A 57,273-nucleotide genomic window follows, 5' to 3' on the forward strand; every position below is an offset into this window, starting at 1 on the left:
GTTGTTCGCTGCGAACAGCGAAATGGCCAGTTCCCACACTTGCAGCGGCTGATACTGCGGCTGCTTCAGCAGTTCCGTCACGCGGCGACCGCGCTCCAGCTGCTTACGTGTCGCTTCGTCGAGATCCGATGCGAACTGCGCGAACGCCGCGAGTTCACGGTACTGCGCGAGGTCGGTACGGATACCGCCCGAAAGCTTCTTCACGACCTTCGTCTGAGCCGCACCACCCACGCGCGACACCGACACGCCGGCGTTAATTGCCGGGCGGATACCTGCGTTGAAGAGGTCGGTTTCCAGGAAGATCTGGCCGTCGGTAATCGAGATCACGTTCGTCGGAACGAATGCGGTCACGTCGCCGGCTTGCGTTTCAATGACCGGCAGTGCCGTCAGCGAACCGCTCTTGCCCTTGACTTCGCCGTTCGTGAACTTCTCGACATACTCTTCCGAGACGCGAGCCGCACGTTCCAGCAGACGCGAGTGCAGGTAGAACACGTCGCCCGGGTAGGCTTCGCGGCCCGGCGGGCGGCGCAGCAGCAGCGAGATCTGACGGTATGCCCAAGCTTGCTTGGTCAAGTCGTCGTACACGATCAGCGCGTCTTGACCGCGGTCGCGGAAGTATTCGCCCATCGTACAGCCCGCGTACGGTGCGAGGTACTGCATCGCAGCCGATTCCGAAGCCGAAGCGGACACGACGATCGTGTATTCCAGCGCGCCGGTTTCTTCCAGCTTGCGCACCACGTTCATGATCGACGAAGCCTTCTGGCCGATCGCGACGTAGATACAGAAGAGGTTCTTTCCCTTCTGGTTGATGATCGCGTCGACTGCGACTGCGGTCTTGCCGCACTGGCGGTCGCCGATGATCAGCTCACGCTGGCCGCGGCCGATCGGCACCATTGCGTCGATCGACTTCAGACCGGTCTGGACGGGTTCCGAAACCGACTTACGCCAGATCACGCCCGGAGCAATCTTTTCGATTGCATCGGTCTTCTTCGCGTTGATCGGGCCCTTGCCGTCGATCGGGTTGCCGAGTGTGTCGACCACGCGGCCAAGCAGTTCCGGACCCACCGGCACTTCCAGAATGCGGCCCGTCGTCTTGACGATGTCGCCTTCCGAAATGTGCTCGTACTCACCCAGAATCACGGCGCCGACCGAGTCGCGCTCGAGGTTCAGTGCGAGACCGAAGGTGTTGCCGGGGAATTCGAGCATTTCGCCCTGCATCACTTCCGACAGGCCGTGAATACGCACGATACCGTCGGTCACGGAGATCACGGTGCCTTGGTTGCGAACGTCTGCGCTCGCTTCAAGGCCCTGGATCCGGCTCTTGATCAGCTCGCTGATCTCAGAGGGATTGAGTTGCATTATTCGCTCCTGATAGTCAATTCTGTTGCGTGCCAGCCGCTTCAGCGCGAGGCGCTTCAGGCCGTCAGAGCCGTTTGCATGCTGGCAAGCCGCGCGCGGACCGAGGTATCGAGCACTTCGTCGCCGACTGTCACGCGCACGCCGCCGATCAACGACGAGTCGATCTCGACCGTCGGCTTCAGCTTGCGTTTGAACTTGCGTTCGAGACTTGCGACGAGGTCGTTCAACTGCGCGCCCTCGAGCGGGAATGCGCTGACGATCTGCACATCGGCCGCCCCTTCGCGGGCGTTCTTCAACTCTTCGAACTGCACGGCGATTTCCGGCATCAATTGCAGGCGATGGTTGTCCACCAGCATTTGCACCAGATTCTTCGCTTGCGCGTTGTCCTTGAGCGGCGACTTGACCGCAGCCAGCAGCAGTTCGCTGACCTGGGCGCGGCTTACTTTCGGGCTCGAGGCGATCGACAGCACTTCGGGCAGACGCGCAACCTGTGCCAGCTCCTGCACGAGCGTGGACCAGGCGGCGATGTCACCAGCTTCGGCCACGCCAAACAGCGCTTCTGCGTACGGACGGGCGATGGTTGCAAGTTCGGCCATGATCAGAGCTCGGCTTTCAGTTGATTCAGCAGGTCAGCGTGCGCTGCCTGGTCGACTTCGCGCTTCAGGATCTGTTCAGCGCCCTTCACAGCGAGCGCGGCGACTTCACCGCGCAGCGTTTCGCGCGCCTTCACGACTTGCTGTTCCGCGTCGGCCTTCGCTTGCGCGATGATGCGAGCGGCTTCAGCTTGTGCTTGAGCCTTGATTTCGTCAGCGACTGCCACGGCGCGCTTTTCCGCGTCAGCGATACGCTGCTGACCGTCGTTGCGTGCCTGAGCAAGTTCCTGGTCGACGCGCTTGTGAGCGGCTTCCAGTTCTGCCTTGCCCTTTTCTGCAGCCGACAAACCGTCAGCGATCTTCTTCGAGCGCTCGTCGAGGGCGTTGATCAGCGGCGGCCACACGAACTTCATCGTGAACCACGCGAGGATCAGGAACACGACCATTTGCGCAAACAGGGTTGCGTTGAGATTCACGGTGTTTCCTTAAACGTTGCTAGTTCGGAAAGTGAAACGGCAAGGCGCTCATCGATTCTGTGTTCGATCAGCGCCCGAGTGCCCGTTCCGCCCTGCGCCTTTACCAGTTATAGCTCAGGCGCAAACTTCCGAGGAACCTCAGCCTGCCAGCTTCGCCAGCAGCGGGTTCGCGAACGCAAACAGCATTGCCACACCAACGCCAATCAGGAACGCCGCATCGATCAGACCAGCCAGCAGGAACATCTTGGTTTGCAGCGGGTTCATCAGTTCCGGCTGACGAGCACATGCTTCGATGTACTTGCCACCCATCAGGCCGATACCGATACAGGCGCCGATTGCACCCAGGCCGATGATGATGCCGATACCGATGGCGGTCAGACCCTGGATGTTGGCGATGAAAGCTTGCATGATCACTCCTTTGTGAAAAGTCTTTTAGAACTGGTTGGAACTGGGATTTGAAAAACTACGATTCTTTAACGACAGCGCCGTTTAGTGCGTGTCGTGTGCCTGGCCGATGTACACCAGCGTCAGCATCATGAAAATGAACGCCTGCAGCAGAACGATCAGGATGTGGAAGATTGCCCACACGCTGCCGGCGATCACGTGGCCGATGAAGCCAAGCACCGTCGTGTCCGCGCCGAAGCTCCAGATGCTGCCGAGCAGGGCAATCAGCAGGAACAACAGTTCGCCCGCGTACATGTTGCCGAACAGCCGCATGCCGAGCGAGACCGTCTTCGCGACGAACTCGATGATGTTCAGTGCAAGGTTCGGGATCCACAGCAGCGGATGCGCGCCGAACGGAGCGGACAGCAGTTCGTGCACGAAGCCGCCGGCGCCCTTGATCTTGAAGTTGTAGTAAATCATCAGCACGAACACACCGAGTGCGATGCCGATGGTGCCGTTCAGGTCGGCAGTCGGAACGATGCGGTGGTGCGGGATGACTTCTGACAGACCAAGCCAGCCGATCACGTGGCTCGGCAAGTCGACAGGAATAAAGTCGAGCGCGTTCATCAGCGCGACCCAGACGAATACCGTCAGTGCCAGCGGCGCGATAAAAGTGCGCGTGCCGTGGATCATCGACTTCGATTGATCCTCGACCATTTCGACCAGCATTTCGATCGCGCATTGGAAACGGCCCGGCACACCGGACGTTGCCTTACGTGCAGCGAAGTGCAGGATGAGGATGGTGGCCAGACCGCAAACGATCGACCAGAAAAGGGTGTCCAGATTCCACACGTGGATGTCGAAAATCGACGTCTGGTGCCCGGTGGAAAAGTTCTGCAAGTGGTGCGCGATGTACTCGGACGGATCCATTGCGCGCGTGCCTTCGCTAGCTGCCATATCGTTAAAGCCACCCAAATTGTCGAAAATCGTCTTAGGCCGCCTCGCCGCAATACGCTATTGCGGGAACGCGCCGGGTGCGGATCCTGTCCTATCCGCACGCTTTCGCCGGCGCCGGGCGCCAGCGTTGAATCCTGGTGTTACCTGTTGCCTCTTCAGCGCCACGCCAAAGCGATCCAATACGTCTTGAGCGCGATGAGATAAGTCACGAGCAGCGGAACCCAGCGTACGTCGTGATACCAGAAGGCGATGGCTACAAACATCGCGATCGTTGTCCCCATCTTGAGCGCTTCGCCGATCATCCAGCTCATTGCTGTTTCGGCGCCGCTCAGCGTTCTCAGCCGCGCCGCGAACAATGCGGCCGGCACCCAGCATATCGCCCCTCCCAGGAACGCGGACAGCGCAGCAGCGCCCGGCGGCTTATAGAACAGCCACCATACCAGCGTCGCACCTAGGGACAAGACCATTTGCGCTGCCACGACCCTTAATGGGGTAACGCGCGATGGTCGGTTCACACTGGGACCAAACAGCTTTTCAGCCTCGGCCCGCGTGAGCGGAACGATAGTGTCTTGCTCGGCGTCCCACGGTTCTTCATGCGTGACTTGCTGAGCGGTGGACGCCTCCGAAACGGTGCGTTTGTCGCGGTGTTCGTCGCGCCCATTTTTAGGCGCTTGATTCGACGTTTTGACCGCCATCGCAGTGTTCCGAAAGTCTCGTTCCGGTCAGCGAGCTTTCGCTGCGCTTACGGGGTTGCCGTGCAATTAAATCCGGGCGATTGTAAGCGATAGTTGCAGGCAATTCAAGACTTTAGGCCGTTCAATAAACAGTGCGAAACGACTCCCCGCGATGCGGAAAGGCTTCCGAAGAATGGTCAGCCTGTCAACTGTAAGGCGGTCGTGCAAAGGTAAATTATGCGCGTCCGTTGAACCGTTTCACTGGCAGCAAGCGGTCCATGCAACCGCTCAAGCGGCCGTGTCGGAAATGCAACAGACGATCATGAAGCGGCCAACCCCGCGTGACGCGCCGCTTCTTTTGCAGACTGTTCGCGACAGGCACGCTACCGTTTTCCCGAGTCGAACGCGCGCTAAGCCCTAGGCCACTCAAGCGCCCACCGACCCGAAATTAGTTAGGATCCCCAGATATTTCGTGCCTGCTGTGATTCCTCAAATACCGGTGCTCAGCCAAGCCAGATCAGCTGGGCCCGGCAGTGTACATGAGCGGCGCTCAAGCACCTTTCGCGCGCCGCTCACCCCACGGACCTCCGGTCGTCAGAAGCTCAGGCCGTGGCGTTTCCGCGCAACCGCACAAGGATACCCTCGAGCGCATCCAGATCGCCGAAGTCGACCAGCACCTGACCGCGACCGCGTCGGCCGAGCTTGATTTTGACGGTTGCTGCCAGCAGATCGGACAGTTCTTCTTCCAGCCGCCTCGTATCGCGGCCGCCGTCCGGGTTGGCGCGCGCTTTGACCGCTGGAGCCGCCTTCGTGGTCGCCGTCACCAGCTTCTCGGTTTCTCGCACGGACATCCGCTTGTTGACCACCTGATTGGCCAGCGTGATCTGCGTCGCTGCGTCGACCGCCAGCAGCGCGCGCGCATGTCCCATGTCGAGGTCGCCAGCGAGTAACATGGTTTGAACCGGTGTCGCGAGATTAAGCAGGCGCAGCAAATTCGACACGGCGCTACGCGACCGGCCGACCGACTCGGCGGCCTGCTCGTGCGTGAAGTTGAATTCGTCGAGCAAACGCTGAATGCCTTGCGCCTCTTCCAGCGGATTCAGGTCCTCGCGCTGGATGTTCTCGATCAGCGCCATGGCGGCGGCAGCCTGGTCGGGCACGTCCTTAACGAGTACCGGGACTTCTTCCAGACCAGCAAGTCGAGCCGCGCGGAAACGCCGCTCGCCCGCGATGATCTCGTATTTATCCGCAGACACCGGCCGCACGAGGATCGGTTGCATCAAGCCTTGAGCGCGTATGCTGGCCGCCAACTCCTGCAATGCGCCTTCATCCATGCGCGTGCGCGGCTGATATTTGCCCGCCTGCATTTTGCTGAGCGGCAGCACGTTCGGCGCGCCTTCAATCACCACCGCCTCGGTGATGTCGGCGCTGCCGCCGAGCAACGCTTCCAGGCCGCGGCCCAATCCCTTCTTTCTTGCTACTGCGTTCATCGTGCTTCCTCGATCCGCTTAGGATGCTTGGGGCGCGTCATTCAGTGCGCGCACCCGTTCAATCATTTCGGCGCCAAACTGCACGTACGCTTGTGCGCCGCGCGACGCCCTGTCGAATACCACGCCCGGCAGACCATAACTGGGCGCCTCGGCGAGGCGCACGTTGCGCGGAATCACCGCGTCGAACACCTTGTCGCCAAAGTGCTCCTTCAATTGATCGGAGACCTGCTGCTGCAGCGTGATCCGCGGGTCGAACATGACGCGCAACAATCCGATCACCTTCAGGTCGCGATTCAGGTTTGCATGCACCTGCTTGATCGTGTTGACCAGATCGGACAGCCCTTCGAGCGCGAAGTACTCGCACTGCATCGGGATCACTACGCCATGCGCGGCACAGAGGCCATTGAGCGTCAGCAGGGACAAAGCCGGCGGACAGTCGATCAACACGAAATCGTATTCGCCTTCCACTGTCGCGAGCGCGACCTTCAACTGTCGCTCGCGGTTCTGCACGCTGACCAACTCGACTTCCGCTCCCGCAAGTTCGCGGTTCGCAGGCAGCACGTCATAGCCGACGGCTTCGGGCCGCATGCGGGCATCAGCCACCGAGACTCCGTCGACCAACACCTCGTAGACGGTGTTGGCGCACGCTGCCTTATCGATGCCGCTGCCCATTGTGGCGTTGCCCTGCGGGTCCAGATCGATAAGAAGGACTCGCTGTCCCTGCGCTGCCAGGCTGGCCGCCAGATTGACTGTCGTCGTCGTCTTACCGACTCCGCCTTTCTGGTTCGCAACGCAGAAAATTTTTGCCATCGTTGGAGTGTCCCTTTGCTGCTTGAAGAAGTGATTACGTCGTCTATTTCGGAATGGCGTCGTACGCGAGCGGCGACGCCTAGCCGCCTTCATCCACAAGAACCGTGACGAGGTGGCGCTCGGCGTCGAGGAACGGCACGTCGAGGCGGACGATCTGCTTCACGTGGGCGCCTGCAGGCAAACGCTCGATTTCGCCATCGGGACGCACGCCCTTCATTGCGAGAATGGCGCCCCGCTCCGCCACCAGATGACGGGCCAGTGTAACGAAATCGGCGAGCTCTGCGAATGCTCGCGAGACGATTACGTCGAACTTTGCCGACACTTCGGCGCCTGGCCGCAGCGTTTCCACGCGTCCGGTCACGACCGATAGGTTTGTCAGGGCAAGCTCTGCCTTGGCCTGCGCCTGAAAGGCCGTTTTCTTGTGAACAATATCGTTCACTGTCACGCTCCAGTCAGGCCGAACGATCCCCAATACGATGCCAGGCAAACCGCCGCCGGAGCCAACGTCCAGCACCGTGCTCGGATTGCACTGGCTCAGGTGCGGCACGATCGAAAGCGAGTCGAGTATGTGCTGAATCAACATCTGCCGAGGATCGCGAATAGCCGTCAAGTTGTAGACGGCGTTCCACTTGGCCAGCAGCGCCACGTAGTCAAGCAGCTTGCCCAGTTGCGCATCGCTTAGCTCGAGCCCGAGTTCGAGCACGCCATCCGCGAGATGTTGTGACAACGCTTCTCGATCGCTTCCCTGCTGCCTGGACGTCATTGCGCCACCGGCTTGCTGTCCGCGCCCGGTACGGCAGTCTTAGCAGGACGGCGCCCCAAGCCACGCTTAAGGTGCACCATCAGCAGAGAAATAGCCGCAGGGGTGATCCCCGAAATGCGCGACGCCTGGCCGATGGTTTCGGGACGGAATTGCGTCAGCTTCTGCCGGGCCTCGAACGACAGGCCTCTCACTTCGGCATAGTCCAGACCTTCCGGTAGACGCGTACCTTCTTGCGCCTCATTGCGCTCTATTTCGTCCGCCTGCCGGTCGATGTAGCCTTGATACTTGATGCCAATCTCGATCTGTTCTTTGATCTGAGCCAGTAACACGTCGTCGTCAGCCAACGCGTCGGGCGCGGCGCAGGCGCCTTCCCGCAACGCACAGACACTGTCATAGCTCACGCCGGGCCTACGCAGCAGGTCCGCAAGACTGTATTCGTGGTCGATCGGCTTGCCAAGCAAGGCTGTCGCTTCGTCCGCCGACAATGTTTTGGGATTCACCCAAGTCCTGCGTAGCCGCTCTGTTTCACGTGAAACAGCATCGCGCTTGCGGCTGAATGCGGCCCAGCGGATGTCGTCAACGACGCCCAGCTCGCGGCCAACCTCCGTCAGCCGCATATCGGCGTTGTCTTCCCGTAGACTCAGCCGGTACTCCGCCCGGCTCGTGAACATGCGGTACGGCTCCGATACGCCTCGGGTCACGAGATCGTCAACCAGCACACCCAAGTAGGCTTGGTCCCGCCGCGGGCACCACGCTTCCCTGCCCTGAACGAACAGGCCAGCGTTGATACCAGCCAACAGGCCTTGCGCCGCCGCCTCTTCATAGCCGGTGGTGCCATTGATCTGACCCGCGAAGAACAAGCCGTTGATCACTTTGGTTTCGAGCGACACCTTGAGCCCACGCGGATCAAAGTAATCGTATTCAATCGCATAGCCGGGACGCAGGATATGCGCGTGCTCCAAGCCGCGCATGGAGCGCACGAGTTCGAGCTGCACATCGAACGGCAGGCTTGTTGAGATCCCGTTCGGGTAGAACTCGTTCGTGGTCAGCCCTTCCGGCTCCAGAAAGATCTGGTGCGATTCCTTTGACGCAAAGCGGTGGATCTTGTCCTCAATGGACGGGCAATACCGTGGCCCCACTCCTTCGATCACGCCTGTGTACATGGGCGAACGATCCAGCCCGCCGCGGATGATGTCGTGCGTGCGCTCGTTGGTATGCGTGACCCAGCACGGCATCTGCCGCGGATGCTGCTCAGCGCGGCCGAGAAACGAAAAGACCGGCACCGGGTCGAGATCGCCCGGCTGCTCTTCAAGCTGCGAAAAGTCGATGGTCCGACCATCAATTCGCGGCGGCGTGCCGGTCTTCAAGCGCCCCTGCGGGAGTTTCAGTTCCTTCAGGCGCGCTGACAACGACACAGCCGCCGGATCGCCAGCGCGACCGCCAGTGTAATTGTTCAGTCCCACGTGGATCTTTCCGTCGAGGAAAGTCCCCGCCGTCAATACGACGGCCCGCGAGCGGAAGCGGATCCCCACCTGCGTAACTGCGCCGACCACGCGATCGCCCTCAACCATCAGGTCGTCCACGGCTTGCTGAAAGAGCCACAGATTCGGCTGATTCTCGAGCCGATGTCGGATCGCTTGCTTGTAGAGGAGTCGGTCTGCTTGGGCACGCGTCGCGCGGACAGCCGGGCCCTTGGAGGAATTAAGGATGCGGAACTGGATACCGCCCTCGTCCGTCGCGGCTGCCATGGCACCGCCCAGCGCATCGACTTCCTTGACCAGGTGACCCTTGCCAATGCCGCCAATCGACGGATTGCAGCTCATCTGACCGAGCGTTTCGATGTTGTGAGTCAGCAGGAGCGTCTTGTTGCCCATGCGCGCCGAGGCCAAGGCGGCCTCCGTGCCGGCGTGGCCGCCGCCGACGACGATTACGTCAAATTCTGTGGGAAAAAGCATCGCGGATCTCACGCCAGAGCGTCGCGTGAGCCTTCATAGGAAAAAGTATGGGCGAATTATAACGGGTTCGGTTTCGGCCCGAATTCGGCCGAATGTCCAAGCAACAAAAAAAGCGGCGTGTTTCACGTGAAACACGCCGCTTAAAAGTCGAAAGATAGACTGCCTACGCTGCCTTTTTAGCCAGCCCCAGATAGGTTTCAATAACTCGAGGATTCTGCGCAAGCTCCGACGCCGCGCCCTCCAGCGCCAGCTCTCCGGTCTCGAGCACATAACCGTAGTCCGAAATTTGCAGTGCCGCGCGAGCGTTTTGCTCGATCAAAAGCGTCGCCACTCCCGTCTGACGCAAAGCGCTGATGATGTGAAAAATCTCTTTCACGATAAGCGGCGCGAGGCCCAAGCTGGGCTCGTCAAGCATTAGCAGATCCGGCTTGCCCATCAAAGCGCGCCCGACCGCGAGCATCTGTCGCTCGCCACCGGACAATGTTCCGGCTGCCTGCTTGCGGCGTTCCTTCAGACGCGGGAACAGCTGAAACACCGGCTCCATCTGGTCCAGAAAGTTGCGCTCACCTGCACGCTTGCGCCGATAGGCGCCGAGGACCAGGTTGTCCTCGACGCTCATCGACGCGAAAAGCTCGCGCTTCTCAGGCACCAGACACATGCCGCGAGCTACGCGCTTCTCCACCGGTACCGCACTCACATCCTCGCCCTGATACACGACCGCGCCCTTCGCATGACCGGTGGTCGGCAAGGCGCCCATGATGGCGTTGAGCAGCGTGGACTTGCCCGCACCGTTTGGACCGATCACCGACACAATTTGCCCGGCTCGCACCTTGATGGCAGCGCCGTGCAGCGCCTCGACCTTGCCGTATCGGACGGACAAGCCGTTCACGTCGAGAATGGGTGCAGCTGCGTTCATGAGGTTCTCCATTACTCCACTCCGCCGAGGTACGCTTCGAGCACTGCCGGATCCTGCTGCACTTCCTGCGGCAAGCCTTCGGCGATACGCGTGCCGAACTCCATCACGACCAGTCGATCAGTCAGATTCATTACAAAATCCATGTCGTGCTCGACCAGCAACACGCTCATGCCTTCAGCCTTCAACCGGCGCAGTAGATCGGCCAATTGCAGTTTTTCCTGATACCGCAGCCCGGCCGCGGGCTCGTCCAGCAGCAGCAAAGTCGGATCGCAGCACAACGCACGAGCGATTTCGAGAATCCGCTGCTGACCCAACGCGAGGCTTCCGGCTTCGTCGTACATGTGTTGTTCAAGGCCGACGCGGCGAATCTGGCGGGCGGCCTCGGCCATCAAGCGCGCTTCTTCCACGCTGTTCAAGCGCACGATGCTTCGCCAGACGCCCGCATGCCCGCGCAAGTGCGCGCCGATCGCGACGTTCTCCAACACCGTCATGCCGGGCAGCAGCTTGACGTGTTGGAACGTGCGGCCAATTCCTCGCTTCACGATTTCACGTGAACTGAGCGCGTCGATGCGCTCGCCGCGGAAGGTAATCTCGCCGCTTGTCGCCTGTAGCACACCGGTCACCAGATTGAACGTCGTGGATTTTCCGGCGCCGTTCGGTCCGATCAGGCCAATGATCTGCCCTGCTTTGACTTCGAAGCTAACGTCGTTCACCGCGACCAGCCCGCCAAACTGCTTGCGCGCCTTGTTCACCGTCAGCAGGTCCTCACCGCCCGCCGGCTTGCTGCGTTGCGGCAAAGCTTCCGCCTGAACGGGCAAATGCGCGCGCGGGCCGCGCGGGAAAAAGCGCGCGACGAACGGCCACACGCCTTGCCGCGCATATTGCAGCAGCAGCACCATCAAGATGCCGAACACGATCACTTCGAAGTTGCCGTTCTCGCCCAACAGTTTGGGCAGCAGCGTTTGCAGATAGTCCTGTAATACGGTGAGGATTGCCGCCCCGAGCACCGCGCCCCAAACGTGTGACACACCGCCCACCACGGCCATGAACAGGAATTCGATGCCGTGATTCAGACCGAAAGGCGTCGGGTTCACCGCGCGCTGCAAGTGCGCATACAGAAAGCCGGAAACCGACGCCAGCACCGCGGCGTAGACGAAGATGACCACGCGCATCCACGCCGTATTCACACCCATCGCTTCAGCCATCATGCCGCCGCCGCGTAAAGCGCGAATGGCCCGCCCCGGCCGGCTATTCAACAGATTCTGAACCGACACGACTGCGCCAAGCACGACCAGCCAGATCAGGTAATAGATGTGACGGCCGGACTCGAGATCGATACCGAAAACATTCAGCACTGGAATTCCGTTGATGCCGTCGTACTTGCCCAGCATCTCCAGGTTACCGAACAGATAGAACAGCGACAGCCCCCAAGCGATCGTGCCAAGCGGCAAAAAGTGACCGGAGAGGCGCATGGTCACGAGACCGAGAATCAGGGCGATCAGCGCCGTCACCAGCACCCCGGCGATCAGCGCAAGCCAGGGCGAAACGCCGAAACGCGTCGTCAGGTAGGCAGTTGCATACGCGCCAATGCCAACAAACGCGGCCTGCCCGAAACTCGTCATCCCGCCGATGCCGGTGAGCAGCACCAGCCCGATTGCCACGATCGAATAGAGGCCGATGTAGTTCAGGAGCGTCACCCAGTACTCGGGCACGTGAATCGGCTGCGGCAACACTGGCAACGCGAACAGGACGACGAGGAACAGCCAGAAGAACTTGTTTTTCATGATCCGTTTCATCGCCTCACTCCTCGTCCTCTTCAGCGTGCGGGCTGGCAAGACTGCGCCAGAGCAACACCGGGATAATCAGCGTGAACACGATCACTTCCTTATAGGCGCTAGCCCAGAACGACGAATACGACTCCAGCAGGCCGACGAGAATCGAGCCCGCCGCCGCCAGCGGATAGCTGACGAGCCCACCGATAATCGCCCCCACGAAGCCCTTCAGACCGATCAGGAAGCCCGAGTCGTAGTAGATGGTGGTCAACGGTGCCACGAGGATGCCGCACAGCGCGCCGAGCCCCGCTGCGAGCGTAAACGCGAGGCGCCCTGCTTGCGTCGTGCCGATGCCCACAAGGCGCGCACCGAGCCGGTTCACCGAGGTCGCACGCAACGCCTTGCCTGAAATCGAGCGGTCGAAGTACAGATACAGCGCGCCGATCAGCACAACGGCTGTCCCGACGACCCACAGGCTTTGGCCCGAAATCGACAGACTGCCCACGTTGAACGTCGCGTCCGAAAACGCCGTCGTGCGCGAGCCTTCCGCGCCGAACATCACGAGGCCGAGGCCGACCATCGCAAAGTGCACCGCCACCGCGACGATCAGAAGCAACAACGTGGTCGCCTCGGCGATCGGCTCATACGCGAGCCGGTAAACGAACGGGCCCATGGGAATCACGATCAGCAGCGTCAACGCGATTTGCGCGATCATCGGCAACGGGTGCAGGAAAACCCCTTGAGTGATCGCGTAAACCGCAACCGGGAACAGCAGATATTTACCGACCAGCAGAGCCAGCGTGCGAGCCGCATGCCGACGTCGCTCGGCGTGCCGCACGAGTCCCGCCACTTCGACCACGAAGCAGGCCACGCCCATTGCCATCAGCAGCCAGCAGGTGGCCGGAAACTTCTGTGTTTGCAACGCGGCGAGCGTGAGCGCGCCATACGAAACAAACTCGCCCTGCGGGATGAAGATCACCCGCGTCACGGAGAACACCAGCACCAGCGCGAGCGCAAGCAACGCGTAGATGGCGCCCGTGGTGATGCCGTCCTGCGCGAGGATCGCCGCAATTGATAGATCCATACTTCCTCGTCCTGAAGCGTCTAAATCGAAACTGGAAACAGTCGTGGCGGCGCAACCCGCAGCCGTCCATCGAACTGCAATGCCTGAAAGACGACCGCCGCGCTGGAGCACGGCGCGGCGGTCGGTGCCATTGTCGTCGAACAGAATGGCAATGCGGCGTCATATGCCGCACTTCGCGAGAGGCGCGTACCGCTTTTGTATTAGTCGTTCTGCAGCTTCCACTTGCCGTCGACGATCTGCACGATCACGCGTGCGCGCTTGTCGAGGCCGTTGTGGTCGGTCGTCGTCGTGTTCATGATGCCGTGCGAGACCGGCAGTTCCTTGATGCTTTCGAGCGCGCTGCGCAGTGCCACGCGAAATGCCTCGGTGCCCGGCTGTGCGGTCTTCAGAGCTTCAGGAATTGCACGTTGCAACATCTGGCCTGCGTCCCATGCGTGACCGCCGAAGGTCGCGACCGAACCCGCGCCATACGCTTTCTCGTACGCAGCCTTATAAGCCAGCGAGGACTTCTTCACCGGATTCGACTCCGGCAACTGGTCGGCGACAAGGATGGGACCAGCGGGCAGAATCTCGCCTTCGCAGTCCTTGCCGCATACGCGCAGGAAGTCGTTGTTGGCGACGCCGTGCGTCTGATACACCTTGCCCTTGTAGCCGCGCTCCTTGAGCGTCTTCGCCGGCAGCGCCGACGGTGTACCTGAGCCCGCGATCAACACTGCGTCGGGATTCGCGCCCATTGTCTTCAGCACCTGGCCGGTCACCGAAGCGTCCGTGCGATTGAATCTCTCGTTGGAAACGATCTTCAGATTGTGTGCATTGGCCGCGGCGGTAAATGCGTTGTTCCAGCTGTCGCCGTACGCATCCGCGAAGCCGATGAAGCCCACCGTCTTCACGCCGTGATGTTCCATGTAGTCCGCAATCGCGTCGGCCATCAGACTATCGTTCTGCGGCGGTTTGAAGGCCCACGCACGCTTTGCGTCCATTGGCGAAATGATCGCGGCAGAAGCGGCGAGCGAGATCACCGGCGTCTTGCCCTCGGAAGCAGGATCGAGCATGGCGAGGGAATTCGGCGTGACTGTCGAGCCGATAATCGCGTCGACGTGGTCTTCGTCGATCAGCTTGCGCGTGTTCTGCACGGCCTTGCCGGTGTCCGATGCATCGTCGAGGATGATGTACTGCACAGTCTTGCCGCCGATCTCCTTGGGCAGCAACGCAATCGTGTTCTTTTCAGGAATCCCGAGCGATGCAGCCGGCCCCGTGGTGGATAGCGTTACACCGATCTTCACCTGGGCGATGGCGGCGCCCGCGCCGCACATCAACGCCATCGCGATGCCAGTGCGTACCCATTGTTTTGTCTTTGTCATTGCAAGTCTCCAAACGCTGCGAAGCGCGTATCTGTTCTCCGACTCGTGGGCCGGGTGTCTGAATCTAGTTAACGGCTCCGGGCGTGCCAAGCATGGTTTTCCCTGCTCAACACGCATGCCTTCGCCGTTTTTATGTCACTCCCTGCTGCCTGTCGTCACTGCCTGCTGCTTCGATTCCTGAGTGCCTCGCCGAACCGGCGTGCACAAAACACTAACATGTTAGTAGTATTGCGTTGCGCGTCATTGACGGTCAATAGACTGCGACCCAAATGCGGGTTTGTCCTGAAGCCGCACAACCACACTTCTCGTGCGACGTGGGCAATAAAAAAGACGCGTCGAACTGCACGCGTCTTTTGTTATGGGGTCCCCTATCGCTTCGCCTTCGCTCAGTCGCCGGACAACTTCCACTTGCCGCCGACAATCTCCACCATTACGCGCGCCCGCTGATCAAGACCGGCATGGTCGTTCGCGCTCATGTTGAAGATACCGTGCGACGCCGGCAGCTCTTTTGTTCCTTCGAGCGCTGCGCGCAGCGCCTCGCGGAACGCCGGCATACCGGGCTGGCCTTTCTTCAGTGCGAGCGGAATAGCACGTTGCAGCAGCAGGCCAGCGTCCCATGCGTGACCGCCGAAGGTGGACACGGAGCCGGCGCCATAGGCGGCTTCATACGCCCGCTTATAGGCGAGCGCGCTCTTCTTCACCGGATTCGAATCAGGCAGTTGCTCAGCGACGAGCAACGGGCCGGCGGGCAGATACGTGCCCTCGCAGTCCTTGCCGCACACGCGCAGGAAATCGTTATTCGCGACGCCGTGCGTCTGATAGTACTTGCCCTTGTAGCCGCGCTCGCGGAGCGTTTTCTGCGGCAACGCGGCCGGCGTGCCGGCGCCCGCAATCAACACCGCGTCCGGGTTCTGCGACACGATCTTCAATACCTGACCGGTGACGGAAGCGTCATTACGCGCAAAGCGCTCGTTCGCGACAACCTTGATCTTTGCCAGATCTGCGGCCTTGCCGAATTCCTTGAACCAGCTTTCGCCATAACCGTCTGAGAAGCCGATGAACGCCACCGTCTTCACGCCATGGTTGGACATGTGCTGTGCGATGGCAGTAGCCATGAGAATGTCGTTTTGCGGCGTCTTGAAGATCCACGCACGCTTCGCATCCATCGGCTCGACGATGCTGGCCGCAGCGGCGAGTGAAATCACCGGCGTGGTGTTCTCAGCGGCGACGTCTATCATGGCAAGCGAGTTCGGCACGACGGTTGAGCCGATCAGCGCGTCGACATGGTCTTCGCTCGTGAGCTTGCGGGCGTTTTTGACGGCTTGCGTCGAATCGGTCGCGTCGTCCAGTACGATGTATTCGATCTTCTGACCGGCCACTTCCTTGGGCAGCAGCGCGACCGTGTTCTTTTCCGGAATGCCTAGCGATGCGGCCGGCCCCGTTGCCGATACGGTGACGCCGATTTTCACATCTGCAAATGCATGGCTGCTCCATGCAGCCGAAATGCCCGTGGCGACCAATGCCGCACTGATCCAACGCAATGCCGACTTCATCCCGCTCCTCTATGCCCCGTTAAAACAATTCAGATTAAATTCGCGATTTAAATCCCGACCCAGCGGTCGGTGAATAAGGAGTGTAGCGGCGTGAGCCGCCCGCGGCAAGCACTTTGCAGGGCGGTAGCGCGGGAAAATTGAGCAATTATCGGAGACATAAAACGGTCACCGACTTAGCAAAGGAATTGAATGAGGCAATTCGAAAAGCCAAATAAAAAAAGCGCTGTTGGATATCAATCCAACAGCGCTTTCGTGTGGGCACTTAGTGCCTCATGTCTCCTCGTTCTCCACCTGCAAATTCGTGGTGCATCAGAACTGCATGAAGGTTAAACGAGCACCCCGCGTGCCACAACTAGCAATTACCCTAGTGGTGCACTGCGGCACAAAATTGGGGCAAGTTTAACCGGCGTTGCCGCACGATGCGTAAATAAGGGCTCAAGCGAGCTATCGTCGTCATACTGCATGGCAGCGCAATTAGATCGGACGTCGAAGCAATCACTCGTGTGACCGGCTTCTCACGCACGCAGCGGCCGTACGCGCGCGATGATCTCGCCGACGATCCCCCGCCTGAAAGCAAGCACGCACGCAATAAAGATCACGCCCGTCACGATCGTCACCGATTCACCCAATGAACGGAACCACTCGATGCCCGTTGTCGACGCGAGCGCGCCACCGATATCGCCGAGCCGATCCTCGAGCGCGACGATCAACGCCGCGCCGAGCAGCGGTCCGAACAACGTGCCCATGCCGCCGACAAGCGTCATCAGCACCACGAGGCCCGACATGGTCCAGTAAGCGTCGCTCAACGTCTCGAAGCCCTGCACCACGACCTTTAGCGAGCCCGCGAGTCCCGCGAGCCCGGCCGACAGAATGAATGCGAGCAACTTGAAGCGATCGGTATCGTAGCCAAGCGACACGGCGCGCGGCTCGTTCTCCTTGATCGCGACCAGCACCTGGCCGAACGGCGAATGCACGATCCGCACGATCAACAGGAAGGCGAGCACCATCACCGCCAGCACTACAAAGTACAACGCCACATCCGAAGAAAGATCCAGCACGCCGAAGAGCTTGCCGCGCGGCACGCCTTGCAGGCCGTCTTCGCCATGCGTGAACGGCGCTTGCAGGAACACGAAGTAGACCATCTGCGCGAGTGCGAGCGTCACCATTGCGAAGTAGATGCCCTGGCGCCGGATCGCGAAGATGCCGACGATGAAACCAAGCAACGTCGCCGATGCCGTGCCGGCCAGCACACCCAGCTCGGGCGAGAAGCCGAGCGTCTGCATCGCATAGCCGGTGATATAGCCGGCCGAGGCGAGAAACATGGCGTGCCCGAACGAGAGCAGCCCGGTGTAGCCGATCAACAGATTGAACGCGGCGGCGAAGAGCGCAAAGCACATCACCTTCATTACAAAGAGCGGATAGATGCCGAGCACGGGCACCGCGAGGAGCACCACCAGCAGCAAACCGTACAGTACTTTTCTCTGCATCATTTTTCCTTGCCGAAGAGACCCGCCGGACGCACGAGCAACACGAGCGCCATGATGACGAACACGACGGTCGCCGACGCTTCCGGATAGAACACGCGAGTCACTCCTTCGATTACGCCGAGCATCAGTCCGGTGAGAATCGAGCCCATGATCGAACCCATTCCGCCGATCACCACTACCGCGAACACGGTAATGATCATCGGTTGGCCCATCAGCGGCGAAACCTGGATGACCGGCGCGGCCAGCACGCCGGCGAACGCGGCGAGGGCTACGCCGAAGCCGTAGGTGAGCGTGATCATCAGCGGGACGTTGATGCCGAACGCCTCGACGAGCTTGGGGTTTTCGGTCCCCGCGCGCAGATAGGCGCCGAGCCGGGTCTTCTCGATCACGAACCATGTCGCGAAGCAAACGATGAGCGAAGCCACCACCACCCACGCGCGATAGTTCGGCAGGAACATGAAGCCGAGATTGGTTGCGCCGGAAAGCGCCGACGGCACGTCGTACGGCTGGCCCGAAGAACCATAAATAGAACGGAACACGCCCTCGACGACTAGCGTGAGCCCGAACGTGAGCAACAGCCCATACAGATGATCGAGCTTATAAAGCCAGCGCAGCATCGAGCGCTCGATCGCGACGCCGAACAGGCCGACGATCAGCGGTGCAAGCACGAGCATCGCCCAATACGGCACGCCGAAGTATGAGAACCCCATCCACGCGAGCATCGCGCCGAGCATGAACAACGCGCCGTGCGCGAAGTTGATCACGTTCAGCAAGCCGAAGATCACCGCAAGACCAAGACTCAGAATTGCGTAGAACGAGCCGTTCACGAGCCCGAGCAGCAACTGGCTCAGCATCGCGGGAAGCGGAATGCCAAAGATGTCCATTGAAGCCTTAACCCATCGTCAGGGTGAGATCGGTTGTGCACGATCCGGCCGGCACGCGAAAGGCGCTCATGACGCCGGCCGCGCACGGCATATGAAAAGAACCGAAACGGACGGCTGCCCGCCCGCGCGCGGACAGCCAGCCGTCAGTCAGCTCCTCAACCCGCGTTTATTTCCACAGCGCGCAGCGGGTTTCCGACTTCGTCGTGAACGCCTGCTCGCCGGGAATCGTCGCGGTGATCTTGTAGTAGTCCCACGGCTCTTTCGACTCCGCCGGCGTCTTCACCTGCATCAGGTACATGTCGTGGATCATGCTGCCGTCCTGACGGATGTAGCCCTTCGCGTAGAAGTCGTCGATCTTGGTCTTCTTCAATTGCGCCATGACCTTGTCGGCGTCGGTCGAACCGACTGCCTGCACGGCCTTCAGATAGTTCATGGTCGCCGAGTAGTCGGCGGCTTGCAGGCTCGACGGCATCTTGCGCATCTTGTCGAAGTAGCGCTGCGCCCACTTGCGCGTGTTCGCGTCCTTGTTCCAGTACCAGCTATCCGTCAGCACGAGGCCTTGCGTGGTTTCGAGACCGAGGCTATGCACGTCGTTGATGAACATCAGCAACGCGGCGAGCTTCATGCTCTTCGTAATGCCGAATTCCTTTGCGGCCTTGATCGAGTTGATGGTGTCGCCGCCCGCATTCGCGAGGCCGAGAACCTGCGCCTTCGACGACTGCGCCTGCAACAGGAACGACGAGAAGTCCGACGCCGACAACGGATGGCGCACCGTGCCGAGCACCTGGCCGCCGCTCGCTTTCACGACGTCCGCGGTGTTCTTTTCGAGCGCCTTGCCGAACGCGTAGTCGGCGGTCAGGAAGTACCACGTCTTGCCGCCCTGCTTCACCACCGCGGAGCCCGTGCCCTTCGCGAGCGCCGTGGTGTCGTACGCATAGTGAATCGTGTACGGCGTGCATTGCTCGTTGGTCAGCGTGTCGGCGCCCGCGCCGATGCTGATGTACACCTTGTGCTTTTCGCCGGCGACGGTGTTCATCGAAAGTCCTGTTGCCGAGTTCGTGCCGCCGACCAGCAGATCGAGACCCTCGCGGTCGAACCATTCGCGTGCACGGGAGGCTGCGATATCGGCCTTGTTCTGGTGATCCGCATACAGCACCGTGATCGGCTTGCCGTTCACCTTGCCGCCGAAATCGGCGACAGCCATGCGAATGGCTTCAAGGCCACCCTGACCGTCGATATCCGCATACAACCCCGACATATCCGTGACGAAGCCGATCTTTACTGCATCGTCAGCCGCCTGCGCGCTGCTCGTCGTGATGGCGGCGCCGGCGGCGACCGCGAAACAAACTGAAGCAAGCCGCGCGAGTGGGTTCTTTTTCATTCCTGTCTCCTGGTTCATCGCTTGTGGTTATCAGAGGCAATCGGGCGCGCGCTTTCTATACGCCCAGCAGATCGTGCAGTGTCGGCATCTTGCTTTCGAGTTCACTTGCCCCGAAGTGCTCGACGATCGCACCATGCTCCATCACATAGAAGCGGTCGGCAAGCGGCGCGGCAAAGCGGAAATTCTGTTCGACCATGACGATCGTGTAGCCACGCGCCTTGAGCGTAACGATCATGCGCGCAAGCGCCTGCACAATGACAGGCGCCAGTCCTTCGGAGATTTCGTCGAGTAGAAGCAGGCTCGCGCCGGTGCGCAAGATACGCGCTACCGCGAGCATCTGCTGTTCGCCGCCGGAGAGCCGCGTCCCCTGGCTCATGCGGCGCTCCTGCAAGTTCGGGAACATCGAATAGATCTCTTCGAGCGACATCATGTGCGCCTTGTCGCCGACGGGCGGCGGCAGCAACAGATTTTCCTCGCACGACAGGCTTGAAAAAATCCCGCGCTCTTCGGGGCAATAGCCGATGCCGCAATGCGCGATGCGATGCGTGGGCAGGTTGATCGTTTCACGTCCGCCGATGCGGATCGAACCCGTGCGCCGGCCGGTGAGTCCCATGATCGCGCGCAATGTCGTGGTGCGCCCGGCGCCGTTGCGGCCAAGCAGCGTGACGACCTCACCGCGGTCCACCGTCAGATCGACGCCGTGCAGAATGTGGGACTCCCCGTACCACGCCTGCAGACCCGCGATCTCAAGCGCAGGAGCGCCCGACGCGGTGCCGCTCACTTCGAGGCTTTCGCGCTCGGCAATTGTATTCATGCGTGGGCTCCGGCAAGCGCCGCGTCGGCGCTGCCCATATAGGCTTGCATCACGAGCGGATTCTTCGACACTTCGGCGTAGCTGCCTTCGGCGAGCACCTCGCCGCGTTGCAGAACAGTGATGGTGTCGGAGATGCCGGCGATCACATTCATGTTGTGTTCGACCATCAGTATCGTGCGGCCGCTCGATACTTTTTTGATCAACGCCGTCACGCGGTCTACGTCCTCGTGACCCATGCCTTGCGTCGGTTCGTCGAGCAGCATCAGCTCGGGCTCCATCGCGAGCGTCGTGGCAATTTCCAGCGCGCGTTTGCGGCCGTATGAGAGTTCGACGGTCAGCACATCGGCGAAATCAGTCAGGCCGACTTGCGTGAGCAGGTCCATTGCGCGGTCGTCGAGCTGGCGCAGCGTGCGCTCGCTCTTCCAGAAATGGAAGGCTGTGCCGAGCGAACGCTGCAAACCGATGCGCACATTCTGCAATGCCGTCAAATGCGGGAACACAGCGGAAATCTGGAATGAACGGATGATGCCGCGCCGTGCGATTTGCGCCGGCCGCTCATTCGTGATGTCGACGCCGTTGAAGACGATCTGGCCCGCGGTCGGCTCGAGGAACTTGGTCAGCAGATTGAAGCAGGTGGTCTTTCCCGCTCCATTAGGGCCGATCAGCGCATGGATCGAGCCACGGCGCACGCGCAGGTTCACGCCGTTCACGGCAATGAAGCCTTTGAACTCGCGAGTGAGGCCGCGCGTTTCGAGAATCGTATCGCCGAGAATCATGTTCCCTTCCATACGGAGTAAGGCGAAGCACTACGATCTTACGCGCGAAGCTCTGCGCGACTTATGTGGACGGCGGCACCCCGTGCACGCTCGTTGGCGTGCTGCACCAATCCGGACGGTAATCCTCGGGGCAACACGCAGCATGGCTGCCATTGTCGCGCCAATGATGCAGCGCATTCATTGGGATTTGCACTTAGTGGATGACGCGTGTGAGCGCTTGCGCACTGTAGTCTCTCACTGGAGACACACACGCGCAGATTGACCTGAGACACGAAGATGAGAACACGAGCCACGCGCGAGGCGTGCCCTGCTCGTAAACACGCGTGTCACACAGCGGACATCGATACGCTCTGAGCCACATGCGCAGCAAGGCTGCCGGCCACGCGTGCACGCCGATCCTCGCGGATCATGTCGCTCGCGCGCTCGGCGATCATCAACGTGGGCGAGTTGGTATTGCCAGATGTGATGGTAGGCATGACCGATGCGTCGACCACGCGCAGTCCGTCGACACCAATAACTCGTAGTCTGTTGTCGACGACCGCGCTAGGGTCGTCGGTCGTACCCATCCGGCATGTGCCGACCGGATGGAAGATCGTCGTGCCAACCACTCCTGCTGCGCGCTGCAGTTCTTCCTCGGTCTGATATTCCGTGCCCGGCAATATTTCCCGCGGCTGATAACGGGCCAACGCCGGTGCTGCAGCAATGCGACGCGTGAGACGCAATGCGTTTGCGGCGACATGGCGGTCGTAATCGGTGGACAGGTAGTTCGGCGCGATCAGCGGCGGCGCAGCGGCGTCTGTCGATTCGATATGAATACTGCCGCGCGAAGTGGGCCGCAACTGGCACACCGACGCGGTGAATGCATTGAACCGATGCAGCGGTTCGCCGAAGCGATCCAGCGAAAGAGGCTGTACGTGATATTCGAGGTCCGGGCGCGTGAGCGAGCGATCGTCGGGGTCAGACTTCGCGAACGCGCCGAGTTGCGACGGCGACATCGACATGGGACCGCTTTGAAAGAGCGCGTACTGCACGCCGATCATGAGCTTGCCCCACCAATGCGCGGATGCGGTATTAAGCGTGCGAACTCCGTCGACCTGATAAGCCATGCGCAATTGCAAATGATCCTGAAGATTTTCGCCGACGCCGCGCAGGTCGTTGACCACGTCGATACCGAGGTTCTGCAAACGCGCGCCGTTACCTATGCCGGACAGCTCCAGCAATTGTGGCGAATTGACTGCGCCTGAACTCAGGATCACTTCGCAACGGGCTTTCGCAAAGTACTCTGTTTCGTTGCCGCGGTATTCGACGCCCGCGCAGCGGCGTCCCTCGAATACCACGCGCTGTGTATGCGCGCCGGTGATGATGGTGAGATTCGGGCGCTTCATTGCGGGACGCAAAAATGCTTTAGAGGCATTCCAGCGAATACCCCGCTTCTGATTGACGTCGAAGTAGCCAACGCCCGTGTTGTCGCCGCGATTGAAGTCGTCGGTGGCGGGAATGCCGGTCTCTTGCGCGGCCTTCGAAAATTCTTCGAGAACCTTCCATTTGAGGCGTTGCTTCTCCACGCGCCACGGTCCCCCGGCACCATGTGATTCGCTCGCGCCCGAGTAGTGATCTTCACTGCGTCTGAAAACTGGCAGCACGGAATTCCACGACCATGACGCGTCGTTCGTGACGCGCGCCCACTCGTCATAATCTTCGCGCTGGCCACGCATATAGATCATTCCGTTGATCGACGAACTGCCACCCAATACGCGGCCGCGCGGATAGGAAAGCGCGCGACCGTTCAGGCCCGGTTCTGCCTGCGTTTTATAGAGCCAGTCGGTACGAGGATTGCCGATGCAGTAGAGATAGCCGACCGGCACATGAATCCAGTGATAGTCGTCCTTGCCGCCCGCTTCGAGCAACAGGACCTGCACATCCGGATCTTCGGTCAGGCGATTGGCGAGCACGCAGCCCGCCGTCCCAGCGCCGACGATGATGTAGTCGAATTCGCCCTCGAGACGCCGCCCAGAAGACGCGGCTTGCGCGTTGCTCATCGTTCAGTCTCCTAATCATTTTTACCAGCCTATGCAGGACCGGTTTTATCGATGCCTTCGGGACGACAGGATCGCCACCGAAGGCCAAAATCTCGAACTACTTTGCAACCGGCATGGTGAACTCAGCGCCCTTGGCGATACTGTCGGGCCAGCGCTGCATGATGCTCTTGTAGCGTGTGTAGAACCGCACGCCTTCCTCGCCATATGCGTGGTGATCGCCAAATAGCGACTTCTTCCATCCGCCGAACGAATGCCACGCCATCGGCACCGGAATCGGCACATTAATGCCGACCATGCCCATCTGAATCTGCCGCGAGAAAGCGCGCGCAATGCCGCCATCCGACGTGAAGAGCGACACGCCGTTGGCCAGCTCGTTGGCGTTGATCAATTCCACCGCGGACGCAAAGTCCGGCACGCGTACCACGCATAACACCGGTCCGAAAATTTCCTCGCGATAGATCTTCATATCGGTCGATACGTCGTCGAACAGCGTACCGCCGAGAAAGAAGCCCTTGTCGTGACCCTCCACCCGATGACCGCGGCCGTCGACCACGAGCTTCGCGCCCGCCGCGATGCCCGCTTCGATATAGCCGACCACTTTCTCACGATGCGCGGCCGTCACCAACGGTCCCATCTCAGCAGCCGATTCCATGCCGTTCAGAATCTTCAGGGTCTTTACGCGGGGCGTGAGCCGCTCGATCAGTTCATCGGCGATATGGCCCACCGCAACGGCGACGGAAATCGCCATGCAGCGCTCGCCGGCTGAGCCGTATGCGGCACCGATCAAAGCGTCGACGGCCTGGTCGAGATCGGCATCCGGCATGACGACCAGGTGATTCTTTGCACCGCCCAACGCCTGCACGCGCTTGCCGTGCTTCGTGCCCTCCGTGTGGATGTACTCGGCGATCGGCGTGGAGCCGACAAACGAAACCGCACTTACGTCGGGATGCACGAGCAGCGCATCGACCGCGACCTTATCGCCGTGCACGACGTTGAACACGCCGTCCGGCAAGCCGGCCTCCTTCAGTAGTTCCGCGAGACGGTTCGATGCCGACGGGTCGCGCTCCGACGGCTTCAGCACGAACGTGTTGCCGCAAGCTATCGCGACCGGGAACATCCAGCACGGCACCATCATCGGAAAATTAAATGGCGTGATGCCGGCGACCACACCGAGCGGCTGACGCAGGTTCCAGTTGTCGATGCCACCGCCGATCTGGTCCGTGAAGTCCGTCTTCAACAGATTCGGAATGCCGCATGCGAACTCGACCACTTCGATGCCGCGCATCACCTCGCCCTTCGCGTCGGAAAACACCTTGCCGTGTTCGCGCGTGATCAGTTCCGCGAGTTCGTCGTGATGGCGGTCCAGCAATTCCTTGAACTTGAACAGCACCCGCGCCCGCTTGATCGGCGCGGTCTCGCTCCACGCGGGAAACGCGGCATAAGCGGCGGCAACCGCGGCATCCACTTCGGCGACGCTCGCGAGCGGCACGCGCGCGGCGACGTCACCCAGCGCGGGATTGAAGACGTCGCCGAAACGGCCGCTCGTTCCGTCAATCGCCTTGCCGTTGATGAAATGGGTTAGCGCCCGGATTCCGGCGTCCGCGCGAACGCGATCGTCCTGATATGTCTCGCTCATGTTCTGTCCTCTGGTGGTGGGCCATTCATAGATGTCTGCTGGGAATCTTCCGCCAACACACTGGCGTGCTCAAACGCCAGCGTAAGGCGCTTCGCCCGCTGAAATCCAATGAGTAATGCTCAACTGGGCCATAAGCGGCGTTAATATCAGTGGATGGATCTGACTCTGCTACGCGCGTTCGTCACCGTTGCACGCGAGGGCAACCTCACGCGTGCCGCGGTGCAACTGCATTTGACCCAGCCGGCCGTTAGTCTGCAAATCAAGCATTTGCAGGAGACGCTGGGCGTCACGCTGTTCACGCGCACCTCCCACGGACTGTCGCTGACCCGCGACGGTCAGGCGCTTTTGCCGCATGCCGAACGTGCGTTGTCCGCGGCGAGCGACGTGCAGCGAGCGGCGCAATCGCTGCGCCAGGAAGTGCGCGGACGCTTGCGCATCGGCACGATTCTCGACCCCGAGTTCCTGCGCCTCGGCGGTTTCCTCAAGCAACTGGTGGAGACGTGGCCGCACATCGAGACTGCTTTGCGGCACGGCATGTCGGGCTGGGTGCTCGACCAGGTCCGCGCAGGCGAACTGGATGTCGGCTACTACATTGGCGTGCCCTCCGAGGACGACACGCGCGACGGCCCTGCCTTCCACACACTGACGCTCACGCAGTTCCAGTATCGCGTGCTTGCGCCTGCCGGCTGGAAAGACCGCGTGAAAGGCGCGCGCGACTGGCGCTCGCTTGCCGTATTTCCGTGGATCTGGACGCCGCCCGCTTCAGCGCATAACCGCCTGCTGTCCCGCGCTTTCGGGGAGGCCGGCGTGAAGCCGGTGAAGGTCGCGGAAGTGGATCAGGAGCCGTCGATGCTGGATCTCGTCAAATCCGGCGTGGGCCTGACGCTCGCGCGCGATGCAATCGCGATTGCCGAGGCTCACGCGCACGCGTTGACCATCGTCGAAGGCATTACCGTACCGACGCAACTGAGCTTCATCACACTTGCCGAACGCAAGGACGAGCCTGCGATAGCCGCCGCGCTCAAGCTGATCGAACTGCAATGGACCGCCTGAGCACGATATGCGGCTGCGATATGAGCGGTCCTCATGACAGCCGTCGCGCGATTTCCGCCGGATCTTGGCGGGCTTAAACCGCGGCGTCACGCAGTTTTTTGTTAGATTGACGGTTCTCTCATGCGCGCACGCCGGTGGCGCCCGCCCTCACCGCTTTGCGTTCCAACCGACTCTGTCCTTCCTGGCAGCTTAGCGCCGGGCACACCGCAAGCCGCCCACCACTCAATTCTTCGACAGGAGCCTGACATGGCACGCAACATCGAAATTAAAGCCCGCGCGCAGCATTTCGAGCAACTGCGCGAACGCGCGGCGCAGCTCGCGCCCGACACGCCTTTGATCTTCCGTCAGCAGGATTTTTTCTACGACGTGCCGCGCGGGCGCCTCAAGCTGCGCCAGTTCGACGACGGCACGCCCGCCGAACTGATCTTCTATCAGCGTGACGACCGCGACGGGCCCAAGGCGTCGTATTACACACGCAGTCCTGTTACGAACCCCGAAGCCATGCACGCGCTGCTTGCCACGGCGCTGACAACGCGCGGCATCGTGACCAAGGAACGGCATGTGTATCTGGCGGGGCGCACGCGCATTCATCTGGATCGCGTCGACGGTCTCGGCGATTTCGTGGAACTCGAAGTGGTGCTCGCGCAAGACGACAATGAAGAAGACGGTCAGGCCGAAGCGCACGCGATGTTCGCGAGCCTCGGCGTGCCGGAATCGGATCTGGTGGCGGTCGCCTACGTCGATTTGCTGAGCCCGGACAGCGAGCCGAAGCAGTTGGCATAAGCCACGCGCGGCCAATGCGCGCGTCAGGCGGCGGCCGTTCCCGGCGACAGATGGCCAAGCGGCAACGGCCCGTTGCGCTTGAACGTGGTGAGTACGATGTTCGAGCGCACGCTATCGACGCCCGGCACGCGCATCAGCTTCTTCATCACGAAGGTGGACAGGTAGTTCAAGTCGGGCGCGACGATGCGCAGCAAATAGTCGGCGTCGCCTACCACCGCATGGCATTCCAGCACTTCGGGCAAGGTGTCGATCTGTTGCTGGAATTGCTCGATGATCGAATCGCCATGATGCTTGAGCTTCAGGCTCGTAAAAGCCGTCACGCCAAGACCCAGCTTCTCGGGCCGCAGCACCACGCGATAACCGTCCACCACGCCGACCTGTTCCAGCCGTTGCAATCGCCGTCCGATTTGCGACGGCGACAGCGGCACCTGTTCCGCCAGTTGCTGATGCGTTGCGCGCCCGAAGCGCTGCAGTACGTCGAGAAGTGCGAGGTCGAAGTGATCGAGTTCTAGCATGTAGGGTGTTTCATCGACTGTATTACCGCTTGTTAAAGAATTCGTCGTATTGAAAGGAATTTGCAGGCAACGCGGGACTCAAACCTTCAGTTCTACAGGCTATTCTTAAGGCGCACGTAAGAATCCCACGCTTGCTGCGCAAAGGCGTCCAAAGCATCGCGCGTTAGCGTGTTCTGACGCTGTACAATCAGGAGCGCATACGGCTTGGAGAGCGCGCTTGCCTCCTTGCACAGAACGAGTTCGTCTCCGCTCGAAGGTGAGCGGGCGCGCCAGAAGTTGATCGCGGCTTCCAGTTCGTGAATGCTTATCTCGGACATGGCTTCGACTACCGGTGTGCGCCAGCAGGCTGCTCGATGACTGCTTCGTGGCCGGTTACGGCAGTTGGCACAGGCACACCACACGCGGTCTGTGAAGCAGGACTGTGTAGCAGGCGCCCCGGCGAACCGCTTGCCCAAACGCCTAAACCCATTGTACTAGAGCGAAATCCATGCGACTCCTTCTGATCGAAGATGACCGTCCCATCGCGCGCGGCATCCAAAGCAGTCTCGAACAAGCCGGCTTCACCGTCGACATGGTCCACGACGGCATTTTCGCCGAACAGGCCCTCACGCAAAATCGGCACGAACTGGTGATTCTCGACCTCGGCTTGCCGGGCATCGACGGTATGACGCTGCTCTCGCGCTTCCGTCAGAGCAATCGCCACACTCCGGTGATCATTCTCACCGCGCGTGACGAACTGAACGACCGTGTGCAAGGCCTGAATTCCGGTGCCGACGACTACATGTTGAAGCCGTTCGAGCCCACCGAACTCGAAGCGCGCATTCGCGCGGTGATGCGCCGCAGCGGACCGCACGGCGACATGCCGCGTCCGGAAGTGTCGCTGGGCGGCGTGCGTTTGTCGGGCGTCGATCGCCGCATTTTCAACGACGACAAGCCGCTCGAACTGTCGCCGCGCGAATTCGCCGTGCTCGAAATGCTGCTGCTGCGCCACGGCCGCGTGGTCAGCAAAGCGCAACTGCAAGACCACCTTACGCATTTCGGCGGCGATCTTGGCGACACCGCAATCGAGGTCTACGTGCACCGTGTGCGCAAAAAGCTCGAGAACTGCCGTGTCGAAATCGTCACGGTGCGCGGCTTCGGTTATCTGTTGCAGGAAATCCGCCAGGCCGCATAATCGTCGTGAAGGCCGCAATTCACTTGCGGCCCGACGGCGCCGGGCCGGCGCAGCGCACTGCTTGCGCGATTCGCCGGCATCCGGCGAAACTTCACGGCGCCTTGCGCCTGCCCTTTTCCCGCGCGTTCGATCATGCCCCAGCCGGCCGCCAATAGTCTGCGCCGCACGCTGCTGCGGCGCCTAGCTGCTCCTCTTTCGCTGCTCGCGCTCATGAGCGGCCTGATCGCCTACTGGCTCGCGTGGCAGTACACGCAGCACGTGGTCGACCGTTCGCTCGCCGACCTCGCGACCGCCATCTCCAAGCAGATCCAGATCTCGGGCCCCGAAGCGCCTATCACCGTGCCGCCGCTCGCGCAGGCCATGTTCTCGGATCCGGTCGAGCATCTCGTCTATCGCATCAGCAACGGTGAAACCGAAATCGCCGGCGATAAGAGCCTTCCGCTGCAAGGCACGAGCGTTCGGCGCATGCATTACGCGTATGTGTTCGAAACCCAGCACCAGGGCGTGACCGTACGCGTCGCGCAGGTACGGGTGGATCAGCCTGTCGGCAACCCGATCGTCGTCGAAGTCGGGCAGCCGGTGCATCACCGTTTTCGTATCGCAGCCGAATTCCTCGTCGCCATCATGATGCCGCTGCTGTTGCTGCTGCTCGCCGGCTGGGTCATCGTATGGCGAGTGGTCAATCAGCAGCTCAATCCGCTAACCGATCTCGCGGACTCGCTGAACCGGCAAACTCATACGTCGCTAGAACCGGTGGACGAAACCTATGTGCCCGTCGAAATCCGGCCGCTGACTGGCGCTGTGAACGCGCTGCTTGGCCGTCTGAAAACCGCGCTCGACGGACAACGCAAATTTATCGCCGATGCCGCGCATCAGTTGCGCACGCCGCTCACCGCCGTCAAGTTGCATGCGGAGCAGGCGGCCACCGCCCGCGACCCGCAACACACGCTCGCGGCCGTGCGCGAACTGCGTGCGGCGGCCGATCGCGCGGTGCGTCTGTCGAATCAGCTGCTGTCTCTTGCGCGCGCCGAACCGGCCGAGCAGGCTGCACGCTTCGTGAATGTGGATATGGCCGCGCTCGCGTTCGACACCGGCGCGGAATGGGTGCCACGCGCATTGACCTCGCACATCGACCTGGGTTTTCAGCGGCTCGACGACCCGACCAACGATCATCCGTTGATCGCGCGCGGCAATCCGGTTCTGCTTCATGAAGTAATCGCGAACCTGCTGGATAACGCGCTGAAGTATGTGCCGCCGTCGCGGTTCGACGGCGGCCGCATCACGGTCACTGTCTCGCAAACTGTGATTGACGACGTCCGCATGGCGGAAATCGTCGTGGAAGACAATGGAGCGGGCGTGCCCCACACGCAGCAAGCCGATCTGTTCAAGCGGTTTTTCCGCGGCGACGGCCAGAGCGATAACGGTGTGGATGGCGGCGCCGGTCTCGGCCTCGCGATCGTTCACGACATCATGGCGTTACATCACGGCAGCGTGCATTACGAAGACGCATTGGAAGGCGGGGCGCGTTTCATCGTGCGTATTCCGCTCGTGCATACCGCCGTTCCGTCCGGGCAGAAAGACGACATACAGCGCCACGAAAAAAAACCGGCGCATTCGGCGCCGGTCGATCTGTAGCAGTGTCTCTTGAACGGGTTGCCTCGCCGTCATTCGCATGACGAACCGGGCAACTCGCGCTACTTCTTCTTGGCCTTCTTAGCCACCTTCGTTGATTTAGCCGATTTAGCCGGCTTCGCGGTTTTGGCCGCGCCCTTCTCTTTCTCGGGCGGCGCCAGCATTGTGCCGCGGCACTTGCGCGAGCCGCAGCGGCATTCGTATTCCTTCTTGAGCTTCCTGGTCTGACGCGCGTCGATCACGAGGCCGTAATCGTAGAAAATTTCCTCGCCCTCAGCGATGTCGCGCAGCGCGTGCACATACACGTGACCGTCGATCTCTTCGGCTTCGCAGTTCGGCGCGCACGAGTGGTTGATCCAGCGCGCGCTGTTGCCCTTTACCTTGCCGTCGATCACCTTGCCGCTGTCGAGCGCGAAATAGAACGTGTGGTTCGGTTCGTCAGGATTATGCGGATGACGGCGCAACGCTTCTTTCCAGGAAATCCGCTCGCCCTTGTATTCGATTAGACGCTCGCCGGCCGCAATCGGTTCGAGCGCAAACACGCCTTTGCCGTGCACACCTGAACGACGCACGGCGATCCTGCGTGAACTCATTGAATGAATCCTTGTGAAGAACTGGGGATGAAGTCCGGCAGCCGTCGGAAACGCCCGCGTCTGACGCGCTGATTTTTTCTGGCGCTGATAGCAAACGCGGCGCCCTGCGAGCGCCGCGTCGACCTGCGACGCTCATGCGCCACATCCGGCATCCTACACGCTGAAGACGGCTTCGTTCAACCGTCAAAAACGTGTGGCCGCATCATGCCAATTGGTGGCTTCATCTTTGTCCAAACGAAATCTCGCCAAACAGCGCCTTTTGCTCGCGCGGTTGTGAACGCCAGTACTGCGGAGGTGCTTCGACCGTCGCACCAAGTTGTGCCGCGGCGTGCCACGGCCAGCGCGGGTTATACAGCAGCGCACGGGCCAGCGCGATCAGATCGGCGTCGCCCTGTTCGATCAGTTGCTCGGCATGAAGCGGATCTGTGATGAGTCCGACGCCGATGGTCGTGAGACCCGTCGCTTTTTTGACGGCCTTCGCGAACGGAATCTGATAGCCGGGTTCAAGCGGAATCTTCTGCAACGGCGACACGCCCCCGGACGATACGTCGATCCAGTCGCAACCGCGCTTTTTCAACTCCTGCGCGAACACGATGGTATCTTCAAGCGACCAGCCGCCTTCGACCCAATCCGTCGCGGACACGCGCACGCCGACCGGTTTGTCGGCGGGAAACGATGCGCGCACGATGTCGAAGATCTCGAGCGGAAAGCGCATGCGGTTTTCGAGCGAGCCGCCGTAGTCGTCGCGCTGGTTCGCGAGCGGCGACAGAAATTGATGCAACAGGTAGCCGTGAGCGGCATGCACTTCCAATGCATCGATACCGAGGCGCGCCGCGCGGCGGGCCGATGCCGCGAAGGCTTCGCGAATGCGGTTCAGCCCCGGCGTGTCGAGCGCCAACGGCGGCTCTTCACCCGCCTTGTGCGGCAATGCCGAAGGTGCGTGCGGCAACCAGCCGCCTTGCGATACGGGAATCAGCTGACCGCCTTCCCACGGCGCCTGGCTCGACGCCTTGCGCCCAGCATGCGAGAGCTGCATCGTCACGTTGATATGCGAATGCTTGCGGATTGCGGCGAGCACCGGCTTGAGCGCAGCCTCGGTGGCGTCGTCCCATAAACCAAGGTCCGCTGGGGTAATGCGGCCGTCGGGCTCGACGGCTGTCGCTTCGATGCACAACATGCCGGCACCGGATAACGCAAGACTGCCAAGGTGGATCATGTGCCACGCGGTTGCCTCGCCGCGCTCGGCGGAATACTGGCACATCGGCGACACGACGATGCGATTCGGAAGCGTCACGCTACGCAGCGTGAGTGGAGAAAATAGCGCGCTCATGGATCACCGCCCAGTTAAAACCCAAGAGCGAACGAGCATAGCACCGCAGTTCGTTTGCTGCAGGCAGCGCAGTGTCGATAAGAGTCGGCGTTCTGACTGCCGGTCGCGTTCAAGCGGGCAGACAGACTGGACGCTCAAGCCGCCGCCTTGACCTCGCAACGCGACGCTAACTTCAGTCTCGCCGACCTGCTCGCGCTCAGGGCTTGGGTTCCACCTGATCCAGCCATTCGCCGAACATGCGGCAAGCGGCAGCTTCGAGAGCCGGACCGAATTGCGCGGTCTCGGCGCGCAACCGGCGTGCGTCGATTCCGTGGCCTACGAGTTCGCCGGCATTGCCGATCAACCACGGCTCGAAGCGGTCGGCGCGAATCTCGGGATGACATTGCAATGCGAGCACATGGTCGCCCCATGTGAACGCCTGGTTTTCGCACGCGCTCGTGGATGCAAGACGCGTGGCGTTGGCGGGCAGATCGAAGGTGTCGCCATGCCAATGCAGCATGGATGTCTGCGCGCCATCGAGATGACGCACCGGCGATGCTCGCCCGGCATCGGTAAGCGTGAGCGGCTCCCAGCCGAGCTCCGCATGGCTCGCGGGATAGACCCGCGCCCCGAGCGCACGCGCGATCAATTGCGCGCCGAGACAGATGCCGAGTGTAGGTAGCCCCGCCTCGATGCGTCTTTCGATCATCGAGAGCAGCGGCACGAGGGTGGGATAAAGCGCGTCGTCGGTGGCGCTGATCGGGCCGCCGAGCACCACCATCAACGATGGCGAAACGGGATTCGGCGCTTCGATGCGCGCAAAGCCGACGTCGAGATAACGGACCGGACGTCCACGCTCGCCGAGCACCAGTTCCAGACTGCCCAGATCTTCGAAGTGCACGTGGCGAATGGCCAGAACTTCCTGATTCATCAGCCTGTCACCTTCAGGTTGACTGGAGACCTGCCGCTACGCGGCGCCCAACGGATGGCAGGCGGCCAAGGCCGCCTGCCGGAGCCGGCTTTGCAGTGTAGCGGATTGTCAGGAAAGCAGCCGCGTTATTGGGCGAAGATCTTCCAGGTCTTCTTCTGCGTAGCGGCGTCAGCGGTTTCATGCACCGCGCAATCAAGACGCAGGTCCGTATCCGCCATGTTCAGGTCGAGCAGCGCGCAATGATGCGGCGTCTTCTTCGGATTCTTGCTGGGCTCGAAATGCGTGCAGCTCAGGCACATGCGGTGCGGCGGAATGTGGCCCTGCGCTTCCAGTTGATGAACCGTCTTGAGCAGCGTGCGGTAGAACATGGCCTGCTCGTCGTCGCGCAAAGTACCGACTGCCTTGGCCAGAAAGTCTGGCCATTGCGCGGCGCGCTTGGCGGCCGTGCGCCCACGAGCGGTCAGGCGGACGGCGAGCGCGCGACCGTCGTCGAGTGCACGGCGCTTTTCGACAAGCCCCTTGGTTTCAAGCGTGCTGACGGCGTCGCTCGTGGTAGCGGCGGTCAATGCCGTTTCACGCGCGATTTCTCCGAGCCGCATCGGGCCCTTTCGCTGCATCAACAGCACCAGGATTTCGCCCTGCGTGGGTGTGAGACCCGCGCCTTCCGCCCACTCCCAAGCCTGGCTTCGCATGGCCGTGCTCAGTCGCAAGAGGCTGTGGGTGACTCGCCCGGTTGCCTGTTCTCCGTATACGCCTTCGCTCATAATCTTCGATTGGTTTATTTACAGCTTTTGTGCGGTGCCGGCCTTACTTGCCGGGAACGCCCGTAGCCTGTGTGGGGTAGCCCCGCCCAAAACAGGACGAGACGGATTCGACTATCTCAAAAATTCACCGCTTTGAAAGCCAAAGCAGTTAAGACGACATTCTATGCGAGAGCGGCGAATCGTACAGCTAAGTTATCCAATGCAACTTGTGGATAACCATGGGACAACACCGGGGAAGACATGTGCGCCGATTCTTGATAAGCATCTGCTGCACGCCTGCCGGTCGTAAGTTGTCCTCGTTTACCGCCGCCCACGCACCGCTCAACGGCCTACTTATGGTTCACGCAGCGCCTTGACTTTGCAGGGAATTATTCAGTTGTCCACAGTCGAGGGCAATGCTTGTTAACTACTACTACGTATGTATACGTACTTATTTGAAAAACCTTAAGGGCCCCGAACTGGAAAATTTTAATTACGAAAAAAAACCCGCCGACGGCGGGTTTCTTACGGTTGAATACGAAGCAGGCGCCGCGCTCGTCATGCGCGCCACTTCAGACACTGCTGCCGGACAGCCTCATGCAGCGACTTTTCCTGTTCGACCACGCCCCTGAGCCACGTCGCGTCGTTGACCTGACCGCGCGCAATCGTGCCGATCTCGGCCAGCGCATGGCCCGAGCCCAACGCCTCTGCGTGCGGTGCGATCAGATCGAGCGTTTCCAGAATATCTTCGGTGATCGTCTTGCGTTCGCCGGTCTGCGGATTGATGCAAGTCCCCGCAAGTCCGAAGCGGCATGCCTCGAAACGGTTGAATGTGTAGACGAGGTAATCGTCTTCGTGCGGTGTGATCGGCTTGTCGAGCAACAGATGGCGCGCGAGCGTCTGGATGTAGCACGCAATTGCCGCCGCCCGGTCCACCGACAGCGGCGTATCCATCACGCGTACTTCGATGGTGCCGAAGCCGGGCTTCGGCCGGATGTCCCAGTAGAAATCCTTCATGCTGTTGACGACACCGGTGTGGACCATCTTCGAGAAATATTCCTCGAAACTGTCCCACGTCAGCACGAACGGCGCGCGGCCCGAGAGCGGAAACGCGAATACGGAATTCAGGCGTGCCGAATGAAAACCAGTGTCCACGCCCTGCACGAACGGCGACGATGCGGACAACGCAATGAAGTGCGGGATGAAGCGTGACATCGAATGCAGAAGGTACAGCGCGCTGTCCGGATCGGGACAGCCAATGTGCACATGCTGGCCGAACACCGTGAACTGCTTGGCCAGATAGCCGTACAACTCCGAAAGATACTGAAAGCGCGGTGTATCCACGATCTGCCGCTCGCTCCATTGCTGGAAAGCGTGCGTGCCACCGCCGCATAGCCCGACGTTCAGATGATCGGCTGCCGAAACGAGCGTGTCGCGGATCTTGCGCAGATCGGCGAGCGCCTGTTCGTGGTTCGTGCAAATGCCGGTGGACAGCTCGATCATGCTCTCGGTGATTTCCGGCGTGATGTTGCCGGGGATCTTCTGATCCTTGACGAGGCGCAGCAGATCCGAGCCGGCTTTGGTCAGATCATAGTCATGCGTATTGACGATCTGCATCTCGAGTTCGACACCGAAAGTGAACGGCTTCGAATCGATGAAGGGTTCGAGTGACATAGCGTCCCCTGAGTGAGGTCGGCCGGGCAGTTGTCAGGTGCCCAGCCGTTTTTTAGCGAATATGTGGATTAATGCGCGGCCGGAAACGCGAAACGCTTACTCTTCGCGCCGTTCGGCGACCAGCGCAAGGCTGCGGTATACGAGCCACGGCCCGAGGATCTGCAGCACGACGATCGAACACATGACAATCGCCCGGAGTTGCGGATCGAAGTTCGGATAAAGGTTGTACGTGTCGTCGACCAGCAGATAGGCCAGTGCCGACATCGGCGACAGCGACAGACCGAGCGCCATGCCCTGCTTCCAGTTCAGACCGCTCGGCTTCGCAAAGGCGAGCACGCCGACCAGTTTCGCGACGAGACGCGCAACAATCAGGCCCAGCGCCGCGACACCGCCGAGCGCAATGTCTTTCCACTCGAACGACGTGAGCGTCAGCACGAACAGAATCACAGTGAGTAGCCACCCTGCGGTGCCGAAATGCTGAGGCCACAATTGCGGCCGCGCTTCCAGATTTTTCACGATAATGCCGGCGGCAAGCAGCGCAAGAATCGTCGACAGCTTGAACAGATGCGCGACCGCGATCGCGAGCAGCACGAGGCCGAACAGCGCGACGAATGAATGCTCGTCCTGCATGTTCATCCGGCGATAAAAGAACGTACAGGTGCGCGCGAGCAGATACGCAAGCACCAGCGAGCCGGCGAGCAGATAAAGCGGCTGGAGGATCGTCGCAAAGACGTTGCCGTACGCTTCCTGATGCAACCAGCTCGACACCAGTTTTTCGATTACCACCGCATACATGCTGTTCAACGCAGTGAGAGTCAGCAGACGCTGCGTGACCTGGCCTTCCGCGCGCAGCTCGGTTTTTAGCTGGATCACCATTGCAGGCGACGTCGCCATGGCGATCGCGGCGAGCACTGTCGCGACCATTAGCGGCACGTTCAGAAACAGCAGCACCGGCAAAACCAGCGCGAAAGTCAGCGTCGCTTCGGCGACGCTCGACATGACGAGCCACGGGTTACGGCGGATCCAGCGCAAATCGAGCCGGCTACCCAGTTCGAACAGCAGCAAACCGAGCGCTACGTCGAGTAACGGCCGCGCGGCCTTGGCCGATTCGGCGTCGATCACGCCGGACCCGGCCGCGCCGGCAATCAGACCGATGACCGCATAGCCGGAAATACGCGGCAAGCGCCACGCGCGATAACAAAGCTCACCGCATAAACCCGCGGCAAGCAATGCGAGGCCCGCCCAAAAGATGGCGTCGGGTGCGAGCGGCCAGGCGGGGAAAAATGAAAACGCCGAATTCATCGTTATGGGTTCTCCTTTGCAGCAACGGCGGATAACACGAACCGGCGCAAACCGGCGCGAACACCGGCAAGCGGGTGCGCGCACAAGGCGCTCACTTTCGCAAACGATTCGCGTGATCCGCGTTGCGAGTTTTCAACGAGCAGATGATTCGAACGCGCCGCAGTCGCAGGGAGCCGGCGCATTCAGGGGTGCGGCCGTAGCAACCAGCACGGCACGGTGAAAGAACGCCGTCGACGTTGAATCAGAGTCTGATTGAACGGCACCGTTCCGTTGCAGCGGGTACTGCGGGAGCAGGCACCACGCGGAAAAGAACGGCGATTGTGCCATAGCTTTTTCAGCTTCAACCGAAAAGACGCCAACATGCAGGCAAAACGGTAAAAACATACTTTATCTTGCCGACGTGTGGAAAAACCGACCGTTTTTCGTGCGGGCTTAGGACCATCGCCGGCGTTGTTGCGACGCTCATCGATGGAGTTTGCGCCGTCCGCATGTGTTTTTCAGGACAGTGATTAGACATCGTCGCATGCGGCTTCAAGATGGTTCGATGCGAGCGTCAACGCGGGAACCAGCTCGGGCCTTGCTGTTTACGTGTTTACTGTATGTATACGTAGTAACAGTTAACAAGCTGCCCCGGATTCTGTGGATAACCCTTGTTTACCGAAGCGAATCAGCGCTTTGCAAACTTCATAACCGGAAGCACTGCGTGTGAGATTGCGACTCGTATACGAGGGTAACTTTTCGCGGATTTCGACGGCGGTCGAGTTACCCCGTTTACATCCACAACGGTTCCACACGAGTTGCGCGGGTAAACAATGCGGTTATCCACAATTCGCGGTGGATAACCGGGCCGCACGCAGACGACCGTTAACCGGCGATGCTTCCCTGCCGCAGCGCGCGCAACAGAAAGCGCGCAGGGTCGATGTCTTCGGCGAGATCGCGTTCCAGCGGCCAAGGCTCGCCTTCTATCTGCGAGGCAATCAGCTCCGCGCCAAGTGCGGCCCAGACCAGACCACGCGAGCCATAAGCAAACGCGCTGTACAAGCCCTCTGTGCGCGGCAAGTCGAGCGGCCAGGCGCCGCGCAGGCGGTCGGCGTCGCGCGTGGCGAGCGCTTCGTCGGCGACATTGCCGATCATCGGCATGCGGTCGCTCGTCACGCAGCGGAATGCCACACGGCCGGCCAGCGCTGCTGGATCGGCATTAGCGGCAGCACCTGCAAACGCGGGCAACATCTGCGCAACGCGCTCGATATTTTCCAGATGACCGCCGGGCCGAAGCGACGTATCGGCGTCGTCGAGTTCGTAAGTGGCCCCGGTCAGCGTGACGCCGTTGGGTAGCGGTATCGCATAGCCTTCGCCGATCACCGACAACCCGAGCGAGGGCGCCGTGCCCGCCGGCAGCAAAGTAAGCTGGCCGCGTATGCTGCGAGTCGGCGTATGCTGCAACCCGGCGATGCGCGCCGCATCGTGGGCGCTCGCGACGATCACGACCGGCGCGCGCACGAGCTCTTCGCCGGTCGTATCGAACACGGTCCATTGGCTGCCCGAACGCACGACGCGCCCGACGTCCACGCCAAAGCGCCGTTCGAGCAGATCGCCCGCCGCGGCGCACTGCGCGGCACAAAGCGATGCCGGGTCGATCCAGCCCCCGTGCGGAAACAGCCAGCCGCCCCGGGCGAGCGGCATGCCGGCGAGCTTTTGCGCATGCGCGGCGGAAACCGGCGTCACGAACTCCGGCGGGTAGCCCAACGCCGCGATGGCTTCGCTCATGGAGCGCGCTTCGTCGTCGTTTTCGGCGATCTGTAGCAAGCCAGGCGCGCCGCGTGACGGCGCGTGACCGAGCCGTTCCAGTGCGGCCCAGCGCCTGAGCGCATACAGAAAGCCGGCGCGCGTGACGCGCGAGGCGACGCTGTCGTCGCGGGAAATCATTGGATGGAACACGCCGGCCGGATTGCCCGACGCGTCTTGCGCAACCGACGCGTGCCGCTCCAGCGACGTAACGCGCCAGCCGCGAGCGGCCAGCCGCTCGATCATCGAGCATCCCGCCAGACCGGCGCCGATCACGACCGCATGCCGCTCGTCGGGCGCGAACGGTCCGATCGGTGACGGCGGTTCATGACGGCGAACGCGCCAACGCGGCGCGAAATGGCCGACCAGCATTGCCCGCTTCCAGCCGAAGCCGTCGACCTTGCGATACTCGAAGCCGCACTGGGTCAGCGCGCGCTTGATGTGGCCGGCGCTGCTGTAGGTCGCGAAAGTCGCGCCCTCGCCCGCGACCCTCGCCAGCGACTTGAAGATGGCGGGCGTCCACAGTTCGGGGTTTTTCGCTGGCGCGAAGCCGTCCAGGTAGAACGCGTCGGCGCGCAGGCGCAGGGTCGGCAAGCTGTGCTGGGCGTCGCCGAAAACCAGTGTGAGGACCACGCGTCCGTCCTCGAACTCCAGCCGATGCGTGCCGGGGACGAGCATTGGCCATTCGTCTGTGAGCGTTTGCGCGAGCGCTGCTATCACGGGATCGCCGATGGTCGCGGCGTAGGCCCGGCGCAGATCGGCGAGCGTGAACGGGTGTTTTTCGGTGGAAACGAAATGGAGTCGCTCGCTACGCGACGGATCCGCACGCCAGGCGGCCCAGGTCATCAGGAAGTTGATGCCCATGCCAAAGCCGGTTTCCAGTACGGTGAAAATGCGCCGACCTTGCCAGCGTTCGGGCAGCGCATTTCCGCGCAGAAATACATGGTCGGCCTGCTCCAGACCGCCGACGGCGCTGTGATAGATATCGTCGTAGAGGGGCGAAAAGGGCGTGCCGTTGTCTCGGAACGAGAGGACGGCCGGGATTAGCGGATCGGTCATGCGTGACGCAAAGTGACGCCCGCAACGAGCGGGTCGAACGTTACCGCCCGCGCGCGGCTCCCCGGGCGGCGAAAAAGACGCGCTGAGCGTTGGCAAAAACCAACGTCAAAGCCCCGTCCGTGCTGGGTTTCGGCGTTCGCGGCGTGGCGGGATACGCAAGAAGTACCGTTTCCTTGCTGTATCTGTTCTAAAACCGCGTAATTCTTCGAAACCCTTGTCCTGATTGGGTTTGCGCTGCGCTATCATAGCAAGCGCCGCGAGAGGAGCGGCAGCACGGCCGACGGACACTCGCTGTCCGGCGCTTTCGATCCGGAGGGGCTCCGGAGCCGTAGCTGCTCGACGGCGCGGCACGCGCACGTATAATCGGCGCGTTCGCGCTGTTCGTGTCAACCTAAACTCAGAAAGGAACCTTAATGAACAAACAGGAACTGATCGACGCCGTCGCAGGACAGACCGGCGCCAGCAAGGCTCAAACCGGTGAAACGCTGGACACGTTGCTTGAAGTGATCAAGAAGTCTGTGTCGAAGGGTGACGCGGTCCAGTTGATCGGCTTCGGCAGCTTTGGTTCGGGCAAGCGGGCAGCGCGTACGGGTCGCAATCCGAAGACAGGCGAAACCATCAAGATTCCGGCCGCAAAGACCGTCAAGTTTACGGCTGGCAAGGCGTTCAAAGACGCAGTCAACAAGCGCTAAGCAGATTACTGCCTGGCAGTTGACACCCGCCAACGGCGGGTTTTTTTTCGTCTGCGGTTCCGCCTGTGAAGGTTACGCGAGACGGGCGCGGTGCTGTGCCGCGGCCCGCGTCGCGGCTTTCACTGTGCTACGCGAGGCCGCTCAGTCGTGGCGATGCTCGATCTCGCCGTGGTCATGGTCGTGGCCGTGGTCATGGTGATCATGATCGTCGTCGAAGTCCCATGCGGGGAACGGGTCGGCGAATTGCTGCCAGCCTTGTGGTCCCAGCGCGTATTCGGCGTCGGTCAGAAGGCACGCGTCGAACTTCGCGGACCAGAGCGCCGGGTCGATGCCCACGCCGATCATCACGAGCTCCTGCCGACGGTCGCCGATGCTCAGATCGTCCGGTGCGCCGTACCAGTCGGCAGCAATTTCAGCGGCCAGTTCGTCGTCCGCGTCGGGCCATTCGCTGCGATCCTGCGCCGCCCACCACATGCCCGCCGGACCGTGCCGGCAAGCGCCGCCCGCCTGTGATAGCGAACCGGCGATATCGTTACGCGTCGCGAGCCAGAAATACCCCTTGCTGCGCAACACGCCCTTCCATTCCTCATGCAGCAGCGCCCACAGGCGTTCGGGATGAAACGGACGGCGCGCGCGATAAACGAAAGTGCCGATGCCAAACTCGTCGGCTTCGCTGTGATGGCTATGCCCGTGCGCGGGCAGGTGTTCGTGCTCGTCATGGCTGTTAAGCGCCGCAAGCCAGCCGGGCGCGCCCGACGCCTCGTCGAAATCGAAGCGGCCCGTGTTCAATACCTGATCGAGCGGCACCGCGCCGAAGCGGCTCACCACCTGCACCGCCTGCGGGTTGATTCGCGCGAGGATGCGTTGCAGACGCGTGAGTTCGTCGGCGCTGACCAGATCGGCCTTGTTCACCACCAGCACGTCGCAGAACTCGATCTGCTCGATCAGCAGTTCGACCAGCGTGCGGTCGTCTTCTTGGGTCGCGGCAATGCCCCGTTCGGCGAGCGCGTCCGCCGAGCTGTAATCGCGCAGGAAGTTGAATGCGTCGACAACCGTCACCATCGTATCGAGCCGCGCGACGTCGGACAGCGACGCGCCGTCATCGTCGCCGAACGTGAATGTCTCGGCGATCGGCATGGGTTCGGCGACGCCGGTCGACTCGATCAGAATCGCGTCGAAGCGTTTTTCGGCGGCAAGGCGTTTGATCTCGACCAGCAGATCGTCGCGCAGCGTGCAGCAGATGCAGCCATTAGACAATTCGACTAGCTGCTCTTCCCTATGCGAAAGCGCGGCGGCGTCGCGCACCAGCGTCGCGTCGATATTGACGGCGGCCAGATCGTTGACGATCACGGCGACCCGCAAGCCGGCGCGATTCGCGAGGATGTGGTTCAGGAGCGTGGTCTTGCCGGCGCCCAGAAAACCGGAGAGCACGGTGACGGGCAATGGCGGCTGGTTCATCGCAGTACGGAAAAGCTAGAGATTGGAGGGCGTGCCGGGCGCAGCATTGCTGCGTGAGCGCAGAGACGGCGGTCGACGCTCGAGCGCCGGCGGCAGCACGAAGCCGCATTGTGCATCAAATCCGGGAAGGCAAGCGGACGGTGGCCGCCAGCAGGCTGCGGACCGGGCCGCTCTACAGGCCGATGAGCGTGCCGACCAACGGGTCAGTCAGCGGGCTGCTCAATGGGCCAGTCAGCGGGTTGCTCAGTGCGCTATTCAGCGCGCAGCCGGCATGAGGTTCCACTTGCGCAGAATCGCGGCGATCTGTTGCGCGTACTTGTCGCGCAACGCGGGCGTCTCCGAGTGATACGCGCCGATCGCTTGCCACGAGTTGCCGTACTTGTTCATCTGACGGCGCAGATGCCAGGCCGCGATATAGACGTTCTTGCACGGCTCCATCAGCGTGCCCTGCGAAATGCCGTACTGAGCAAGCGTGGGCAGGTGGATCGAGTTGATCTGCATGACGCCGTAGTCGGTCGAACCGTTGGCGTTCTTGTGCTGCGCGTCCGGCCGGTTATGCGACTCCTGCCAGGCGATCGCGCGCAGGACCAGCGGGTTGACCTTCTGATATTTCGCTGCCTCGTCGAAACAATCGGCGCACGCCGACCCGGCTGAAGCCAACAAGGTAATTCCTGCCAGGGCGGTTACGAGGGATCGTTTCATCGGTCAAGCTGACTAGGCAAACCGCAAGGGTAAGGCTTCGTAATGCATTGCGTCGGCCATTGTTCAGACGCAGGAAGCCGGGAAGCGCACTGTGGCCGGGCGTTGACGCAACATCGGGAAAACCCATGTTGGCAACAGCGAACCGGCGGCTCGAACGGCTCGTATGATACCGGCAGGCCGATACCCGTCAAGTTGGCTAACAGACATAAGAGCGCGGAATACGAAGTTCTGGCGCCCGTTTTCCGGCCGTATCGCGAGCCTTTCAATGTGCCGACGATCCGCCCGGATCCTGGCGGAAACTCACGGAGCCTTTCCTTTTGTGACAAATCCGACATGAAAAACTGTTACTGTTCACTTTTTTCGGACATTGGATGGCCAGCATTTTAGGGCGGGTTTTCGCCCACCTGGCCCGCCAGCAGGCCGACAGACCGGCGCTCTGCTCCCATGTCCGCGCTGCATGACCGCCGGCGGTTGACGCTGCCGGCATCGACATTACATTCCATGAGAAGAAATCGTATGGCTTTGCGTCGCGTCGCAACGGCGTTGCTGGTGGCTGGATTGATCACTGCGCAGGCGGCAGACGCACAGGTGACCCTCAACTTCGTCAACGCCGATATCGACCAGGTGGCCAAGGCGATAGGCGCGGCGACCGGCAAGACAATCATCGTCGACCCGCGTGTCAAAGGTCAGTTGAATCTCGTGTCGGAAAACGCCGTGCCCGAGGACCAGGCGCTGAAGACGTTGCAGTCCGCGCTGCGCATGCAAGGCTTCGCGCTGGTACAAGATCACGGCGTGCTGAAAGTTGTGCCAGAAGCCGACGCCAAGTTGCAAGGCGTGCCCACCTATGTCGGCAACGCGCCGACTGCGCGAGGCGACCAGGTCGTCACGCAGGTATTCGTGCTGAAAAACGAGTCGGCCAACAACCTGTTGCCGGTGCTGCGCCCGCTGATTTCGCCGAACAACACCGTGGCCGCTTACCCGGCCAACAACACGATTGTCGTGACGGACTACGCGGACAACGTGCGGCGCATCGCGCAGATCATTGCCGGTGTCGATTCGGCGGCCGGCCAGTCGGTGTCCGTCGTGCAACTGAGAAACGCGAACGCGCTCGACATTGCCACGCAACTGAACAAGATGCTCGACCCGGGCGCGATCGGCAGCACGGACGCCACGCTCAAAGTCTCGATCACCGCCGACCCGCGCACTAACTCGCTGCTGATCCGCGCGTCGAACGGCGCGCGTCTTGCCGCCGCGAAAACGCTCGCACGCGAACTCGACGCGCCCACCAGCATGCCCGGCAATATGCACGTCGTGCCGTTGCGCAACGCCGAGGCGACCAAGCTCGCGAAGACCCTGCGCGGCATGCTCGGCAAAGGCGGCGAAACCGGCTCGTCGGGTGGATCGAATGAAGCAAATGCCTTCAATCAGACCGGCGGCGGTGCGCTCGGCGGCAGCAATTCGACGGGCACCTCGGGCACGCCGCCGTTGCCGTCGGGCGGGCTCAACAGCAGTTCCATGTCCTCGCCGATGGGCGGCGCCGGTGCGGGTGGCTATGGCTCGAACAGCGGCGGTTCTTCGGGTGGGTTCCTGGGCGGCGACAAGGACAAGAACGACGAGAATCAGCCGGGCGGCATGATTCAGGCGGACTCCGCCACCAACTCGTTGATCATCACCGCATCGGAACCCGTGTACCGCAATCTGCGCGCGGTGATCGACCAGCTCGACGCGCGCCGCGCACAGGTTTATATCGAGGCGCTGATCGTCGAACTGAATTCGAACACGAGCGGCAATCTCGGCATTCAGTGGCAGGTCGCGAACAATTCGATTTTCGCCGGCACCAACCTCGCAACCGGTTCGAGTAACAGCATCATCAACCTGACGGCTGGGGCCGCGGCGGCCGGAGCCACAGGCGGTCTCGCCACGGCGCTGGCCACGCAAAACGTGCAGCAAGGCTTGAACATCGGCTGGCTTCACAACATTTTCGGCGTGCAGGGTCTCGGCGCATTGCTGCAGGCGCTCTCGCAGACCGCCGACGCGAACGTGCTGTCCACACCTAACCTGATCACGCTCGACAACGAAGAGGCGAAGATCATCGTCGGTACGAACATACCTATCCAGACCGGTTCGTATTCGAACTTGACGAGCGGAAATACAAGCTCGGCCTTCAACACGTACGACCGCGTCGACGTGGGCCTGACGCTGCACGTCAAACCGCAGATCACCGACGGCGGCATTCTCAAGCTGCAGCTCTACACGGAAGACTCGGCGATCGTGAACGGCACGACCAACGCGGCGACGAACCCGGCCGGCCCGCAGTTCACCAAGCGTTCGATCCAGTCGACGGTGCTCGCGGACAACGGCGAAATCATCGTGCTCGGCGGTCTCATGCAGGATAACTACCAGGTCAGCAACAGCAAGGTGCCGCTGCTCGGCGATATTCCGTGGATCGGCCAGCTGTTCCGTTCCGAGCAGAAGAACCGCAACAAGACGAACCTGATGGTGTTTCTGCGCCCCGTGATCATCAGCGATCACGACACCGCGCAGGCTGTCACGTCCAACCGTTACGACTATATTCAAGGTGTGCAGGGCGCGTACCGGCAGGACAACAACCTGATGAAGGACAAGGACGATCCGGTGGTTCCGCCGATGCCCGTCGGCCCGAGCCAGGGTGGATCGCCGTTGAATCTGTTCGATCTCGACCAGATGCGCCGTCAGCAGATGCAGCCGCCTCAGCCGCATTCGTCCGCGCCGCAGCCTAATACCGGCATGCCCGCCGCCCCCGCGGTGAACGGCGCCGTGCAGAGCAACCCCGTGCCGGTTGCGCCGTCTACCGCATCGCCAGGAGTTCAGCCGTGAATACGCCGTCCATGCCGCCGTCAGCCTCAACGTCGTCGGCATCGTCGCGGGCCGCCGGAGTTGCGCCGGCGGCGATGATCGAGCACGCCGACCATGCGGAGCGCGCGGCGCCGTCCGCGATCGCCGCGAGGCTCGTGCCCTACGGCTTCGCGCGCAGCGGCCAGATTCTGGTCGCGCATCAGCACGCCGACAGCCTCGAAGTGTGGATCAGCGAGCGCACGAGTGAAGCCGCGCTCGCCGAAGTAGCGCGCAATTTTGGCGCGGTGTCGGTGGTACGTCTTCCCGCCGACGAACTCGCGCAGGCGATCAACCAGGCCTATGCGCGCCACGACGGCAGCGCGGCGCAGGTGGTCGGCGAGGTGGAAGGCGAAGTGGATCTGTCGCGCCTGATGCAGGACATTCCCGAGGTGGAAGACCTGCTGGAATCGGAAGACGACGCACCGATCATCCGCATGATCAACGCGCTGCTCACGCAGGCGGCGCGCGAACAGGCGTCGGATATTCACATCGAGCCGTTCGAAACATCGTCGGTGGTGCGTTTTCGCGTCGACGGTACGCTGCGCGACGTCGTGCGTCCGAAGAAAGCGCTGCACGGCGCGCTGATTTCGCGGATCAAGATCATGGCGCAGCTCGATATCGCCGAGAAGCGTCTGCCGCAAGACGGCCGTATCACGCTGCGCGTGGGCGGGCGTCCGGTCGACGTGCGCGTGTCGACACTGCCGACGGGCCACGGCGAACGCGCGGTGCTGCGTCTGCTGGAAAAGGACGCGACGCGCCTGAATCTCGAAGCGCTCGGCATGGGCGCGGACACGCTCGGCAAGTTCGACAAGCTGATCGGCAGGCCGCACGGCATCGTGCTGGTAACGGGCCCGACCGGCTCGGGCAAGACGACCACGCTGTACGCGTCGATGTCGCGGCTCGAAACGGCGACCACCAACATCATGACGGTGGAAGACCCAATCGAATACGACCTGTCGGGCATCGGCCAGACCCAGGTGAACGAGCGGATCGGCATGAGCTTTGCGCGCGCGCTGCGCTCGATTCTGCGTCAGGATCCGGACATCATCATGATCGGTGAGATCCGCGACCTCGAAACCGCGCAGATCGCGGTGCAGGCTTCGCTCACCGGCCACCTCGTGCTGGCTACGCTGCATACCAACGACGCCGCGTCCGCCGTCACGCGTTTGACCGACATGGGTGTCGAGCCGTATCTCCTCGCGTCGTCGCTGCTCGGCGTGCTGGCGCAGCGGCTCGTGCGGCGCCTGTGTCCGGTGTGCCGCGAAAAGCGTGTCGAAGAAGACGGTCGCGTGCATTGGCATCCGGTCGGTTGCGACAAATGCGGCCAGTCCGGTTATGCAGGCCGCCGCGGCGTGTATGAACTGCTGCTGATCGACGACGAGATCCGCACGCTGATTCACCGCAATGCGTCCGACGCGGACATCCTCGCCGCAGGCCGCGCGCAAGGCATGCTCACGCTGCGCGAGGACGCGGAGCGGTGGCTCGCTTCGGGGCTGACGTCGCTTGAAGAAGTGATCCGCGTGACGGGCGGAGCATAAGCGCATGCCGGCATTTCGTTTTGAAGCGATCGACGCGGCGGGCAAGGCGCAAAAAGGCGTGCTCGACGCCGACAGCGCGCGTGGCGCCCGCACCAACCTCCGTTCGCAGGGACTCACACCGCTTGTAGTCGAACCGGCAGCCACGCGCACGCGCGGTGAGCGCAATCAGCGTCTGTCGTTGGGGCGGCGCCTGTCGCAGCGCGAGCAGGCGATTCTCACGCGTCAGCTGGCCAGCCTGCTGATTGCCGGCCTGCCGCTCGACGAAGCGCTCTCGGTGCTCACCGAGCAATCGGAGCGCGACTACATTCGCGAACTGATGGCGGCGATTCGCGCGGAAGTGCTCGGCGGCCACTCGCTCGCGAATGCGCTGACGCAGCATCCGAAAGACTTTCCCGAGATCTATCGCGCGCTGGTTGCGGCCGGCGAACATACCGGCAAACTCGGACTCGTGCTGTCGCGGCTTGCCGACTACATCGAGCAACGCAACGCGCTCAAGCAGAAGATCGTGCTCGCGTTCACGTACCCGACCATCGTCACGATCATCGCGTTCGGCATCGTCACGTTTCTGTTGAGTTATGTGGTGCCGCAAGTGGTCAACGTGTTTGCGAGCACCAAGCAGCAGCTGCCCTTGCTCACGATCATGATGATGGCGCTGTCCGGTTTCGTGCGGAACTGGTGGTGGGCCGTGCTGATCGCCGTGGCGATTCTCTTCTATGCGGTACGTTCGACGCTAAGACAAGCCGGCCCGCGCCTCGCCTTCGATCGGTGGCTGCTCACCGCCCCGCTACTCGGCAAACTCGTGCGCGGCTACAACACCGTGCGTTTCGCGAGCACGCTCGGCATTCTGACGGCGGCGGGCGTGCCGATTCTGCGCGCGCTTCAGGCCGCGGCCGAAACGCTCAGCAATACGGCTATGCGCGGCAACATCGACGATGCGATCGTGCGTGTTCGTGAAGGCACGTCGCTCTCCCGCGCGCTCGGCAATACGAAGACGTTTCCGCCGGTGCTGGTTCACCTGATCCGCTCGGGCGAAGCGACCGGCGACGTCACGACCATGCTCGACCGCGCGGCCGACGGCGAAGCGCGCGAACTCGAGCGCCGCACAATGTTTCTGACGAGTCTGCTGGAGCCGCTTCTGATTCTGGCGATGGGCGGCGTGGTGCTGGTGATCGTGCTGGCGGTGATGCTGCCGATCATCGAGTTGAACAACCTGGTGCAGTGAGGGTTCAGTGCCGCGGCGCTTTGTGCGGCGGCATAAGCGACGGGCCTATGCGGATTAGCCGGTGCGATGACGCATGGAGACCAGGCGGCGGCCACCACGCTGTGGGCCGACGCTAAGCAGCGTGCGCGTCGCCTGGGTTTGCCCGGTTCTAGCGAACGTAGATCGTGGGTCCCGCCGCGTTGGCCGGTAGGAATACTTCGGAATGCGCGCCATTGCGGTCGATAACGATCGAACGGGCGCGGACTTCGGAGAGTTTGGCGCCTTGCATCAGTGGGCTGCCGAGCGACACCGCACGCGGCGGTTCGCCGCCCACGCTGACGATGGCTGCGGCGCCTTCGCGCAAAGCGAGAATGCCGAACAGGTGCACGTCCTGGTTGGCGGTGCGCGTAAGCTGCCCGCCGAACAGCGTGGCGGCCTGGTCGGTCGAGACCTGCGCATGCGCGGCGGCTGCGGGCAACGGCGCGCCGGACGTCGTAGTGAGCGTGATGATCCAGTAGGTCAGCGTCGCGCAGAACACGGCGAACAGCGCAAGCGACAGAAGGCGGATTTGGATGGCGTTCATGCGCATCATTGTACGGACTATTGTGAAAATTGCGTTGGGTTGAAACCCCGCGATTACATGACATTAAAATGACCGGCCGGGCGTGTTCAATGGCACCGAAAGTGCTGGACGCGAATCCCACCCAGTCGAAAATTCACCTGAAAAGAGGTAGCAAGCTATGCAACTGTCGACCACTCGCCGCACAGCAATCGCGGGTCCGCGCAGCCGTCGTCAACGCGGCTTCACGCTGATCGAAATCATGGTCGTGATCGCGATTCTCGGCATTCTGGCCGCGTTGATTGTGCCCAAAATCATGAGCCGTCCCGACGAAGCGCGGCGCGTCGCCGCGAAGCAGGACATTGGCACCGTGATGCAGGCGCTCAAGCTTTATCGTTTGGACAACGGCCGTTATCCGACTCAGGAGCAGGGCCTGCGCGCGTTGATCGAAAAGCCGGCGACCGATCCGGTGCCGAACAACTGGAAAGACGGCGGCTACCTCGAACGGCTGCCGAACGATCCGTGGGGCAACGGCTATCAGTATCTGAATCCGGGCGTGCACGGCGAAATCGACGTCTTCAGCTACGGCGCGGATGGCAAGGCGGGCGGCGAAGGCAATGACGCCGATGTGGGCTCGTGGCAATAGACGATAACAAAGCACGCTTGACGATCAAGCGGCCGCTCCCCGCGGCCGGCACGGCTGCGTGCGCCCGTGGCCGCGGCAGGTCGAGCGCAACGAGCGCAAAAAGCGCATTGAGTGTGAGTGCCGGCCGTCGACATGCGGCGGGTTTCACCCTGCTGGAAATGATGGTGGTGCTCGTGATTGCAGGCTTGCTCGTGTCCTTGACCGCATTGACGATGACGCGTAATCCGCGCACCGATCTGAACGAAGAAGCGCAGCGTCTCGCGCTGCTGTTCGAATCGGCCGGCGACGAAGCACAGGTGCGCGCGCGTCCCATCGCATGGCAACCATTGGACGGTGGCTTTCGTTTCGACATGCGTACCGAAGACGGCTGGCGTCCGCTGCGCGACGATCTGCTGAAACCCCGCCAGTGGGAAGGCGGCGTGACCGGCGTGACGATCGACTATCCGGGTTCGAGTTCGCAAGCGAGCCGTGTTGTGTTCGGCACTGAGGCGATCGACGTGCCTGTGCGCATCACGCTTTTCTCCGCTGCGGGGCGCGCGACGATCGTCGGCACCGGCAACGGCCGCTACGAGGTTCACTGACATGCGTCGTTGCAGCAGCACGGCGGCGCGCAAGGCCGCTAACCGCCAGCGCGGTTTCACGATGATCGAGGTGCTGGTTGCGCTCGCGATCATCGCGGTGGCTCTCGCCGCATCGTTGCGCGCGGTAGGCAGTCTCGCGAGCGGCGAGGCCGATCTTCACCGGCGCCTGCTGGCTGGCTGGAGCGCGGACAACACGCTCGCGCAATTACGTCTTACGCATGCATGGCCCAATGTGGGCTCGACGAGCTTCGATTGTTCGCAAGGCAACTTGCAGTTGATCTGTACCGAGCATGTGACGTCGACGCCGAACCCGGTGTTTCGTCGCGTGGAAGTAATGGTGACGATGCCTGGGCGTTCCGGCAACCTCGCTCAGATGGTCACGGTGGTCGCGAATGAAAACAACCGTTCGCTCTGAGCGCCGCCGCCGTGCGGGCGCGCATGGCTTCACGCTGATCGAGCTGCTGGTCGCGATTGCGATCATGGCGGTGATCGCCGTGTTGTCGTGGCGTGGACTCGACCAGATCATTCGCGGCCGGCAGACCATCACGAATGCAATGGAAGACGAGCGCGTATTCGCGCAGTTGTTCGACCAGATGCGCATCGACGCACGTCAGGCCGCCTCCGACGACGAATCCGGTCAGCCCGCGGTATCGCTCGCGGGCGGTGGCTTGCAGATCGTGCGGCAATTAACCTTGCCCGGCTCCGCGCCGCGTTTGCAGGTGGTGCGATACCGCGTCACCGAAGGGCGCGTGATTCGCTATGCGTCGCCGCCGCTCGCGAGCGTCGGCGATTTGCGCTCGGCGCTGGGAGGCGGCGAAGGCGAAGGATGGACCGGCTTGCCGTTGATGGGCGGCGTCGGTGCCATTTCCGCGCGCCTCTACGTGCCGAGAGTCGGCTGGACCACGCAGATGAAAGACGTGCAGGGCGCGATCACGGAGGCCGACAATAACCTGAAGGTGCCGCAGCTCGGCAATGCGCCGTTGCCGCGCTCGGTGACCGGACTTGAAGTGAGTGTGGGCGCGAAGTCGCTCGCGCGGCCCGTCACACGCGTTTTTCTGATTGGAGAATGACATGAGATTCTCCTGGCTTCATGCGCGACGTTCGACTGTTTGTTCGGCCCCAATCGATGGCTCGCGTGGCTTGGCGCAACGTCGAGCGACGCAAGCGGAACAACGCGGCCGAGGACGTGGACAACAGCGTGGACAACAGCGCGGCGCGGCCATCATCAGCGCGTTGCTGGTGGTGGCGCTGTCGGCCATTCTCGTCTCCGGCATGCTGTGGCGCCAACAGGTTCAGGTTCGCCGCATCGAGAATCAGCGCCTGCTCGCGCAGGCCCAATGGGTTTCGCGCGGCGCGCTCGACTGGACGCGTCTGATTCTTCGCTCCGAAGGCGATACTTCCGCAGGCATTACATATCTTGGCGGCGTGTGGGGCGTGCCGATCGCCAAGACGAGACTTTCCGATTTCCTCGGCCAGATCGGCGAGGTCCGGGCCCAGCAAGGCGCCGCCACGTATCTGTCGGGATCGATTGAAGATGCTCAGGCCAAGTTCAATCTTCGCAATCTGGTCGCGAGCCCCGCGCCCGGGGTCATGCAACTGGACACGGCGCAGATCGACGCGTACCAGCGTCTGCTCGTTTCGCTCGGCTTGAACAGCCAGCTCGCCAAGAACACCGCCGTGCAGGTGCGCGCGAGCCTCGCACAGTCGGCAACGCGTTTTCAGACTGTCACGTCGACGTCCGGCACGACATCGACGCCGCCTATCCAGGGCGGCGCAATGAGCGGCGGCTTCACCGACAAGCCCGGTATCGAAGACAGCGACGACAGCGCCGCGCGCGCACCGTTGCAAATGACCAGCGTCGACTCGCTGCTCGACATTCCCGGCTACACGCCGGAAATGGTCGCGCGCTTGCGGCCCTTCGTCACCGTGCTGCCGACGGTGTCGGCGGTCAACATGAACACGGCCTCCGCGGAGGTGATCGCCGCGGTTGTGCCGGGCATGAGCCTGTCATCGGCGCAGGCATTCGTTGCGCGCCGGCAGACGGTGTTTTTCCACAACGCCGGCGACGTGCAGCTCGCTTTGCGCGGCGCGGGCGCGCAGCAGGTTTCGGTCGATCCGAACCAGCTCGACGTCAACACGAACTACTTCCTGATTCACGGCCGCGTGCAGCACGAGCGCGCCGAGGTGGATCGCACGACGCTCGTCTATCGCGATGCTTTGACTCACACTACACGTATCGTGCGGGTGCAAGACCAACTATGAATAACGCCTTTCCCAAAGAGAGTGGCCTTTGAGCACGCTGATCGTCTTATTGCCGCCGCGTGATCCGGCGGTGCCGTCGCAGGAATGGCAACTGCCGGACCTGCCGTTCGTGTTGCTCGACAAGTCGGGACGCACCCAGCGCGCCGGCCGCTCAGCGCTTGCGCTGCTGCCGCGCGCCACCTCGACGGTGCTGATGGTCGCCGCGCGCGATCTGCTGATGATGCCCGCGACGCTGCCGCCGCTTCGCGGTCCGAAGCTGCGCCAGGCATTGCCGAATATCGTCGAGGATCAGCTGATCCAGGACCCGCAAACTTGCCATATCGCCGTCGATTCGCAATCGGCCGCGGGCGGTCGCCAGGTGCTCGCGATCATCGACCGCGGATGGTTCCGCTTTATCTACGAGGCTTTTTCCGCAGCTGGCCACAGGAGTCTGCGCGCCGTGCCGGTCACGCGTTGTCTGCCGGAAGCAACGCTGCCCGCAATGCCGGCCGAAGTCGCCGAAACCGTGAGCGCGGCCGAGCCGGCCATGGCGGACGCGGGTGCGTCGCTGCGAGGCTCTGCGCCGGTGGCGAGTGCGGCCGACGCTGCGCCCGAAGTCGTGCCGATGGTGGCGGCGGTGCTCGGCGCCGTGGTTCAGACCGCGCCCGCGATGCTGCTGGAAGGCGCCGTCGAAAGCGGCATGCCGCGCGTGGAACTGGCAATAGCCCGCGGCGCGCAAGGCGAAGGCCTTGCTGTACCTGCAAATGCGGTGAACGCGACGCTTGCCGCGCTCGCCGGCGCAACGCCGGTTTCGCTGTATATGCTGACCGAGGTTCCGGGCAACGAGCCGAGTCTTGGCGCGAGCAGTCCGGCGCGGCTCGGCGCGCACGTGCACGGCGCGAGTCCGCTGCCTTTCGAGCAGCTTGCCCGCCGCGCGCTCACGTGCCGCTTCGATCTCTGCCAGTTCGAATTCGCGTCGCAGCCGTGGCGGCTCGACCGCGCGACGCTGCGCCGCTTACGCCTGCCCGTGCTGCTGGCGCTCGGCGCGCTGGTGGTCGCCATCGTCGGTGCGAATGTGCAGTGGCTGATGCTTTCACGTCAGCGCGACGCGATCAGCACGCAGATGACCGAACTTCTGCTGAACACCTTCCCGAAGACGACGGTCGTGCTCGATGCGCCCGATCAGATGTCGCGTCAGTTGCAGCAGTTGCGCGTGGCCGCCGGTGAGCTTTCACCGGGCGATTTCCTGTCGCTCGCCGATGGCCTCGCGCGGTCGCTGCCGCCCGTGCCGGTCAACGGCATCGCCGCGCTGGATTATCACGACCGGCGTCTCGACGTTACCTTCAAACCCGAAGTGAAGCTCGATCCCGATTTCGCCAAACGCCTCGCGCGCAACGGACTTAGCGGCGCGATCGACAGCAACACCGGCAAGTGGACCATCAGGAACGGACAATGAAAGCTGAACTCGCGCAAACCTGGGCAGGCTTCTGGGACCAGCGGACCGACCGCGAAAAAGCGTTGTTGACGTGGGGCGGCGGCGTGCTCGCTGTGGTGATCGCCTGGTCGGTGCTGTGGGCGCCGGCGCAGGAGGGCCGCGCGCGTCTGCGTGAATCGCTGCCCACTTTGCAGCGGCAGCTCGCGCAGATGACCGCACAGGCCAACGAAGCGCGCCAGCTTTCGGCGGCGGCACAGGGCGTTGCGCCGACCGGCGGTGCGCTGAAGGACGCGCTCTCCGCGTCGGTCAGCGATCATGGCCTTGCGGCCACGCAGGTGCAGGTGATCGGCAACGCGGTCCAAGTGCAGATGAAGAACGCGTCGTTTCCCGCGTGGACGTCTTGGGTCGACGACGTGCGCCGCCAGTTCAAGGTGCAGGTCTCCGAAGCGCACGTGACGGCGCTGAAGGAAGATGGCCAGGTGGATGTGACTGCGTCGCTGCAGCCATCCACCGCGAAATGACCGCGCTGTCACGGGATCTCGCATGACTTACTGGATGCGGCGTCTGCGCGCCGTGCTGCCCTGGCTGCTCGTTGCCGTCTTCTCGAACGCCGTCGTGATGCTCGCGTTATTACCCGCCGCGTGGATCACGCCGCAATTCGCCCGCCAGAGCGGCGGCCATGTGAACCTCGTCGACCCAGCCGGTTCGCTCTGGCACGGCTCCGCTACGCTGATGCTGGCGGCCGGCTCCGATATGAGCGCCGCGACGCTGCTGCCGGGACGGATCGAATGGCACACGGCGTTCTGGCCGCTCTTCACCGGCCGTGTACGCATGACCATGCGGCATAGCGAGGCAATGCCCGATCCGATCACCATCGACGCGACGCCGCGCAGCGCCAATGTCACTCCCGGCACCATAGGCGTGCCGGCCTCGCTGCTAAGCGGCCTGGGCGCGCCTTTCAACACGCTGGACCTGCAGGGCGACGTGCGACTTTCGTGGTCCGACTGGCGCAGCTTCAACCGCGAGGCGTTCGGCCAGCTGACGGTCGCGCTGAGCGATGTGAGTTCGCGTGTATCGCCGGTGAAGCCGCTCGGCTCGTATCAGCTCGTGTTCCAGGCGGAGGGCGTCTCATCGACGATCGAGTTGCGCACAATCAAAGGCCCGCTGATGCTGAACGGCCGAGGCGTCGTGTCGCCGGCTTCCACGTCGTTTCACGGAACGGCGACCTCCGCGCCCGAGGCTCGCGACAATCTCGCCGGACTGCTGAATTTGCTGGGACGGCCGAGCGGACCGGACACCGTTACGTTGTCGTTCGCACATTGAGCGCGGCGTGCGGGCCGGGAAACCGCGCTTAGGTCAGGTCGTGCGAGTCCAGACAGAATGAAGAAGAGGCATGCCCGGCTCCGTTAGCCGCTCATGCCTCTTTCGTATTTCAGCGCCGTGCGGCGCTTGCTGCCGCCCGCGAGTTTTATTTGCTTCGCCTGTATCTGCGCCTGAGTGGGCATTTACGTCTGCGGGGCATCGCTCCGTGCAACCGGCGTCGCCGATGACGTCGATGACGCTGGCAATGGCGCCGGTGCGGCAACATCGCCGGTTTCGCGGTTCATCTGCGTGACGTCCCAGCCGCCGCCCAGCGCCTTTACCAGACCGACCGACGACACCATCCGCTGACCTGCGATGGTCTGCAGCTTCTGCTCGGCCGTGAACGCCGTGGTTTGCGCGGTGAGCACGTTAACGAAGCCCACCGTGCCGGCCTTGTATTCATTCGTCACGATGGCAAGCGCCTGGCGCGCCGATTCGACCGCCTGCTGCTGCACCACGATTTCCTGTTCAAGAATGCGCTGCGACGCGAGGTTGTCCTCCACGTCCTGGAACGCGGTCAGCACCGTTTGGCGATAGGTCGCGACGTTCTGGTCATAGGCGGCGCGGGCGGCTTCGGTTTGCGCGCGGCGCAGTCCGGCGTCGAACAGGGTCGCCGCGAGTTGCGGGCCGACGGTCCAGAAGCGCGACGGCGCGGTCAGCAGTTGCGAGAACAACGAACTTTGGAAGCCGCCGCTCGCCGACAACGTCAGCGACGGGAAAAACGCGGCAATTGCAATGCCGATCTGCTCGTTGGCCGCCGCAGCCTTGCGCTCCGCCGACGCGATGTCTGGCCGCCGCTCGAGCAGCGCGGACGGCATTTGGGCGGGCACGGCGGGCGGCGTCGCGGTGAGCGGCATCGGCGGAATGAAAAACGTGGAGGCCGGTTCGCCCACGAGGACCGCGATTGCGTGTTCGTCCTGCGCGCGCTGAACGCCGTTGTCGATCGCGGCGGCCTGCGCCGATTGCAACTGCGTTTGCGCCTGGATGACGTCCGAGCGCGCGGCCACGCCGGCAGCGTACTGGTTCTGCGTGAGTTGCAGCGAGCGCTGATAGGCGGCAACGGTTTCGTCGAGCAGCTTCTGGTTCGAATCGAGCGAGCGCAGCGCGAAATAGGTCTGCGCGAGCGTGGCCTGCGCGGACAGACGCGCGTTGGCCAGATCGGCGGCGGCGCTCTGCTGGCCGGCCTTCTGCGCGTTGACGGAACGACCCACGGAGCCCCATAGATCGGGCTCCCAGCTGGCGTCGAGTTGCACGTTGTAGCTGTTGTGGACGCCCGAGCGGCTGCTCCCGCTCGCTGCCACCGCACTCGACGAAACACCGCTGCCGGAGCGCGTACCGCCCGCGGACAAGCCGACGGTCGGAAAATACGCCGCGCGCGCCTCACCGACGAGCGCGCGGGCCTGCCGGTACGCGGCGGCAAATTGGGCGACAGTCTGATTCGCGGCGTTCAGCTTCTCTTCGAGCGCATCGAGCTGTGGATCTTGATAGACGGTCCACCATGCGCCGCGGTCCTGCTGATCCGCCGGTTGCGCGACTTTCCAGCCGGGCGCGGCTTCCTTGTACGAGGCGGGAATCTCGGCGGCCGGGCGCTTGTAGTCTGGGCCGACCGCGCACGCGGCCACGAGGCCCGCGACGGACACAGCTACCGCGAGGGTCATGACGCGCGGCGCGAAGCTTCGCACGGACGAGATTCGGTCAGACTGCATGCATTATTTCCTTCTGGACGCCGCGATGCCGCCGATGACGGCGCCGCCGGCCGGTATGGTTTGCCGGCATGTTAGCGTAAGAGCCCGCTGGGCGCGGGAAACAGAAAGGTTAATGCGGCGAGCGATGAAGGTGTGTTACCGACAGCGTCGCGAAGGTTACGCGCTGTTACCGCCGGCGGCATGTTTTGGATGAAAGCGGCGGGGCCGCGCCCGTCACGCCCGCGAGTCGATCCGCGATTCCGCCGATGCCGGCTTGCGCGCGAGCTTGCCCGCAGCTGCCCGGCATGGCGCGTCGCCGCGCGACTGGCAGGCGCTCGCCGCGTTGTGCGCGGTGGCCGTTGCAACGCCGGGCAGTCGCGCCGGCTCTGCCGCGATTTCTACAGATGCGCTTTTCGAGCCTTTGCGCCCGCGCCGATGCTCGACCCACGCCAGGATCGCGACCCCCACCGATCCGCCGGGCAGTACGAACAGCACGGCAAATAACGCGAGCTTCCACCAGCGATGCGGACCCTGGAAGCTGTGCAAAGCTGAATCGGTCAATGAGCGGCTAAGGCCGCCCAG

52 protein-coding genes (2 of these 52 only partly in view) are annotated in these 57,273 nt (G+C 62.2%); 16 read left to right on the forward strand and 36 right to left on the reverse strand.

Annotated features, from left to right (window positions below; genetic code table 11):
- From atpA to RW095_RS34905, 22 genes are all read right to left on the reverse strand, one after another.
- Positions 1-1,359, reverse strand: partial view of a F0F1 ATP synthase subunit alpha gene (gene atpA / locus RW095_RS34800; protein WP_317020329.1) — the 5' portion only. It extends 183 nt beyond the left edge of the window; 1,359 of the gene's 1,542 nt are visible here — the first part of the coding sequence; it begins with the start codon at positions 1,357-1,359; its stop codon lies off the left edge, out of view.
- A gap of 56 nt (positions 1,360-1,415) precedes the next feature.
- A complete protein-coding gene (locus RW095_RS34805) occupies positions 1,416-1,955 on the reverse strand; it encodes a F0F1 ATP synthase subunit delta (RefSeq protein WP_128584481.1) in 540 nt (179 codons plus the stop codon).
- Between the two features lie 2 nt (positions 1,956-1,957).
- Entirely contained in the window at positions 1,958-2,428 is a 471-nt protein-coding gene (locus RW095_RS34810) for a F0F1 ATP synthase subunit B (RefSeq protein ID WP_006050845.1), read from the reverse strand.
- Between the two features lie 138 nt (positions 2,429-2,566).
- Positions 2,567-2,836 carry a F0F1 ATP synthase subunit C gene (gene atpE / locus RW095_RS34815; protein ID WP_006050844.1) on the reverse strand — a complete coding sequence of 90 codons (270 nt, stop codon included), beginning with the start codon at positions 2,834-2,836 and terminating at the stop codon, positions 2,567-2,569.
- Between the two features lie 81 nt (positions 2,837-2,917).
- A complete protein-coding gene (atpB, locus tag RW095_RS34820; RefSeq protein ID WP_128584482.1) occupies positions 2,918-3,769 on the reverse strand; it encodes a F0F1 ATP synthase subunit A in 852 nt (283 codons plus the stop codon).
- A 155-nt stretch (positions 3,770-3,924) separates the two neighbouring features.
- Positions 3,925-4,464: an ATP synthase subunit I gene (locus tag RW095_RS34825; RefSeq protein ID WP_317020330.1), complete on the reverse strand. Its 540-nt coding sequence runs from the start codon at positions 4,462-4,464 to the stop codon at positions 3,925-3,927.
- A 581-nt stretch (positions 4,465-5,045) separates the two neighbouring features.
- Positions 5,046-5,933, reverse strand: a complete 888-nt coding sequence (locus tag RW095_RS34830; protein ID WP_128596046.1) for a ParB/RepB/Spo0J family partition protein — start codon at positions 5,931-5,933, stop codon at positions 5,046-5,048.
- 18 nt (positions 5,934-5,951) lie between these two features.
- On the reverse strand, positions 5,952-6,743 hold the full coding sequence (locus tag RW095_RS34835; RefSeq protein WP_317020331.1) for a ParA family protein: 792 nt from the start codon (positions 6,741-6,743) through the stop codon (positions 5,952-5,954).
- A gap of 79 nt (positions 6,744-6,822) precedes the next feature.
- Positions 6,823-7,506, reverse strand: a complete 684-nt coding sequence (gene rsmG, locus RW095_RS34840) for a 16S rRNA (guanine(527)-N(7))-methyltransferase RsmG (protein WP_317020332.1) — start codon at positions 7,504-7,506, stop codon at positions 6,823-6,825.
- Positions 7,503-9,461: a tRNA uridine-5-carboxymethylaminomethyl(34) synthesis enzyme MnmG gene (mnmG, locus tag RW095_RS34845; protein ID WP_317020333.1), complete on the reverse strand. Its 1,959-nt coding sequence runs from the start codon at positions 9,459-9,461 to the stop codon at positions 7,503-7,505. Before mnmG ends, rsmG begins: the two co-directional genes overlap by 4 nt.
- Positions 9,462-9,624: 163 nt before the next feature.
- On the reverse strand, positions 9,625-10,377 hold the full coding sequence (locus RW095_RS34850) for an ABC transporter ATP-binding protein (protein WP_317020334.1): 753 nt from the start codon (positions 10,375-10,377) through the stop codon (positions 9,625-9,627).
- A gap of 11 nt (positions 10,378-10,388) precedes the next feature.
- Complete coding sequence (locus tag RW095_RS34855) at positions 10,389-12,173, reverse strand: branched-chain amino acid ABC transporter ATP-binding protein/permease (RefSeq protein ID WP_317020335.1); 1,785 nt, start codon at positions 12,171-12,173, stop codon at positions 10,389-10,391.
- A gap of 4 nt (positions 12,174-12,177) precedes the next feature.
- Entirely contained in the window at positions 12,178-13,233 is a 1,056-nt protein-coding gene (locus tag RW095_RS34860) for a branched-chain amino acid ABC transporter permease (protein ID WP_317020336.1), read from the reverse strand.
- Between the two features lie 200 nt (positions 13,234-13,433).
- Positions 13,434-14,594, reverse strand: a complete 1,161-nt coding sequence (locus RW095_RS34865) for an ABC transporter substrate-binding protein (protein WP_317020337.1) — start codon at positions 14,592-14,594, stop codon at positions 13,434-13,436.
- A gap of 386 nt (positions 14,595-14,980) precedes the next feature.
- The gene (locus RW095_RS34870; RefSeq protein WP_317020338.1) at positions 14,981-16,147 is read right to left on the reverse strand and encodes an ABC transporter substrate-binding protein; all 1,167 of its coding nucleotides are present in this window, start codon (positions 16,145-16,147) and stop codon (positions 14,981-14,983) included.
- 515 nt (positions 16,148-16,662) lie between these two features.
- Positions 16,663-17,634 (reverse strand): branched-chain amino acid ABC transporter permease, encoded by a 972-nt coding sequence (locus tag RW095_RS34875; RefSeq protein ID WP_167455763.1) that lies wholly within the window; start codon positions 17,632-17,634, stop codon positions 16,663-16,665.
- Complete coding sequence (locus tag RW095_RS34880; protein ID WP_317020339.1) at positions 17,634-18,518, reverse strand: branched-chain amino acid ABC transporter permease; 885 nt, start codon at positions 18,516-18,518, stop codon at positions 17,634-17,636. Before RW095_RS34880 ends, RW095_RS34875 begins: the two co-directional genes overlap by 1 nt.
- Before the next feature lie 166 nt (positions 18,519-18,684).
- On the reverse strand, positions 18,685-19,899 hold the full coding sequence (locus RW095_RS34885; protein WP_317020340.1) for an ABC transporter substrate-binding protein: 1,215 nt from the start codon (positions 19,897-19,899) through the stop codon (positions 18,685-18,687).
- Between the two features lie 55 nt (positions 19,900-19,954).
- The gene (locus RW095_RS34890) at positions 19,955-20,713 is read right to left on the reverse strand and encodes an ABC transporter ATP-binding protein (RefSeq protein WP_317020341.1); all 759 of its coding nucleotides are present in this window, start codon (positions 20,711-20,713) and stop codon (positions 19,955-19,957) included.
- Complete coding sequence (locus RW095_RS34895) at positions 20,710-21,489, reverse strand: ABC transporter ATP-binding protein (protein ID WP_027776903.1); 780 nt, start codon at positions 21,487-21,489, stop codon at positions 20,710-20,712. Before RW095_RS34895 ends, RW095_RS34890 begins: the two co-directional genes overlap by 4 nt.
- A gap of 326 nt (positions 21,490-21,815) precedes the next feature.
- Entirely contained in the window at positions 21,816-23,528 is a 1,713-nt protein-coding gene (locus RW095_RS34900) for a GMC family oxidoreductase (protein WP_317020342.1), read from the reverse strand.
- 97 nt (positions 23,529-23,625) lie between these two features.
- Positions 23,626-25,164 carry a CoA-acylating methylmalonate-semialdehyde dehydrogenase gene (locus RW095_RS34905; RefSeq protein ID WP_317020343.1) on the reverse strand — a complete coding sequence of 513 codons (1,539 nt, stop codon included), beginning with the start codon at positions 25,162-25,164 and terminating at the stop codon, positions 23,626-23,628.
- A 153-nt stretch (positions 25,165-25,317) separates the two neighbouring features.
- Here RW095_RS34905 and RW095_RS34910 point away from each other — a divergent pair, with 153 nt between their 5' ends.
- Both RW095_RS34910 and RW095_RS34915 read left to right on the forward strand, forming a co-directional pair.
- Complete coding sequence (locus RW095_RS34910) at positions 25,318-26,217, forward strand: LysR family transcriptional regulator (RefSeq protein ID WP_317020344.1); 900 nt, start codon at positions 25,318-25,320, stop codon at positions 26,215-26,217.
- 246 nt (positions 26,218-26,463) lie between these two features.
- Positions 26,464-27,000, forward strand: coding sequence for a class IV adenylate cyclase (locus RW095_RS34915; RefSeq protein WP_201702823.1), 537 nt, complete (start codon positions 26,464-26,466; stop codon positions 26,998-27,000).
- A 23-nt stretch (positions 27,001-27,023) separates the two neighbouring features.
- On the opposite strand, the gene RW095_RS34920 is transcribed toward RW095_RS34915, so the two are convergent.
- The gene (locus RW095_RS34920; protein WP_128596053.1) at positions 27,024-27,515 is read right to left on the reverse strand and encodes an Lrp/AsnC family transcriptional regulator; all 492 of its coding nucleotides are present in this window, start codon (positions 27,513-27,515) and stop codon (positions 27,024-27,026) included.
- Between the two features lie 92 nt (positions 27,516-27,607).
- A complete protein-coding gene (locus RW095_RS34925) occupies positions 27,608-27,832 on the reverse strand; it encodes a DUF3717 domain-containing protein (RefSeq protein WP_128584498.1) in 225 nt (74 codons plus the stop codon).
- A gap of 170 nt (positions 27,833-28,002) precedes the next feature.
- Here RW095_RS34925 and RW095_RS34930 point away from each other — a divergent pair, with 170 nt between their 5' ends.
- Together RW095_RS34930 and RW095_RS34935 are read left to right on the forward strand one after the other, a co-directional pair.
- On the forward strand, positions 28,003-28,689 hold the full coding sequence (locus RW095_RS34930; protein ID WP_013590077.1) for a response regulator: 687 nt from the start codon (positions 28,003-28,005) through the stop codon (positions 28,687-28,689).
- A gap of 132 nt (positions 28,690-28,821) precedes the next feature.
- Entirely contained in the window at positions 28,822-30,324 is a 1,503-nt protein-coding gene (locus RW095_RS34935; RefSeq protein WP_317020345.1) for a sensor histidine kinase, read from the forward strand.
- Positions 30,325-30,383: 59 nt separating this feature from the next.
- Here RW095_RS34935 and RW095_RS34940 read toward each other — a convergent pair whose 3' ends face one another.
- The 7 genes from RW095_RS34940 to mnmC form a co-directional block, all read right to left on the reverse strand.
- A complete protein-coding gene (locus RW095_RS34940; protein WP_317020346.1) occupies positions 30,384-30,914 on the reverse strand; it encodes an SET domain-containing protein in 531 nt (176 codons plus the stop codon).
- Between the two features lie 220 nt (positions 30,915-31,134).
- Positions 31,135-32,244, reverse strand: coding sequence for an NADH:flavin oxidoreductase/NADH oxidase (locus RW095_RS34945; RefSeq protein ID WP_317020347.1), 1,110 nt, complete (start codon positions 32,242-32,244; stop codon positions 31,135-31,137).
- Positions 32,245-32,440: 196 nt separating this feature from the next.
- A complete protein-coding gene (locus RW095_RS34950; protein ID WP_317020348.1) occupies positions 32,441-33,154 on the reverse strand; it encodes a glutamine amidotransferase in 714 nt (237 codons plus the stop codon).
- 125 nt (positions 33,155-33,279) lie between these two features.
- On the reverse strand, positions 33,280-33,918 hold the full coding sequence (locus RW095_RS34955; RefSeq protein WP_027776893.1) for a MarR family winged helix-turn-helix transcriptional regulator: 639 nt from the start codon (positions 33,916-33,918) through the stop codon (positions 33,280-33,282).
- A 537-nt stretch (positions 33,919-34,455) separates the two neighbouring features.
- Positions 34,456-35,571 carry a YbdK family carboxylate-amine ligase gene (locus RW095_RS34960; protein WP_128586400.1) on the reverse strand — a complete coding sequence of 372 codons (1,116 nt, stop codon included), beginning with the start codon at positions 35,569-35,571 and terminating at the stop codon, positions 34,456-34,458.
- A gap of 96 nt (positions 35,572-35,667) precedes the next feature.
- Positions 35,668-36,873, reverse strand: a complete 1,206-nt coding sequence (locus RW095_RS34965; RefSeq protein WP_020067394.1) for a cation:proton antiporter — start codon at positions 36,871-36,873, stop codon at positions 35,668-35,670.
- Positions 36,874-37,737: 864 nt separating this feature from the next.
- Positions 37,738-39,717 carry a bifunctional tRNA (5-methylaminomethyl-2-thiouridine)(34)-methyltransferase MnmD/FAD-dependent 5-carboxymethylaminomethyl-2-thiouridine(34) oxidoreductase MnmC gene (mnmC, locus tag RW095_RS34970; RefSeq protein WP_317020349.1) on the reverse strand — a complete coding sequence of 660 codons (1,980 nt, stop codon included), beginning with the start codon at positions 39,715-39,717 and terminating at the stop codon, positions 37,738-37,740.
- 413 nt (positions 39,718-40,130) lie between these two features.
- Between mnmC and RW095_RS34975 the strand changes: the two genes are divergently transcribed.
- Positions 40,131-40,409 carry an HU family DNA-binding protein gene (locus tag RW095_RS34975; protein ID WP_006050811.1) on the forward strand — a complete coding sequence of 93 codons (279 nt, stop codon included), beginning with the start codon at positions 40,131-40,133 and terminating at the stop codon, positions 40,407-40,409.
- A gap of 141 nt (positions 40,410-40,550) precedes the next feature.
- On the opposite strand, the gene RW095_RS34980 is transcribed toward RW095_RS34975, so the two are convergent.
- Together RW095_RS34980 and RW095_RS34985 are read right to left on the reverse strand one after the other, a co-directional pair.
- Complete coding sequence (locus RW095_RS34980; RefSeq protein WP_317020350.1) at positions 40,551-41,867, reverse strand: GTP-binding protein; 1,317 nt, start codon at positions 41,865-41,867, stop codon at positions 40,551-40,553.
- A gap of 255 nt (positions 41,868-42,122) precedes the next feature.
- Positions 42,123-42,569: a lytic transglycosylase domain-containing protein gene (locus tag RW095_RS34985; protein ID WP_317020351.1), complete on the reverse strand. Its 447-nt coding sequence runs from the start codon at positions 42,567-42,569 to the stop codon at positions 42,123-42,125.
- A gap of 516 nt (positions 42,570-43,085) precedes the next feature.
- On the opposite strand from RW095_RS34985, the gene gspD reads away from it, so the two are divergent.
- The 3 genes from gspD to gspF are packed head-to-tail and all read left to right on the forward strand — an operon-like array spanning position 43,086 to position 48,203.
- Entirely contained in the window at positions 43,086-45,425 is a 2,340-nt protein-coding gene (gspD, locus tag RW095_RS34990) for a type II secretion system secretin GspD (RefSeq protein WP_317020352.1), read from the forward strand.
- Positions 45,422-46,981, forward strand: a complete 1,560-nt coding sequence (gspE, locus tag RW095_RS34995; protein ID WP_317020353.1) for a type II secretion system ATPase GspE — start codon at positions 45,422-45,424, stop codon at positions 46,979-46,981. Before gspD ends, gspE begins: the two co-directional genes overlap by 4 nt.
- Before the next feature lie 4 nt (positions 46,982-46,985).
- Positions 46,986-48,203, forward strand: a complete 1,218-nt coding sequence (gene gspF / locus RW095_RS35000) for a type II secretion system inner membrane protein GspF (RefSeq protein ID WP_317020354.1) — start codon at positions 46,986-46,988, stop codon at positions 48,201-48,203.
- A 148-nt stretch (positions 48,204-48,351) separates the two neighbouring features.
- Here the strand turns inward: gspF and RW095_RS35005 are convergent, their stop codons facing one another.
- Complete coding sequence (locus RW095_RS35005) at positions 48,352-48,774, reverse strand: type II secretion system protein N (protein WP_317020355.1); 423 nt, start codon at positions 48,772-48,774, stop codon at positions 48,352-48,354.
- A 148-nt stretch (positions 48,775-48,922) separates the two neighbouring features.
- Between RW095_RS35005 and gspG the strand changes: the two genes are divergently transcribed.
- From gspG to RW095_RS35045, 8 genes are read left to right on the forward strand one after another with little or no spacing between them, the layout of a single operon-like run.
- Positions 48,923-49,387: a type II secretion system major pseudopilin GspG gene (gene gspG / locus RW095_RS35010; protein ID WP_020067385.1), complete on the forward strand. Its 465-nt coding sequence runs from the start codon at positions 48,923-48,925 to the stop codon at positions 49,385-49,387.
- The gene (locus RW095_RS35015) at positions 49,378-49,968 is read left to right on the forward strand and encodes a GspH/FimT family pseudopilin (protein ID WP_394365166.1); all 591 of its coding nucleotides are present in this window, start codon (positions 49,378-49,380) and stop codon (positions 49,966-49,968) included. Before gspG ends, RW095_RS35015 begins: the two co-directional genes overlap by 10 nt.
- A 1-nt stretch (position 49,969) precedes the next feature.
- Positions 49,970-50,383 carry a type II secretion system minor pseudopilin GspI gene (gene gspI / locus RW095_RS35020; protein WP_020067383.1) on the forward strand — a complete coding sequence of 138 codons (414 nt, stop codon included), beginning with the start codon at positions 49,970-49,972 and terminating at the stop codon, positions 50,381-50,383.
- Positions 50,361-51,038, forward strand: a complete 678-nt coding sequence (locus RW095_RS35025; protein ID WP_317020357.1) for a PulJ/GspJ family protein — start codon at positions 50,361-50,363, stop codon at positions 51,036-51,038. Before gspI ends, RW095_RS35025 begins: the two co-directional genes overlap by 23 nt.
- A gap of 1 nt (position 51,039) precedes the next feature.
- Positions 51,040-52,230, forward strand: coding sequence for a type II secretion system minor pseudopilin GspK (gene gspK, locus RW095_RS35030; RefSeq protein ID WP_317020358.1), 1,191 nt, complete (start codon positions 51,040-51,042; stop codon positions 52,228-52,230).
- Between the two features lie 28 nt (positions 52,231-52,258).
- The gene (gene gspL / locus RW095_RS35035; protein ID WP_317020359.1) at positions 52,259-53,665 is read left to right on the forward strand and encodes a type II secretion system protein GspL; all 1,407 of its coding nucleotides are present in this window, start codon (positions 52,259-52,261) and stop codon (positions 53,663-53,665) included.
- Positions 53,662-54,165 carry a type II secretion system protein M gene (locus tag RW095_RS35040; RefSeq protein WP_317020360.1) on the forward strand — a complete coding sequence of 168 codons (504 nt, stop codon included), beginning with the start codon at positions 53,662-53,664 and terminating at the stop codon, positions 54,163-54,165. Before gspL ends, RW095_RS35040 begins: the two co-directional genes overlap by 4 nt.
- A gap of 22 nt (positions 54,166-54,187) precedes the next feature.
- Positions 54,188-54,967, forward strand: a complete 780-nt coding sequence (locus tag RW095_RS35045) for a type II secretion system protein N (RefSeq protein WP_317020361.1) — start codon at positions 54,188-54,190, stop codon at positions 54,965-54,967.
- A gap of 182 nt (positions 54,968-55,149) precedes the next feature.
- Here RW095_RS35045 and RW095_RS35050 read toward each other — a convergent pair whose 3' ends face one another.
- Complete coding sequence (locus RW095_RS35050) at positions 55,150-56,712, reverse strand: efflux transporter outer membrane subunit (RefSeq protein ID WP_317020362.1); 1,563 nt, start codon at positions 56,710-56,712, stop codon at positions 55,150-55,152.
- A gap of 213 nt (positions 56,713-56,925) precedes the next feature.
- A protein-coding gene (locus tag RW095_RS35055) for a hypothetical protein (protein WP_201702814.1) crosses the window boundary here: on the reverse strand, positions 56,926-57,273 show its 3' portion. The gene runs 21 nt beyond the window's last position; the window shows 348 of its 369 coding nt (coding positions 22-369); its start codon lies beyond the right edge, outside the window; its stop codon occupies positions 56,926-56,928.

This window comes from Paraburkholderia kirstenboschensis, assembly GCF_032806925.1.
GTDB classification, from domain to species: Bacteria; Pseudomonadota; Gammaproteobacteria; order Burkholderiales; family Burkholderiaceae; genus Paraburkholderia; species Paraburkholderia kirstenboschensis.

Excerpts from the sequence above, each read along its gene's own strand:
- RW095_RS34805 (WP_128584481.1), bottom strand. The coding sequence starts at position 1,955 with ATGGCCGAACTTGCAACCATCGCCCGTCCGTACGCAGAAGCGCTGTTT.
- atpE (WP_006050844.1), bottom strand. The coding sequence starts at position 2,836 with ATGCAAGCTTTCATCGCCAACATCCAGGGTCTGACCGCCATCGGTATC.
- atpB (WP_128584482.1), bottom strand. The coding sequence starts at position 3,769 with ATGGCAGCTAGCGAAGGCACGCGCGCAATGGATCCGTCCGAGTACATC.
- RW095_RS34825 (WP_317020330.1), bottom strand. The coding sequence starts at position 4,464 with ATGGCGGTCAAAACGTCGAATCAAGCGCCTAAAAATGGGCGCGACGAA.
- RW095_RS34830 (WP_128596046.1), bottom strand. The coding sequence starts at position 5,933 with ATGAACGCAGTAGCAAGAAAGAAGGGATTGGGCCGCGGCCTGGAAGCG.
- RW095_RS34835 (WP_317020331.1), bottom strand. The coding sequence starts at position 6,743 with ATGGCAAAAATTTTCTGCGTTGCGAACCAGAAAGGCGGAGTCGGTAAG.
- rsmG (WP_317020332.1), bottom strand. The coding sequence starts at position 7,506 with ATGACGTCCAGGCAGCAGGGAAGCGATCGAGAAGCGTTGTCACAACAT.
- mnmG (WP_317020333.1), bottom strand. The coding sequence starts at position 9,461 with ATGCTTTTTCCCACAGAATTTGACGTAATCGTCGTCGGCGGCGGCCAC.
- RW095_RS34850 (WP_317020334.1), bottom strand. The coding sequence starts at position 10,377 with ATGAACGCAGCTGCACCCATTCTCGACGTGAACGGCTTGTCCGTCCGA.
- RW095_RS34855 (WP_317020335.1), bottom strand. The coding sequence starts at position 12,173 with ATGAAACGGATCATGAAAAACAAGTTCTTCTGGCTGTTCCTCGTCGTC.
- RW095_RS34860 (WP_317020336.1), bottom strand. The coding sequence starts at position 13,233 with ATGGATCTATCAATTGCGGCGATCCTCGCGCAGGACGGCATCACCACG.
- RW095_RS34865 (WP_317020337.1), bottom strand. The coding sequence starts at position 14,594 with ATGACAAAGACAAAACAATGGGTACGCACTGGCATCGCGATGGCGTTG.
- RW095_RS34870 (WP_317020338.1), bottom strand. The coding sequence starts at position 16,147 with ATGAAGTCGGCATTGCGTTGGATCAGTGCGGCATTGGTCGCCACGGGC.
- RW095_RS34875 (WP_167455763.1), bottom strand. The coding sequence starts at position 17,634 with ATGCAGAGAAAAGTACTGTACGGTTTGCTGCTGGTGGTGCTCCTCGCG.
- RW095_RS34880 (WP_317020339.1), bottom strand. The coding sequence starts at position 18,518 with ATGGACATCTTTGGCATTCCGCTTCCCGCGATGCTGAGCCAGTTGCTG.
- RW095_RS34885 (WP_317020340.1), bottom strand. The coding sequence starts at position 19,899 with ATGAAAAAGAACCCACTCGCGCGGCTTGCTTCAGTTTGTTTCGCGGTC.
- RW095_RS34890 (WP_317020341.1), bottom strand. The coding sequence starts at position 20,713 with ATGAATACAATTGCCGAGCGCGAAAGCCTCGAAGTGAGCGGCACCGCG.
- RW095_RS34895 (WP_027776903.1), bottom strand. The coding sequence starts at position 21,489 with ATGATTCTCGGCGATACGATTCTCGAAACGCGCGGCCTCACTCGCGAG.
- RW095_RS34900 (WP_317020342.1), bottom strand. The coding sequence starts at position 23,528 with ATGAGCAACGCGCAAGCCGCGTCTTCTGGGCGGCGTCTCGAGGGCGAA.
- RW095_RS34905 (WP_317020343.1), bottom strand. The coding sequence starts at position 25,164 with ATGAGCGAGACATATCAGGACGATCGCGTTCGCGCGGACGCCGGAATC.
- RW095_RS34910 (WP_317020344.1), top strand. The coding sequence starts at position 25,318 with ATGGATCTGACTCTGCTACGCGCGTTCGTCACCGTTGCACGCGAGGGC.
- RW095_RS34915 (WP_201702823.1), top strand. The coding sequence starts at position 26,464 with ATGGCACGCAACATCGAAATTAAAGCCCGCGCGCAGCATTTCGAGCAA.
- RW095_RS34920 (WP_128596053.1), bottom strand. The coding sequence starts at position 27,515 with ATGCTAGAACTCGATCACTTCGACCTCGCACTTCTCGACGTACTGCAG.
- RW095_RS34925 (WP_128584498.1), bottom strand. The coding sequence starts at position 27,832 with ATGTCCGAGATAAGCATTCACGAACTGGAAGCCGCGATCAACTTCTGG.
- RW095_RS34930 (WP_013590077.1), top strand. The coding sequence starts at position 28,003 with ATGCGACTCCTTCTGATCGAAGATGACCGTCCCATCGCGCGCGGCATC.
- RW095_RS34935 (WP_317020345.1), top strand. The coding sequence starts at position 28,822 with ATGCCCCAGCCGGCCGCCAATAGTCTGCGCCGCACGCTGCTGCGGCGC.
- RW095_RS34940 (WP_317020346.1), bottom strand. The coding sequence starts at position 30,914 with ATGAGTTCACGCAGGATCGCCGTGCGTCGTTCAGGTGTGCACGGCAAA.
- RW095_RS34945 (WP_317020347.1), bottom strand. The coding sequence starts at position 32,244 with ATGAGCGCGCTATTTTCTCCACTCACGCTGCGTAGCGTGACGCTTCCG.
- RW095_RS34950 (WP_317020348.1), bottom strand. The coding sequence starts at position 33,154 with ATGAATCAGGAAGTTCTGGCCATTCGCCACGTGCACTTCGAAGATCTG.
- RW095_RS34955 (WP_027776893.1), bottom strand. The coding sequence starts at position 33,918 with ATGAGCGAAGGCGTATACGGAGAACAGGCAACCGGGCGAGTCACCCAC.
- RW095_RS34960 (WP_128586400.1), bottom strand. The coding sequence starts at position 35,571 with ATGTCACTCGAACCCTTCATCGATTCGAAGCCGTTCACTTTCGGTGTC.
- RW095_RS34965 (WP_020067394.1), bottom strand. The coding sequence starts at position 36,873 with ATGAATTCGGCGTTTTCATTTTTCCCCGCCTGGCCGCTCGCACCCGAC.
- mnmC (WP_317020349.1), bottom strand. The coding sequence starts at position 39,717 with ATGACCGATCCGCTAATCCCGGCCGTCCTCTCGTTCCGAGACAACGGC.
- RW095_RS34975 (WP_006050811.1), top strand. The coding sequence starts at position 40,131 with ATGAACAAACAGGAACTGATCGACGCCGTCGCAGGACAGACCGGCGCC.
- RW095_RS34980 (WP_317020350.1), bottom strand. The coding sequence starts at position 41,867 with ATGAACCAGCCGCCATTGCCCGTCACCGTGCTCTCCGGTTTTCTGGGC.
- RW095_RS34985 (WP_317020351.1), bottom strand. The coding sequence starts at position 42,569 with ATGAAACGATCCCTCGTAACCGCCCTGGCAGGAATTACCTTGTTGGCT.
- gspD (WP_317020352.1), top strand. The coding sequence starts at position 43,086 with ATGGCTTTGCGTCGCGTCGCAACGGCGTTGCTGGTGGCTGGATTGATC.
- gspF (WP_317020354.1), top strand. The coding sequence starts at position 46,986 with ATGCCGGCATTTCGTTTTGAAGCGATCGACGCGGCGGGCAAGGCGCAA.
- RW095_RS35005 (WP_317020355.1), bottom strand. The coding sequence starts at position 48,774 with ATGATGCGCATGAACGCCATCCAAATCCGCCTTCTGTCGCTTGCGCTG.
- gspG (WP_020067385.1), top strand. The coding sequence starts at position 48,923 with ATGCAACTGTCGACCACTCGCCGCACAGCAATCGCGGGTCCGCGCAGC.
- gspI (WP_020067383.1), top strand. The coding sequence starts at position 49,970 with ATGCGTCGTTGCAGCAGCACGGCGGCGCGCAAGGCCGCTAACCGCCAG.
- RW095_RS35025 (WP_317020357.1), top strand. The coding sequence starts at position 50,361 with ATGAAAACAACCGTTCGCTCTGAGCGCCGCCGCCGTGCGGGCGCGCAT.
- gspK (WP_317020358.1), top strand. The coding sequence starts at position 51,040 with ATGAGATTCTCCTGGCTTCATGCGCGACGTTCGACTGTTTGTTCGGCC.
- RW095_RS35040 (WP_317020360.1), top strand. The coding sequence starts at position 53,662 with ATGAAAGCTGAACTCGCGCAAACCTGGGCAGGCTTCTGGGACCAGCGG.
- RW095_RS35045 (WP_317020361.1), top strand. The coding sequence starts at position 54,188 with ATGACTTACTGGATGCGGCGTCTGCGCGCCGTGCTGCCCTGGCTGCTC.
- RW095_RS35050 (WP_317020362.1), bottom strand. The coding sequence starts at position 56,712 with ATGCAGTCTGACCGAATCTCGTCCGTGCGAAGCTTCGCGCCGCGCGTC.